Origin of the sequence: Exiguobacterium sp. s146, assembly GCF_018618415.1 — a bacterium.
Classification (GTDB): Bacteria; Bacillota; Bacilli; order Exiguobacteriales; family Exiguobacteriaceae; genus Exiguobacterium.
Window position 1 is genome coordinate 402,130 of sequence record NZ_JACSMA010000002.1, and the last position, 55,644, is coordinate 457,773.

Consider the following 55,644-nt stretch of genomic DNA (forward strand, 5'->3'; position numbering starts at 1 on the left):
CTTTACGCTTTACCACTCGAACGCTTTCCACGTACGTAATCATTGTCGAACAAGAACAGGCGTAGTAAGAGATACAGCGCCGGTACGAGCAAGAGCAATCCGAGGATGAAGACGACGACGAGGGCGATGGCCATCGACTCGTTGACGACGCTTCCGTTGATGTCGATGTACGGATAAAGGATGTACGGCAAGTGCGTATAACCGTATCCGAACCAGGCCATAAAGAACTGACCCATGACCATCAAGAACGCGAGGCCGTAGTTGCGTTTCATGTAGACGAGCGCAACCGCTATAGCGAAGAAGATGAAGCTTGTGGCGAACCACCACCAGTTGCCGGCTAAGATACTCTCATAATGCCAAGCCGCCTGCGACTTCAACCCGAAGAAGACGAGGCCCGACGCGATAATCGTCGGTACACTCCAGAACAAGGCCCATTTCCGAACGAGCGGGACCGCCTGGGCGTCACGCGCCTTGTCGGCATAGAACAAGAGGAACATGGCACTAATATAGAGCACCGACACGATGGCCAAGATGACGACGGTCCAAGAGTAGAAGTTGGTGAACAACTTCATGCCGTCAAAGAAGACGCCGGACTCGGTCTCATTGATGAATCCGCCTTGGCTGACCGTGAGCACGGTCGACATCGACGCCGGGATTAACAATCCGGTCGCACCATACAAGAACATATAGAACGTGCTCTCTTTTGAGCCATAGTTGGCGAACGCGTAGAAACTACCGCGAATCGCCAACAGAATCAACACGACCGAGGCCGGTACGAGAAGCGCCGTCCCGTAATAGTACGCCGTGTCCGGAAAGAACCCGACGATCCCGACGAAGAAGAAGACGAAGAACACGTTCGTCACTTCCCACGTCGGCGATAAATACCGTGCAATCAGACGGTTGATCTTTTGGTCCCGCTTCGTGTACTTACTATAGAAAGCGAAGAAGCCGGCACCGAAATCAATCGATGCGACGATGAGATAGCCGTACAAAAACGTCCATAGTACGGCAATCCCTAATTCTTGAATCTGCATGTCATACCCTCCGATCACACTTCATCTGCGAACATCGCTTCACCGCGATGCTCCGATTGTTTTAGTTCTTTCCCTACTGGGTTGTCCTTGAACAGACGAGTCAAGACGAGTACCGTGACCACGCCAAGAACTGCATACAGGATCGCAAAGGCGATAAGCATCCATCCTACGTTTGCCGATGTCGTCGCCGCTTCACTCGTGCGCATCAAATCGTAAAGCGCCCACGGCTGACGGCCGAACTCTGCGAAGAACCAACCAAATTCGATGGCCATCATCGCGAGCGGACCGCCTGCGGCGATGGCGATGAGCATCGGTTTACTGAATTGAGGCAGCCGCTTGATATACCGTCCGAGCACGAACAAGAACGAAATCAAGGCCAGTAACATCCCAATCCCGACCATCGCGTCGAACAGATAGTGGATGAACAGTGGAGGTTGATCTTCTTTCGCAAATTCATCAAGACCGGTCACCTCGTAGTTCGGGACACCGCCCGCTAAGATTGACAAGGCGTACGGAATCTTCAAGGCGCCACGTACTTCGTAACCGCCCGCTCCGTCTTCTTCAAGCCATCCGCCTAAAATCAGTTCGGCTTCCGAGGAGGTTTCAAAATGCCACTCCGCCGCCGCCAATTTGTCTGGCTGGTACTTCGCCAAGTATTTACCTGAGAAGTCACCGACGAGAGCAGTCGCAATCGCGAAGATGAGCGCTACCGTCATCGTCAAACGAAGACCTTTTTTATGATACTCGATTGACAACTTGTCGAGTTGGTTCCGTCGTTGACGGAGCAACTGGACAGCGGCGATGGCCGCTAAAATGAAAGCCGATGTCAGAATGGCCGACGTCAAGACGTGCGCCATTTTTGTCGGCATCGCCGGACTGAACATCGCCTCGAGCGGACTCACGTTGGCGAGTCGGCCATCGACGATATCAAATCCGACCGGCTGGTTCATGAAGCTGTTGACGGTCGTAATGAAGAACCCTGAGAACAAAGCTCCGACCGCGACCGGAATCCCGACAAGCATATGATGCCACGGGTTTTTAAACCGATCCCACGTGTACAAGTAAATCCCGAGGAAGATCGCTTCAAAGAAGAAGGCGAACGTTTCCATGAACAGTGGAAGTGCGATCGTTTGACCGGCGACCCGCATGAGGTTCGGCCAAAGTAAAGACAGCTGGAGCCCGATTGCCGTACCTGTCACGACACCGACCGCTACTGTGACGACGTATCCCCGTGACCACCGACGGGCCATCAAGGTGTATTTCGGATCTTTCTTTTTAATACCTAGAAATTCTGCCAATAAAATGAGTAATGGAACCCCGACGCCGATTGTGGCAAATATCACGTGGAAACCCAACGTGAGTGCCGTTAACGCCCGGCTCATCAGGACAGGATCTTGAAACATCTATTGATTACCTCCTATCTCTCTCTAGCGCGTTAAACCAATGTGCACCGCGCAACATCACAGATGATTTCCCTTGGATACCCTTATCATAATGATTTTATATAGCGCTGTAATGTCTCAATGCTTGAGTTCGCAAAATGTTCACATTTGAGCAAGCTTAACAAAATCGACGCTTTACAACTCTTACTTTTTTCCCAAATCTTTAACGATTCACGCACAATTCTACACATTTCATACAAAAAAGCGGACACCGTCGTGTCCGCTTGCTTCATTTAATGATGGCCGTTCTAAAGAAATGATCGAACAATTCGATGGCGACATCGATGGCCCGTTCATCCGGATTGAGCGTCGATTGATGAAGACCCGACCCCATATCGTTCACACCGAGCCAGACCATAAACCCAGGTACTTGTTTCAGCATGTATCCGAAATCTTCCCCGGTCATGGCCGGGACGCACGTCTTGTAAGAGTATCCGACTTCCTCGACCGCTTCTTCGAATTGGAACAAATACCGCTCGTCATTGACGACCTCGTGGTAGCGGTTGCCGAACTCGAGGTCGATGTGGACGTTATACGTCATCTCCACCCCGGCGATGATTTGACGGATGCGCCGTTCGAGCACGACCATTTCCTTGTCCGACAAGGCCCGAATCGTTCCGTCGAGTTTCGCCGTGTCCGCGATGATGTTCTCTTTCGTCCCGGCCGTCACTTTCCCGATTGAGACGACGGCGCTGCCCATCGGGTCGATGTTCCGCGAGACGATTGTTTGCAGCTGCATAATCAACGCGGCCTGGACAATCACGGCATCAATCCCGGCGTGCGGGAAGGCACCGTGACCGCCTTTTCCATGAATCGTCAAATGTAACTCACGCGCACTCGCGAACAGTACACCCGGACGCGACGCGATTGTGCCGACCGGATATTCCGGCGCGACGTGCAGTCCGAACATCGCATCAGGGCGGAAGTGATAAAACAATTCCGACACGGCCATCGGTTCGGCTCCACCCGGACCTTCTTCGGCCGGTTGGAAGAAGATGACAAGGTGGTGGTCGAGCGGCTGCTCAACGGCCCGTTTAATCAATCCGAGGGCAATTGCCATGTGGACGTCGTGGCCACAGGCGTGCATCATCCCTTCATGAATCGAGGCGAACTCGAGTCCCGTCTCTTCCGTAATCGGCAAACCGTCCATGTCGGCCCGGTACCCAATCGTCTTCTCACCGACGAGTCCGTCGATGCGGACGAACAAACCGGTGCGCCAATGCGAGATGTGTACCCGCGGCGAGTTCAACGACCGAATCAGCTCCTCGAGCGTCGCTTGTGTCTTGAACTCTTCATAGCCTCGTTCTGGAATCAAATGTAACTGCCGTCTTGCCTCAATTGCCCAACTCATTCCACACTCTCCTTTGTCACTTCATCAACAATTTCCCAAAACGCCTTCACTTGCGCGAGCTCGAGCATCGACTCGGTCGAGAGCATCCACGTGTCCCGGACGAGCGGCGTCCCGTCCGACGACGTGAGCGGAATCTTATTGATTTCCTCCACATCACGAATCGTCGACTCGGGTAAAATCGCGAATCCGATTCCGTGTAACGCCATCTGTTTGCACGTCTCGATTTGGTCGACGACGAGCGTTGTGAGCGGCGGGCTCGAGAAGCGCTCTTGCCACCACTCCAAAATTTCTTGATAGTACGTCGAGTCACTCTTGAATTGAATGAACGAACGCTCGTTGTTTTTTAATTGTTTTAAATCGGTCATCCGCAAGTCGACCAGGTGGAGCGAATCCGAGAACAGTTTCATCTTCTCGCCGCGCCAATCCGGATTCCCGCGAATGATGCCGATATGGAAATTTTCCTCTAGCATATAGCGCATCATCTCGCTTGACCAGCCTGTCACCAGTTTGACCCGGACCGACGGATACCGCTCGACGAATCGTTTCAAGACGCGCGGTAGCCAATACTGCCCCATGATGGATGCGACGGCAATTTTTAAAGTACCATACACCTCACCTTGTTGCGCTGTCAACTCTCCGCGCAGCTCCTGCTCTTCGCTATACATCTTCTTCGCGAAGTCGATAATTTTTTCACCGTCCGGCGTCAGTGCGAGGCCCCGTGTCGAACGGACGAAAATTTTCTTGCCCCACTGATGCTCGATTGTGACGAGACGCTGACTGAGTGCGGGCTGGGAGACGAACAGGCGCTCCGCCGCTTTACGCATATTCAACTCTTCGGCGAGGACGATTAACACTTCCACTTCTGATACTTGCATGACGTCACCTATTTCTCTATCGTTTCAAAGATTGTATACTGGATACGTTATTGTTTCACTGTATCATATCATGTTTGTCGATTAGTTTTGAATTGTCAGGAGGAAATCAGATGCAACGTCATCATTTTGCCTTTATTGTCGCCACGATCGCGACGCTCGGCAGTCTTTATTTCTCAGAAATCATGCTGTATGTGCCATGCAAGTTATGTTGGTTCCAACGCATATTTATGTATCCGCTCGCCATCTATTACTTGACGGTGCTGCTCTCGAACCGTTCCGTGAACAAATTGTTCGTCGGTCTCATGGCCGGTGCGGGGTGGGCGATTGCGCTCTATCACGTCATTCTCGAACGCATCCCGAACGGTGACGCGTTCTGCAGCAACGACTGTTTGATTCGTTGGGTGAACTACTTCGGGTTTCTCACAATCCCGTTGCTCAGCTTGATTGCGTTCACGCTCATCTTGCTCATCCAATTCGTGCCGACACGCGCGAAGCGCTAATCTGTGATACACAAAAGAACCGGTCTATCGATCGGTTCTTTTGTTTGATTTATTATTGCTTTGGCCGGCATCCTTCGTTCCTGGGGCGATGCGGATGCCTCCGCAGCGCGAATCGCGCTTTACGGGGTCGTCCTTGCATCGCTCTCCCCTAGGAGTTCGGTTGCCGGCTTTTGGCATCGATTGATCTGTAGCGTAGGGAAGTCCCTTCGATCCGGCCCGTGGCGCCCTGACTCATGCAGGAAATCAATCCGACGAAGACCCCGCAGTGCCGGATTCGGCGCGAGGAGGCTTCGGGATTGCCTGCTGAAAGCATGGGCGCCTAACGGGACGGTTCGAAAGCTATCACATAAAAAAGAACCAGCCGGGGCTGGTTTTTAACATCACTGCCACCACTCGTCATAGAGCGAGGCCGGCATATGGTGCTTATGGCGTGACCGTTTGAAGATCGTCTCAATCCGTTCGGCGATGGCCGGATCGACCGACTTCCCTTCGAGGTAATCATCAAGTTGATCATATGTCATCCCGAGGGCGACCTCGTCCGGGAGTCCCGGTTTGTCATCTTCCAAATCAGCCGTCGGTACTTTGTAAATCAAGCTTTCATGCGCTTCAAGTTCATGGAGCAACGCTTTCCCTTGGCGTTTGTTCAATCCAGTGAGCGGCGTCAAATCGGCTGCCCCGTCCCCGTGCTTCGTGTAAAAACCAGTGACATATTCGGCCGCATGGTCCGTACCGACGACGAGGGCACCGTATGTGGCCGCGATGTCGTATTGCACTTTCATCCGCTCGCGCGCTTTCGTGTTGCCTTTATGGAAGTCGCCGAGCTCGAGTCCAGTCGCTTCATGGAACGCGTTGGCCGATGCATCGACGGCCGGTTTCACGTTGACCGTGAACGTCTTGTCCGGTCGAATGAAATCGAGAGCACGTTTGGCGTCGGCCTCATCATGCTGCTCGCCGTACGGGAGACGGACGGCGTAAAATGTATAGTCCGCGTTCGTTTCCTCTCGCAATTCTTCCATCGCCAGTTGACAGAGCTTGCCCGCGAGCGATGAATCCTGTCCTCCCGAGATGCCGAGGACGAGCCCGTTCGCGCCTGCCCGTTTGACGTAAGCCTTCAAAAAGTCGATCCGGCGACGAACCTCTTCGGCCGGATTGATGGATGGTTTGACGTGTGTCGAATCGATGATATGTTGCTGCATTCTCAACTTCCTCCCTATCTAATATCGGTTTGCCTAATTGTCTGACAATCTATGGATGCCGTCAACTTGTTTCATTCCCGAAACAAAACGACGGAAACCTAGGTTTCCGTCGTCCGGTTATTGAATTCGGAACGATGCGACGTCGCCGCCGATAGGTGTCATCTCCAAGAATAATGCTTTTCCTGCCGGTGGTTCTTCATCCATCAAGACACCAAACGTAAAACCGCCGCTCGTCACTTCGGCCGCACCTTGGGCATACAGATTATGACCGTCCGAGACGCTCCACTCGAATTCTTCGACGTCTGTATATCCAGAAACGTCAATCGTGTTACCGTTCAATTTGATAGCCACGTCGCGGAATGAACCGTCCGTTTGCGCGGGCTGGTCGCTCGGCTCTTCAGCCGGTTCCTCTGTCGTTTCTTCCGTCGTTTCATCGGCCGGCTCTTCCGGAGTTTCTTCCGTCGGTACCTCGGCCGCTTCGACGGTCAGCGACTGCTGATCTGTGACCGCCATCTCAGGGGCACCTTCAACTTGGGCGAGACCGACGAAATCGACCGTATATTCTCCCGCTTCGAGCGTGAGTGGGAACATTTCGTCGAACACTTTCTTCTCGCCTGGTGCCCATGTCTCTTCAATAATCGATTCCGTGAACATATATTCACTGCCGTAATCGAAGATGGTCGTGTCCCCGTTCATCACCGTCATCTGAAAGCGTTGCGACGAATTGAACGTCACGTTGACGGGCTCCTCGTTCGGATTCGTCATTGACACGGTTGCCGACAATTGTTTGGACTCGGCATCATAGCTCACGTCCGTCTCGAGTGTCAATAAGGCAGGCGGTGTCGACGTGTTACCGTCCACATCGCTCGGGTTCGCTTCTTCTTTGCTGCAAGCCGCGACGACTAACATCATCGCCGTAACGATTGCCAATAACCAAGTTTTCTTCACGTATCCCACTCTCCTCTGAAAAATAAAAAAACGTCTATAGCACTAGTGTATACGTTCGTGCAGACGTTTGTAATGGGTTTACGGATATTATTCACCTTTATTATGAAACTTGGACGTTTTCCACGTATTGCTGCCATCCTGTCATGAACAACGCGTCAGCGACATCGATATCGGATCGAACTTGTGCAGAGATCGAGAACGTCTCGCTGTGAATCGACTCAAAGATGACCGTGATCATACCATCGACGACTTCCTTATAGGCTACGAGTTCTGGTGTTTCTGCAAAAAGCATCATGAGTGTGGCTCCTTTTCGGTTATAAGATATGTATAGTGTATCAACGATTATATTGAGAAGAACGTCCCATCGTTCGACAGGCCAAAAGACCCGTTTACCCAACTGTCGAATTACTGGTATCGATTGTTAGGCTTTTGGATGAATTATCAAATTATTCGTGCAAAAAGAGAGACGAACCGCATTCCGGTTCGTCTCTCTTCCTGTAACTGTAAAAATAATTAAATTCAAGATTGTCGAATGATTTGTTACTTCGTTCGGTTTGAAATTTGTTGCCACACTGTCCCGAGCGCCGTTTCACCGCTCGTGATCCGTTCTTTCGCGAGGCGTGCCTGCAACGAGACCTCGAACTCACGATCGTCTTCGGCGATTTTGAGGGCAGGCACGGCCTGTTCATCTCCACAGTCGAACAAGAAGCGAGCGGCCCGCCAGCGGACGAGCTTGCTCTTGTCTTTGAGCGCCTCAATCATCGAGGGTTGCGACTGTGGCAACGCCCAATCCGATACCGTATCGCCGGCCGTACGGCGGACGATCGGTGACGAGTCGACAAGTGCCTGCTCGATATACGTGACATACTCTTCCCGATTCTCTTCGAACATACCAATCATGACGACCGCTTGTCGACGAATGGCCATCACCTTGTCTTCGAGGGCGCGGCGGAAGTACACCATGTTGTCCGGGGTAATCTCGAGCTCGTCCAAGAATGCCAAACGCGCTTTCCAATCGTCTGATTGCAATTGGTTCGCATTGGCCTCATAATCGGCTTCCCGACCGAACGCCCGGGCGACGATGCGGGCGACCCGCTCTTCCGGATACGCCGCCTCGAGCTCTTCTTGCGCGACGACGCTCACGTCTTCGAGTTCGCCGTAACGCGGGGCTTGTTCGACCCAGCGTCGGTCTTGAATGACGTTTTTCACTTGGGCCTGCACGTCGAGTGCGGCATCGACAAACCGTTTCGACAGACCGACCCGTTTTTCCGAGTCGCCTTTGACGAGTTTCAATTGCATCGGGACGTCGAGAACGAACTGGACCGAGACGTGGACCGGTTCATAGTCCGCCGCCATTTGACTCGCCTCGACTTCCGGCACGTCTTCCCCGAACGCGCGACGAATCTCGTTCATGACGTCGTGCCAATCATGTTTCGGATGACGTTCGACGGCGAGGAAGTCAGAGACGGCATAGACCGACTTGACCCCACGTAAGCCGACGATGTCCTCAATGATTGGCGGCATGTCACGGCTCGCCTTGTCGTACGTGACACCTCGGCCCGTGAACGCCGGTTCGACGATAATCTTCAAGTTATTTGGACTTGGCGTTGGTTCGATTGCTACTAATTTCATCCTCATCACCTCACTCTCAATCGTGACGAAAACGACAAAAAAACGCAAGCGAGTCGCTTGCGTCGTGAACATCAAAATAGGGCGATGAACTGTTGGAGCGAATACTCGTTTCCTTCGACGGTGAACGTATCATCTTCTGACACGGGCTCGAGGAAGAATCGCTTCTCTCCATCGGCCTTGACGTATCCGAAGATATGGCTCGTTTGATAGAACAATTCCACAATCGTCACCCGGCCGAACGTCATCCCATCATTGATGATTGCCCGGTCCTCCAACTCGCCGCCATTATACAGTTCAATATACGTTTGCATGTTTGTCGTCGCTCCTTTTGTGTTTGTTTTCACAATTCATTTCTATCAAACAATCAGGGCGACTTCAAGTTAATTTTTTGCGTGACGCTTCCAAAAATCAATCCAGTTATAATACTCCGATAACACTCGGTCAATTTGCTGGCGTGACTTCTCATCATGCAATCCAGTCTCATCAATCTTTTCTTTGCAATGGGTAATGAAGATTTCATTTCCTGGTAAAACATTAGCTCGATTTGTGGCAAATACTTGACGGAGATGAATTTGACATCGCGCTGTCCCGAGCATGCCCGGAGACGCCCCGGCAATCATGACCGGTTTCTCACGGAGCGGCGTGCCTGGTTCGAGCGACAGCCAATCGATTGCGTTCTTCAACACACCCGGGATGCTGTGGTTATATTCCGGGGTAACGACGAGCAATCCGTCCGCCTCGCGCACGGCTCGTTTGAAGTCACGTATGACGTCGGGCTCGTCTGGATCGATCAAGTCATCGTTATAGAGCGGCATCTCAATCGAAGCAATCTCGACGTGGAACCGATCATGCCCGAGCTCGATGATCGAATGGAGCAGCGCCGTGTTGTATGACGCCTTACGAAGACTTCCTGATACGGCAACGAGTTTGAATTTAGACATCCTGTACCTCCTTAAACCAATCATTGATGAGTCGTGCTTCAATCTCTGGTGCTTCCATCATACCCATATGGCTATAAGGCACACTCTCGCGTGTATGGCGCTCTGCCCCGAGGAAAGCGCGGGAGCTGTCCATATTCGGATCTTTGTCACCATAGATGAATAGACCCGGCAGTTCGGTCGACCGGACAGTCTCTGTCTCATCGGCACGGTCGCGGATGGCCATCTGGGCGGCGATCACCCCTTCTTTGGACGTCTCGTACCCGATCTGTTTCGCCCGTTCGATTAATGCGTTGTCCGAGTCCGATGCGAAGACACCCGGAATCATCGTATCGATGAACGGATGCACCCCTTCTTCCATCACGCGTTCAATCGCTTCATTCCGCTTCGCTTTGGCCAGGTCTGAATCTGCCGCCGCTGTCGAATGAATCAATCCGAAGCCGGATAGCGCGGCCGGATGGCGACGGACGAGGTTGGTCGTGATATAGCCCCCGAACGAATGACCGAGCACAATCGGACGCTTGAGTTCGCGCAGTTCCATCTCCGCAAGCACCCAATCCGCAAACTGATCCATCGTCTCCGGTCCGGCCTCGGTCCCGGCATGTCCCGGTAGCGTCAGCGCGTATACGTCCGCGTCAAGCAACGGGATGAGTTCCTCAAAATAGTCAGGTGACCCACACAATCCATGTAACAGCACAACTTGTCTCAACGTCATTCCCCCCTTTCGTTCCATTCGTCTTTCAAGAGACGGTACATCGTCAAATCCATGAAGCGGCCATGACTATAGGCATAGTCATGGAGCAGCCCTTCCTCCGTAAAGCCGAGTTTTTGCACCAACCGATTCGATCCTTCGTTCCCCGGGGCGACGAGTGCCGAGATGCGATGAAACTTGAACTCGTCAAACCCGTATCGGATGACGGCCGACGCCGCCTCGAACGCGACACCCCGACGCCAATGGCTCGGCGCGACCTCGAAGCCGATTTCGGCTCGGAAATACTGCGGCGTCCAGTTGTGGAAGCCGATTGTCCCAATCAGTTCGTTCGTATCGCGGTCACAGATGGCCCAGCGAATCGCTTTTCCTTGTTGAAACTGATCTTTGAAATAGGCGATGACGTTCTTTGCCTCGTAGACGGCTAGTAAAGGATCGGACCCGTAATAACGCATCACTTCCTCGGTCGAAAGAATCACATAGAGCGCCCTCGCGTCACGGGGTTCGAGTTCCCTTAAGATGAACCGACTCGTCACGAGCTCGGGAAAGCTTTTTTTCAACCCCCACATATGGAATCCGCCTTTCTGCTTCTTTTCCTCAATTATAACCATTTTCCCAAAAAAACCATCATCCCAATCCTCTATAACCGCTCAAACATGGCGCACCACGAACGGATTTGCTAAAATCAAACTATAGTGACTTCGAACTGAGGGGATAAATATGTCAAAACAGTTGTTCTATATTAAACAAGACCGAGAACTGCAACGTTTTACACTGCATGGCGTGACGTTAAACGATGTCACCGAGGCGTTATCACTCGCCCGCCCGATGATTATTTGTCGGACGGACATAAAAGGGATGCGACAGTCGTCCCGGACCCGGTTCCGCTATATCGAGGCGCACGAACTGTCGACGTTCTCGACCAAGTATTTAAATAACCAAACGAGTTTCACCGCCATCGACTTCCCTGACTATCATCTGCTTGAATCGTTATCGGACCACGAGATCGCTGAAATCTTATTCCTCAGTCACATGGAACGAGGCTTAAAAGGACCGTTCCTGAACTCGATTCAAAACGAGATTGCCTTCTTCAACGAATCGAACGATCGTCATAGCAGCCTGTACATAAGAGACTGGTCGACGATCTCGCATTTCTTGCAGAGCGTGTTGCAAAGCAAGCTCGACCGTGACATTCGCAATATCAGTTTCGTCCCGATCCCGCTCCCGGTCATCAATGAGATTTTGGCGCTGTCACCGCAAGGCTTGATCATTGATTTCGATCATACGAAACGGAGCCTCTTCAATCGCCAGGTGTCGATTGCCTTCTATGTCGCCGGACGTTACGAGGACATGTCGGTGCTCGAAGAGGACTTTGATGCGAAGAAAGAATCGATCGCATTGAAAGGACAATTGACGTATCGCCGACGGACGTGGGAGATTGAACGATTTTGAGTTCATCCATGCTATAATCTTTGTCGAACCTGATTCAATCAGGTTCTTTTTTGTTATCCCGCTCATACGGATTACGTTTCAAATCCCATTGCCAAGCGTCTGGGACACTATTTTTAAAAATTGATAACAAATTGTCTTAATTTTTCGTTAAATTAACTCTTTTCTTTTATCGAGAGGAGGGTATACTAGGAATAACCTTCTGGAGGAATGGAAGGCAATATAGAGAAAGCGAGGTGAAAATCTATTCATCACGCGGATGGATAGATACACGAGATGGAACAACTGAAAGTACAGGGAATGTCTTCGTTCACCAAGTTTGCGACGAATGGAAAAATGCTGAAACTAAAAGATGCAGTAGCCGGCGAGCAGCGGATTTCGCTTCAAGAAGCGACCGATATTCAAGTCTCGATGCTCGACGAGGACCATTCGCGCTTCACTATATTCGGTCAGTCACACCCACTTGTCGAACTGACCCTTCCTCACCACTCTTGTGAAGTGTTACATGCCTGGTTATTACACAAGTTAAAACGACAAAAAATCAAGTTGGCTTCGAACGCCTAAACAAACAAAGCGCGTTCCTCTTATGAGGACGCGCTTTGTTTGTTTTTTCGATAAATCGTCACGCCGCCGTGTTTCGCTTCACCGACGACTTCAAACAGCCAGCCCTTGTCGACCAAGAGCGAACGGACCGTCAAAAAATCGTCTCTCGGGACGATGAGTTCGTCGACCGTTCCATCGAGAAGTTCTTGAATCTTAGCTTCCCAGTCGTTCATTTCACTTCATCCCTCTCCGTTTATTGTCGGTTCGCCCAGGCGAACAGCCGCTCACCCGTCTGCATCACATCTCCCGGCTCGAAAACATCTTCCGGCACATGGGGATGTGACGCGATCGGCTCATCGATGGCGAGCACGACCGCTTCCCCGAGCGCCCGCTCTACATAGTCCGCTACAAATGCAAGCCGGTCAGCGTACGTTTTCGGTGCGGCAGCGTCGAGGGCGGCAGCATAGGCTGCATCGACTTCGTTGTCCTTCAATAAGACCTCTCCCGCTTCGAGAATGGCAAACGGCGGGACCGCGTCGACGTGAAACACCTCGTAGGCGCGATATGCCTCCTTATCACACGACAAGAGCGGTACGAAGCGCCGTTGTCCCGTCCACTTCTTTAGCTGGAACAACGTCCGCATCGCCGTGAACGATTTGGCGCCTGACGCATCCTTTTCGACCAAAATCGTCGGGGCATCGGCCGCGTCCGCTCGATGTTGGTCCATGAACAACCATGTTTCGACTTGTGAGACTAAAATCAATTTCGTTTCCTCCTTATCAGCTCCGACGCCGCCACGATGACGAGCGCGACGAGCCAGCCACCGATGACGTCACTGAAATAGTGTACGTTCAAGATGACCCGGCTGAACGAGACGGCGAGCACCATTGTGACAAGCAAGCCGAACCCGATCCAGTTTTTAGTGCGGCGATATAGCAAAATGGCAAGCATGCCATATAAGGCGAGTGACCCCGAGGCGTGGCCGCTCGGGAAACTATACGTCGTCGCGTCGAGCGCGACATCGATTGTCGGTCGATCGACCCCGAACACAAGTTTCAGGATTTGTGTCACGAGGAGCGTCGCGATAACGACGATTGGCAAACGGAACGCCTCAAAGCGATTCCCTCGCCATAAGAAATACAGCATGCCGATAAAGGATAGACCAATCAACACCTTCACACTGCCGAGCTCGGTCACATAGACGAACAAAGGTCCTGCGAGCGGTGCAAGCGAAGCGGTGACGAAGCGGTCGACCGGTACAACCCAACCTAAAACGACGACCACCGAGAAGAGAACGAATCCAATCGTCCCGGTGATCGCCAGCGCTTGTGAGCGAGAAGTCATCAATATAACCCTTTCCGTTCCCGCATCTCGTCTTCACCGAAATCAGTCATGTCACGCAGACGGTGTGCCAACCGACCCGAGGCGTTCGCTGCAATGGCACCGACGAGGTCATCCATGAACGTATGGACTTGGCCGTCATCCATTTTCGTGTCGAGCTGTTTGATGATGCCGATTTTCGCTTTGTCTAAGTATCCGAACGTCGTGACGGCAATCGAACCATATGTGTTGACGGCCCCGATCGCAATCGTCTCATCGACACCGAACAAGCCTTCATCCGACGCCACGATTGACAAGAGTGGCTCTGACAATTGCCCGCGCTCGGCGAGAATGTCGAGTTCCGACCCGACGAGAATCGCGTGTTGGAGCTCGCGTTTATCTAACACGGCCTCGACCGAGTCCATGCAGTCTTTCAATGACAAGTGTGGCGAATACGGTGCTTGCATTTGATAGACGATTTCGGCGATCGATTCGATCGATACGCCTCGTTCAATCAAGCGAGCCCGTGCCGCTTCGCGTACATCGCGTGAGTGTGGTACATGTTTCATCATAGATGCGGGAACATTCCCGCTACACATCCTTTCATCTCGAGAAGAAGCTCCTCGAAGTACTCATTGTCTATTATACTGAAAACTCGAAAAAAAGACTAAGCCCGCTTTGACTTCATTCAATAAATCGGTCATCATAAAAAAGTAGACCACTTTATAAAGGGGGAACTGGAATGAAGATTGGGGTAGTCTTATTTCCATCAAAACAAGTTCAAGACTTCGCCAACTCGTATCGTAAGCGATACGACACGAAGTATGCCTTGATCTCACCTCACGTGACGATCAAGGAACGCACTGAAATCGACGAGGCCGATTTGCCGAAAGTGCTCGAGTATCTCCAGCAAGTCGCTGACTCGACCAAACCGGTTCAATTGAAAATCGACGGGGTCCGCTCGTTCGCACCGACGAACAACGTCCTCTACTTAAAAGTATTGCCGACGCGCGAACTGTCAGCGCTCCACGACAAACTGCACGACGGTCTGCTCAAGCAACCTCCGAAATACGAGTTTCTGCCGCATATCACCATCGGTCAAGACTTGACCGATGCCGAGCTGTTCGACGTGCTCGAACGGATGCGGATGGAGCAGGTGCATTTCGAGGAGACGATCAATCGCATGGCCGTCATGTATGAGCTCGAAAACGAAACATGGAACGTCTATGAGACGTTCCGGTTCCGCGGATAAGATTACACGCTCCGGTCGACGAAACGACCGGGGCTGTTTTGTTGTTCGGCTTCAATCCATTCTTCTTGACGGGGCCGGATGCGTTGGACACGTTGAATTCGTGTGACCGGCTCGATGTTCGCCCGTTCTGTTGGTTGAACTTGGCGATTTCCATATTGGACGACTGTGAAATCAATCTGATAAGGACCCATGATCCAACCTCCTTCACAGGTCCTTACCCGAAATCGTTTCTTGATAATACAAAAAAGGGCGTATCGCTACGCCCTTCCCCATCTTTACAAAATGTGATACCCGCTGTCGACGTGGATGACTTCTCCTGTCACGCCGCTGCCCATGCTCGACAATAAGAACAGGCCGGTCGAGGCCACTTCTTCTACTGAGACGTTGCGGCGCAGTGGCGCTTTTTGCTCGAGTTCAGACAAGATGCTGTTAAAGTCACCGACGCCTTTAGCCGACAACGTCCGAATCGGGCCAGCCGAAATCGCATTGACGCGGACGCCGTGCGGTCCGTACTCGTTCGCCAAATACTTGACGCTCGAGTCGAGCGCAGCCTTGGCGACACCCATCAAGTTATAGTTCGGGACGACGCGCTCGCCGCCAAGGTATGTCATCGTGATGACCGATGCATCTTCTGCAAAGTACGGTTTAGCTGCTTTGACGACTGCCGTCAAGCTGTATGCCGAAATATCGAGTGCTTGCGCGAACTGACCGCGTGTCATCTCTGAGAATTCACCGCGGAGCGCTTCTTTGTCTGCGAACGCAATCGAGTGCGCAATCCCTTGAATCGGGCCTGCTTGCTCGTGAATCGCACGGAACGTCGTGTCGATGGCTTCATCGTTTGTGACGTCACACTCTAACAGTAAGGCTTCTCCGTTCAAGTCGGCTGCAAGCGACTCGAGTCCTGATTTGAAGCGTTCGCCTGCATACGTGAGCACGAGCTTCGCGCCTGCCGCGTCGAGCGTCTTCGCGATTCCCCAAGCGATTGAGCGTTTATTGGCGATTCCCATGACGACATACGTCTTATTCGTTAACGTTGGATAGATTGACATCGTAAACTCCCCTTTTTTAGTACCTGGTGATAATATCTGTTATCAGATTACAGAATGGTGTCTGTTTTGTCAACTAGCGCGTAACGTATTGCGATTTTTTTAACTTACGGTAAGATAAAATACGTAGAGAAAGGGTGAGACGACTTCATCATGAACCGCATTCAATCTTATTTTAAAAGTTTAGACACAACACTTTTGACAATCGTCTTCTTCTTGATGGTCATCAGTTTGGGTGCCATCTATACGGCCCAACCGATGTTGCCTACGCGATTGCAACATATTAACTTCGCCTTTGATCAAGGGATCCGTTATATCATCGGGTTCTTTGCCATGTTCGCCATCATGACCATCGAGTACGAACAGTTGCGAAAAATTCACTGGTATTTGTATGGCTTCGGGTTGTTGCTGCTAGCCGGTTTGATTCCGCTCCGGGATACGACGCTCGTTCCGAACATCAACGGGGCGTACGGATGGTATAACGTACCGGGCTTCAGTTTCCAGCCAGCCGAATTTATGAAGTTGTTCTTGCTCATTTCCATGGCGACAATCGTCTATGACCATAATAAACGCTACGGCTCGTCCCAACAGGACACGTGGCTGTTGATGAAATTGGTGTTCCTCGCCATCCCACCTCTCGCGCTGATTGTCACACAACCAGACTTGGGGACAGGGCTCGTGTTGATCACGATGCTCGGAGCGATCATCATCGTGTCAGGGATCGGGTGGAAGTGGTTGCTCGGATTGTTCAGCGCCGCAGCCTTGACGATCGGTGGGTTCATGTATTTGTTCTTCTCGCATTTCGAGTTGTTGCAAAGTTTCGTGCCGGGCCACGCCTTGAATCGATTCCAAGCTTGGATTTATCCGTATGAGTATTCCGATGACCTGGCGTTCCAGTTAATCAAATCGCTCCAAGCGATCGGATCTGGCCAAATGTTCGGGGCCGGTTATGGACAAGGGCTCGTCTATCTACCTGAGTCGCAAACCGACTTTATCTTCGCCGTCATCGCTGAACATTACGGTTTCATCGGGGCAGCAATCGTCATCATCGTCTTCTTCTTGTTCTTGTACCGGATGATTCATATCGCCCTTGAGGCGAGCAGTCCGTTCGGAAGCTACATCGTCACGGCCGTGATTGCCATGTTCACGTTCCAGATTTTCCAAAACATCGGGATGACGATCGGCGTCCTCCCAATCACCGGTCTGACATTGCCGTTCATCAGTTACGGCGGTACCGGGATTATCATGAACATGATCGCCATCGGGCTCGTCATGAACGTCGCCTCTAAATCAAAAACGTATATGTTCGACGACGACTAAACAATAGTCCCGCACTCATCCGAGCGCGGGACTATTGTTGTTACGGCATCAATTGGAAATCAGCCGGTGTAGCGGCTTGGATGATCAGTTGTTCGCCCGTCAGAGGATGATTAAACGCCGCCGAGGCGCTATGGAGCGCGTGACGGTCGAGCACGGTGTTGCCACCGTACATCGTATCCCCGAGTAACGGATGCCCGATATGGCGCAGATGAACCCGGATTTGATGCGTCCGGCCGGTCTCAAGGGAAATTGAAAGGGCCGTATACGCACCGTGCGGCTTCGCTTCGAGGATGTGTGTGACGGCGTGCTGTCCGTCCGCTGTCACGATTCGCTCCATGATCGAATCGGGCGCGCGGCCGATTGGAGCATCAATCGTCTGCGGTTCGAGCGGCCCTTCGACTAACGCGAGATACGTCCGCGACAAGCCGCCGCTCTGTTGCAACTCGCTGAAGCGATGATGCACGTACGCATATTTCGCGAACAGGACGACCCCGCTCGTGTCACGGTCGAGCCGGTTGATGACGTGAATCGCCGACTGCAATCCAATCTGTTTATAATAGCCGAGCACGGCGTTGGCGAGCGTGTCGTCGGGGTGAAGACGGGACGGAATCGTGGCGATGCCCGCCGGTTTGTCGACGGCGAGCAGATAATCGTCCTCAAATAGAATCGTCAGCGGCCGCTTGGAACGGACCATCGTCTCCGCGGGCTGTTCGACCGGGAAATGGACCGTCACCGCCTCCCCTGCTCGGATGTCATAACGGACGGTGCGCGGCTCGCCATCGACGAGGATGAGGCCGCCTTGTTTGATTTGGGTCAACATCTTTCGCGAGATGCCGCAGTCTGTCATTAAAAAGTCGCGCAACGGGACGGTTGTCTCCGCGACGCGACGCAATGTGAATCCGTACATCGGTTACTTCCCTTCTTCAATGAACGATTCGCGGACCCGTCGCCAAAACGGGAACGGCCGGAATCGGGCAAACGTCACTTTTTCTTTCGCGACCGCACAGCGGATCGAGCGGACGTTCGACCATGACAACGCTTCTTGATGATCGAATGCAAGTTCAAACTCGGTTTTCGTGTGCGGTGCAATCTTCACTTGATGATGTTTCGGCAATAAGAGCGGTGACCCGATCGTGCGGTATACCAAGTTATTGATGGACGCCATCTCTGTCACTTGAATCGCCTCGATCGACGGATGGACGATGGCGCCGCCGAGCGCCTTGTTATAGGCCGTCGAACCGGACGGCGTCGAGATGCACAAGCCGTCGCCTCGGAACGTCTCGAAGTAGTCGTCCCGAATCGACAAATCGCAGACGAGCGTGCGCTTATAGTTTTTAATCGTGCATTCGTTCATGGCGAGCTGCCGATCGGTCTTCCCGTCCTCATAATCGATGAGCACCTCGACGAGCGGGTACGACACCGGTTCGAACGACTCGCTCGTGATCATTTCCGTCAATTCATCGAGTTCGTCCGGTTGCCAGTCGGCGTAAAAGCCGAGATGGCCCGTATGGATTCCGACGAGCAACGTCTGATCGAGCCGATCGATATACTCGTGGAACGCCTGCAGCATCGTCCCGTCACCTCCGACCGAGACGACGATGCGTGGCTCTTTCGAGACCGAATGCCCCGCTTCGGTCAATTTGTTCGTCAACTCTTGCGCGATGTCAGCCGACCGCGCGTCTCCCCGTGCTACAATCGCAAACTGCATGCCGTTGCCCCCTAGTCTTGGTCCGCCTGGACGTTCATTTCTTTATCCCGGAACACTTGCTGTGCATCTTGAATCTCGACACGGAGTTGGCTCATCTCGGCGTCGAGCAAGAAAGCCGCTTCGGCCGCTCGCCGCAGCCGCTCCTGAACCTCGAGCGGCATATCCCCGTCGTATTTATAATTGAGTGAATGCTCAATCGTCGCCCAGAAGTTCATCGCCAGTGTCCGGACTTGCACCTCGACGAGTGTCGGGAACTCGCCATGAATCGTTTGGACAGGGTACTCGAGAATCAAATGGTACGAGCGATAGCCCGATTCTTTTTGATGCGTGATATAGTTGCGTTCTTCGACGATTTTAAAATCGGTCCGATGGTGGAGTAGTTCGAGGACGTGGACGATATCGTCCACGAATTGGCACATGATGCGGAGCCCGGCGATATCTTGCATCTCCGTCGACAATTTGTCAAAAGGAATTTGCTTTCGTTTCGCCTTCTCGAGGATGCTGCCGACCGGTTTCACCCTTCCGGTGACAAACTCGATGGGAGAATGATCATTTTGAGATTTATATTGCTTTCGAATCGCCTTGAATTTCACTTTCAACTCATCGACCGCGATTTGATACGGTACTAAATATTGATCCCAATCCATTGTTTGCATATGCTGTCACCACTTTCGTTCGTATCGGAAAGCCCTGCTTTTTCCGTATGTATCCGATTGTATGGTATCATAAACCAACAATTGTTCATAGAATGGAGCGATGATTTATGACCCAAGAAGTGGAAATTGAATTTAAATCGATGTTGACGAAAGACGAGTACGAGACGTTGCTCGCCGCCTACGACTTGACCGACAAAGTGAAATGGCAGGCCAACGACTATTTTGACACGCCGACGTTCGAACTGAAGAACCACGGTGCCGCCCTTCGCATCCGCGAGAAAAAGAACGGCCAAGTACTGACACTCAAGCAACCGCACGAGGTCGGCTTGCTCGAGACGCACGCCACCATCAACGAGGAAGAAGCCGAGAATTTATTTAAATACGGCATTATCCATGATGAGCAAATGACGGCTGCGCTGGCTCCCTTCGACTTATCTGGACCGCTCGAACACCTGGGCCGTCTCGAGACGAAACGGGCCGAACGAGAGACGCCGGACGGTCTGCTCGTCCTTGACGAAAGTCATTATTTGGAGATTGAAGACTATGAAATAGAATTTGAAGTGGCCGACGAAGCCGCAGGCAAAATCGCCTTTGAACAGCTCCTCCGCGAGCACGGCATCCCGCTCCGTCCCGCTAAAAATAAAATCGTTCGATTCATGGAAGAAAAGGTGCGTCGAAACCAAGGTTGAGCAGATACGTTGCCAACCTTTTTTTTTCGTTGCTACAATGAGCATACGATATATTTGATTTTTGTTTACGAGAGGAGGCGACACAATGGAACTAGAACAATGTAATGAGTCATCCTGTTCACTGGAAGAATCTCCTATCCAAGTAACCTATAAACCATTAGAGTTATTCTATTTCATGGATATTTCTGACCCAGATGGACTTCACGTGATGACGCTCATTAAAAAGCTCGAACTTGAATACGGTCACTTGATTCGTTTCCGTATGGTTTCGACGGTTCCTAGTTGTGTTGGCGGATGTCAAGAAGAGGTTCGCCTTCTCACGATGATTAAGGCTATGGAATTACAAGGGAAACGTCATGCGATGCGTTTCTTACGCCATCTGCATATCAACGATATCTTTTTGAAGGATGGCGCTAGCGACAGCGACTTGTGGGAAATTGCCCGCTCGTTCGTCGATTACGGGCTCGACATCGATGAGTTGGCGGCCGATATCCAATCCAATCAACTGCTCAGCGCGCTCGCTGTTGACCATGAGATTTTGAAAGATTGGGAAATCGAGTCACTTCCGGCTTTGACGTTCGTCACGCGTGACGAAGCGCTCAAAATCGAAGGATTGTACCCGTACGACGTCTATCAGGCCGTCATGGCCGAACTGCTCGGATACGTCCCATCCCGGGAGTCCGAGTGGGACGTCGAGAAAGTATTGGCGCGTTACGATGCCTCGACCATCACCGAGCTCGCGTTCATCTTGGAGCTCGAGAAGCCTGTCATCGAGAGAGAACTGAAAAAACTGTCACTCCAGCAACGATGCCGGCCTGTCCCAGGTTGCAGCGGACAAGCTTGGGCGACGAATAAATAACACAATAAAACCCACGGCCGGGGAGCCGTGGGTTTTTTGCGATGTTGTCCGCGGGGACGGAAAACATCACGACCCGAGTCTCTATACAGATCACAGGTTGGGAGAAAGTTTACGGTCAATAAAGGGGTTTGTGATTGATTTCACACTTATAATATACCGAGACGGGCGCACCGTGACAAGCACTTTGTTCATATTGTCACATAATGTTCACGCCCACATTCTCATTGGAACAATAACGTCTCCATCTCGTCGAGGACGGCCTCGAACTGATCGAGTGCTGCGAGCACCGGGGCTTTCGTCGTCATGTCGACGCCAGCCGCCTTCAACACCTCGATCGGATAGTCGCTCGAGCCGGCCTTCAAGAACTTGTCGATGTAACGACGGACAGCCGGTTCGCCTTCCTCCATGATTTGCTGCGACAACGCGGCCGACGCCGAGATACCTGTCGCATACTGGTAGACGTAGTAGTTGTAATAGAAGTGCGGGATGCGGGCCCACTCGAACGCGATCTCACCGTCGATGACGAGCTCGTCTCCGAAATAACGCTTGTTGAGCTCGAGATACGTCTCATTCAAGTACTCAGGTGTGAGTGAGACGCCTTCTTGGGCGGCCTTATGAATCATGTGCTCGAACTCGGCGAACATCGTCTGACGGAACAGCGTGCCCCGGAACGTTTCGAGTTGATTGTTCAACAGATAGAGTCGCTCCTGGCGGTCCGTGCGCGTCTTCAACAAGTAATCGTTCAAGAGAGCCTCGTTCGTCGTCGAAGCCACTTCGGCCACGAAAATCGAGTAGTCCCCGTACGGATACGGCTGAGTTGCCCGCGTATAATGGCTATGGACCGAATGACCGAACTCATGGGCGAGCGTGAACAAGTTGTTAACGTTGTCCTGCCAGTTCATCAAGATGAACGGTTGCGTGTCGTATGCGCCTGATGAATAGGCGCCGCTCCGTTTTCCGCGTGTCTCACGAACGTCGACCCAGCGTGAAGCGAGTCCGTCTTTGACGATTTGGACGTACTCATCCCCGAGCGGTGCGAGCCCTTCGACCATCAAGTCTTTCGCTTCGTCATACGGGATTTTCATATCCACGTCTTTAACGAGCGGTGTATACAAGTCATACATATGCAACTCGTCCACACCAAGCGCACGTTTCCGGAGCGCGACGTAACGGTGCAACAAATCGAGACGTTCGTTCACCGCCTCGACGAGTCCGTCGTATACAGACTCCGGGATGGCGTTGTGATGAAGCGCCGCTTGACGGGCACTCTCGAACTTACGGACCCTCGCATAGAAGTTGTCTTTCTTCACGCTACCCGACAACGTCGAAGCGAACGTGTTCAAGTATTGCTCGTACGTCCCATACATCGCCTTGAACGCGCCTTCGCGGACGCTGCGGTCACTCGATTCGAGGAACGTGATATAGCGACCATGCGTCAATTCGACGTCCTCGCCTTTTTCGTTCTTCACTTTCGGGAACTTCAAGTCGGCGTTGTTGAGCATGCCGAACGTCGAGCTCGACTGCCCGAGCACGTCACCGGCTTGGGCGAGAATCGCCTCTTCCGCTTCCGTCAACACGTGCGGACGTTCTTGCGCCAACTCGTCGAACGCGTGGCGATAGACGTTGAGTGACTCGTGCTCACTCATGAACGCCTCGATTTGGCTTTCGTCGATGGCGAGAAGCTCCGGCGTCATGAACGCGAGCTGAGCCGAAATTTGCGCGGCGAGTGAACCAGCACGGTCGTTCAATGCCTGATAATGGCTGTTCGACGTATCCTCGTCGTAGCGCATATGGGCGTATGTATACAGCTTATGCAATTGACGTGAAATGTCGTCACGCAGTTGAAGGCCGGCGAATAATGACGCAGCCGATTCTCCGAGTTTTCCTTTGAACTCGACCAAGGCCGGTACGCTTGCTTTTAACGCCTCAAAATCTTGTTCCCAAGCTTGATCGTCTGCATAAATCGTCTCTAAGTTCCACGTCTCCTCGACGGGGACTTGTTGTCGTGTAAGTACTTCTGACATATGTCCACTTCCTTTTCTTAGTTTGTATACGATTTCGCCATGAATCGCTGAAACCCTTGAAAGTATCGAAAATCGTGAAGCAACGCCGTGTCTAACGTCTTAGGCACGTGCCAATCGCGCACCGCCTCCGTCACATCGAATACGTTCAACAGTTGTCTCCATTGTACTTCAAACGCTTGCAGAAAGTCGCTTGTCGGGGTCACCTCGAGCTGGCGGCACGTCTTCTCGATGCTCCAGCTGACCGAATCTCCGGGGCGATCGCGCCGATTCAAGTAGAGCACCGTCTGGAACAGGAACGGATGGACATGAATGCCCCACAGTGACGGCAACGGCAAATAGCAGTAGCTCGGCAAGAGAGACGGCAACATCCCGAGCGGATATAGTCGGTTCAAGATGAGCCGGCGATACTGCGGCGTCGGATACGGCGGTGTCATCCGTCTCCGCCGAATGACTTGGGTCCAGCGCTGGGCGTCGAAGCTATAATACGCTGCGAACGGCGAGACATCGAATGAAGTCGCGACCTGCCATTGTCCGATGCCCGCTCGGATGGAGACTGGGAACCCGACGAAGCGATATAACGCGCCTCCGGTTGGGACGACCAGATGATGTCGTCGCGCCAGTTCGGCCCGCATCCATGGTTTGAATGTCGCCACGCTACCTGGTTCGAGCCCGCTCGCCAACCAGACGACGTCGAGTCCGTTGGCGTGATAATGGCTCGTCCGCTCGACGTAAGATTCGATGGAGAGCGAGGACGCCTGGATTTCCACGACGAGCCTTGTCTCGTCGCGTACTGCCACCAAATCGGCACGACGTGTGCCGATGACGACTTCTTGTTCGACAGCATATCCTCGTGCTTGGAGCCACTGCCGCACGCCCCATTTGTCTTCATGATGCCCGGTCGATTCGCCCCACCCGCACGGATGCACGTGGGCGAAATGGAGACGACGTTTCACTCCTTGTTTGACGATGACCCGTTCCCCGCATTCCGGACACGAAAAAGGGGCAAACGGTTCAATCCGCCCCCGACTCAACGTAAGGGCATCTACATACCCTCCTGTTCGACCGATGGCAAATCGCATTCCGCTTCCCCCTCATAATAGTGGTGAGAACATCCGAGCCAATGACTCGACGAGTTTGATGAAGTAGGACCGTTCCGAAAACGCCCGAATCTCCAACTCGTGTGATCCTTCGAAATCTTTATACAAATCTTGCTTGAGCTGATGGACCGAGTTCGTGTTATACAAGAGCGCGTTCACCTCGAAATTGAGATGGAAACTTCTGAAGTCCATGTTCGCCGTCCCAATCGTCGCCAGCCCATCGTCGACGACGATGACTTTCGAGTGCATGAACCCTTCCTCATACAAATAAATCTTGACCCCGGCACTGAGCAGCTCTTCGTAATACGATCGGCTCGCATAGAAGACGATTTTATGATCCGGATAGCTCGGCAGCACGATTCGGACATCGATTCCTGATAACGAGGCGGTCTTGAGCGCGCTCATGATGTCCTCGTCCGGAATCAAGTACGGGGACGAGATGTACACCGACTTCTTCGCCGCGTTGATTAACGCGAAATAAATCGATTTCATCGTCTCATACGGTTCATCCGGTCCACTTGCCACAATCTGCACGCCGCCGCTCGCGCTCCGCACCGTTTCGAGCGGCTCGAGATAGAACGGCGTGAATAGACGCTCGCCCGTCATGTAGTACCAGTCCTGTAAGAAGATGAGCTGAAGTTCCGACACCCCTTCCCCTCTGACGTATAGATGCGTGTCGCGCCAGAAACCGAACTTCGAATGCTCACCCAAATATTCGTCTCCGACATTCAATCCGCCCGTGAACGCTTCCGTCCCGTCGATGACGACAATCTTCCGGTGGTTCCGATAGTTCGTCTTACTCGAAACGAGCGGCAAGACGACCGGGAAGAACGCTTTGACGTGGACACCTGCTTGGCGCATCTCATCAAAGAACATTCCGCTCGTATGAATCGAACCGACCGCGTCATATAGAAAACGCACCTCGACCCCGGCCTTCGCCTTCTGAATCAAAATCCGTTGAATTTCCCGAGAAATACGATCTTCCCGGAAAATATAATACTCCAAGTGAATATGACGCGTCGCCCCTTTCAACGCAGGCAACAGCTTCGAGAACTTTTCTTGTCCGTTCGTCAACACTTGCGTATACGTGTTCGACGAGACGGGTAATTGATTCAGAGATGACGTCAAGTGGAGCAACTTCTCATAATCGTCATGGGAAAACATGAGCGACGGCGACAGCGTCATCGCCTTCTGTCGATAAGCGAGGTATGTCTCTTCGTCTAACATCGCCTTCTCTTTGAACATGCGCTTCCGGCGATAGTTCTGTCCGAACACGAAATAAGCGAACAGCCCGACGACCGGGAAGCCGAGCATGACGATGGCCCAAATGAGCGTCCGCTGCGGGTTTCGATTCTCGAGCAGGATGACGAGCAAGATGCTGAACGTCGTCAGAAAGACGAGCACCGAGAACAGCCCGATCACTTGTGAGCTCCAGTAATACGATAATACGGCAATGAGACCTGCGAGCAAAATCAGGGATAAAAGTACTTGTATGCGTCGCAACATATTATAAACTGACCTCGTTTCTGTCTTGTATTATCATAATTATACAACTTAACACCATCTTTTGAGGGGAGCGAACAAAATATGGGCACATTTTTGGTTACAGGAGCGACGAGCGGGATTGGGCGGGCCGTCGCCCTTCGTTTGGCAGAGGACGGACATGACGTCATCGGCATCGGCCGTGACGAGTCGCGAGGCGCCGCACTCGAGGACGCTTCATCCCGCATCACCTTCCTTACATGTGATTTAGCCGAATCCGAGCAAGTTGAAGCATTGATGGACCGCTTGAGTGCGGACAAGGTCGTCCTGGACGGATTGTTCAACAACGCCGCGACGTTCGGTCGGCCCGGGACACCGGAGCGGTTGCCGGCGACCGCGTTCGATGACGTGTTCGAGCTGAACGTGTTGGCCGTGAATCGACTCATCCAACGTGCCATTCCGCTGTTGGCGACGGGAGGGAGTGTCGTCAATAACGCCGCCATCGTCGGACACGTCAAATTCCCGCCGATGCTCGGTCCATACGCCGCCTCGAAAGCGGCCGTCATCGCCTTGACGAAGACGTTCGCCCATCGGATGAAAGGCAAAGTGCGCTTCAATGCGGTCTGTTTCGGTCCGGTCGATACGCCACTCAGTCATAAACTATATGGCGGCGAGGCCAAGTTCCAAGAGGCAATGACCCATCATTTCCGGGGACATGCCGCCAAACCGGAAGAAGTCGCACCGGTCGTCACGTTCCTGTTGAGTGAGGCGTCGAGCTATATTAATGGTCAAGCCATCACGGTCGACGGTGGTTATACGTTGTCCTAACCATCAAAAGGGAGGAGTCGCTCGCGACTTCTCCCTTTCACGTCTGTACTTTTCGGGCACGCAACATCTGATTCGTCAAAAACGCGCGTTCGCGCGGATGCAACTCCTCAACGTCGAGCGTCTCCTCGAAATAGTCGATGAACGTCTCGAACGTCTCCTCGTGTGAGGCATGTGCTTCCAATCGGGCGATTCGGATTGCCTCAAATACAGACGCCATCACAAAGATGTCATGGCTCGCATACGTCTTGATGGGCGTGAGCGCCTCGAACAACGTCGCCTCCATCGGTTTCCGTTTGGCGTGCCAGTCGCTCTTGTCATTGGAAAACAAGAAATCCCCTTCAGGCAGTCGGCTCAGTTCCCGCAAAATGTCACCGATGTAATGAATCGCGTGAATTGCCGTATTCGGATCGTTAATCCCCGGCGAGATGCCTTTCAACGCGATTTCGCTCAATTTCTCGACGACGAAGGCCGGGTCTTGAATCGAGGAGCGAATCTCCCCGATTTGGAACACGTCGACATCGAGTGCTTCTGCTCCGAGCCAATACCCGAGCAAGTCCCCTTTCGCCACAAAATCCCCGACGGCCACGACCGACTCGAAATCGACGTCGTGGCTCTCGTGTTTCTCGCTTGCGAACAGTTGGATGTAGCCGGTGCGCGGCGCATAGACGGCCTGGCCCTCGAACGTATGGACCGAACGCTTAGGAACGATGTGCACCTTGCCATCGTCCACCGCTTGCTGCTGCGTCTCAATGACGGACAACGCCTCGCGATGCAGAGCCGACAAGAGACGTTCGGCTTGAATCGAGACGCTAATCGTTTGGACGAACTTGACGAACGCCCAGACGGAACTGACGACGAGGAGTACGCTGACACCCGAGGCGAGCACGACGTCCTCATCCGACGTCCGAATCAAAAATAAGTTCGTGATGCCGTACACGGTCGTCATGATGAACAAGCCGAGCGTATGTTTCGACGCCGAGTTCGTCAAAAAGTTATTGATTGTGCGTGGTGAGAATTGAGACGAGTACGTCGTCAACACGACGAGAATCGTGGAGAAACTGAACGTCATCATCGTCATGAGACTCGTGAAGGACGACGACAGCACCGTCGCCGCCGAATCTTTGTCTAAATAGACGATCTCGGGCAACAACTCTCGAAAGAAGCTCCCGAAATATTGGGTGAGGAACGTCAATACGATCCCCCCGACCCCATATAAAAATGGGAGGAACCAAGCACTATCGGCCAACATCAACTGCAAACGTTTTAACATCACGACACCTCTTTTATGTATTCATTAGAAAAAAATCGCCTGTCCATATGAACAGGCGATTGGGGTTTAGAAATAGTGACGGACTTTAGCGAAGACATCCCCATCGAGGATAAGCTTGCCGTATTCTTCGAGCATCGCTAACGTCTGCGTGCTGAAGGTTAAATACTCGGCCAAGAGGCTCAAGACGTTCTCTTCTTCCTCTGGCTCCATCTCTTCCGGGAAATCAATCCACAAGTAATACTTCTGATTGTAATGGAACAGTTTGAGGTCGACGTTGCTCAACGTCTCTCCCGCCCGTTTACTGAGCGAGATGATGGCCTCAAAGTCGTCAGTTTCCATAGCCAGCGGAGCCCACGCCTCCTGCTCGGTTTCTTCATCGAGTTCACTCAATTGATCGAGCACCGACTGTTGATCGCGTGCCTCATCGATTGCCGAGCGTAGGAGGGATCCGAGCTCAGAATCGTCTTCGGCGTCAATCACGTTTTTCGCGATCGTCACGGTCACTTCGAGTCCTTTTTCAAAAGCTTGTACTTGTATCCATAGTGGACCATCAAACGAGATATCCTCTCGTTCGTGCGCTTCGTCCATCATCTGCCAGAACAGCTGCTCACCACGTTCTCGGTTATACCAGATTTCATCACGAGCGAAACCACGTTTTTCGATATCGACATACGTAATGAAAAATTTGACGGTATTATCATTGATGCGCTCAATTTTCACGATTGTCCACTCCCTTCTCACCTCACTCCTACTTCAATAATTAAGGAGGAGAGGGGAAATTGTCTTGTTATCATAGTACCCTTTTTTTAACGTGTCAATCTATTGATGATGGGGTTGTTACTATTATTTTATCGGAAAAACGGAATAATAAAAAGCACACTGCTTAGACAGTATGCTTCCTCACTCGTTGACGAGTCGTTGCGCTTCTTGAAGTTGGAACGTGCGGACCTTGCGCGGCAAGAATCGACGAATCTCATCTTCGTTGTACCCGACTTGAAGACGTTTTTCATCAATCAAGATTGGACGGCGAAGCAGTCCTGGATACTCTTGAATCAAATCGTACAGTTGTTGAAGCGAAAGCGCATCGACCGAAACGTCGATTTTAGAGAAAACTTTAGACCGGGTCGAGATGATCTCATCCGTCCCGTCCTCTGTCATGCGTAAGATTTGTTTGATCTCATTAAGTGAGAGTGGTTCTGAAAATATATTTCGTTCCGTAAATGGGATATCATGCTCTTCAAGCCAAGCCCGTGCTTTTCGGCACGATGTGCAGCTCGGAGACGTGTAAAGTGTGACCATTTTCGTTCCTCCCTGATCAAATGTTCGTTCATCTTTTTCAAGTGACTCTATTTGTATACCCAAAAAATCGTTCACTTAATTATAATAATTCTTATGAATTGAAACTTCAATGATATTCTTTCTCATTGAGGTAAGAAAAGAGGACGCATTCTCGAGAATGCGACCCTTGATCGACCGTTCTAGGACGCCGGCATTCGAGAAACCGGTTGTGAGACCGTCTCTTTGCCTGGCTTCACTTGTAAGTCTTTCAATTTCTTCTTGAGGACTTCCTTGAGAAGTTTCTTTTTCTGTTCCAATACTTTGTTACGTTCTTTCATGGTCTCTCACCCCCAACGCCAAAAGGACCGGACCGACCGTTACTGAATCTGAAAATCTTGAACTTGCACTAATCTACAATTAAATTATAGCACATTCTTATGAAAATAGTTGAACAATCTCCAAGTTTCTCATCATTTCACACGTTCCAAATTTGCTTTTCCTATCCAATTCCCGTATAGTTAATAGAAATAACCTTAGAAATCACCAAGGAGGAGAGCGATGATGAGAATTACGTTAGAGACGATTATGCAGCATCCGGTCACCCAAAAATACTTGACCCGTTCTGGATTAAAACACGCCGTTGATGTGTGTGAACGCGCTCTCGAATTGGCGACGCGACGAGGCCTCGATACAGATTTGGCGACGAAAGCCGCCCTACTCCATGACATCGGTCATTATGAATGGTACACCGAAGGGAAATGGAATTATGATTTGTATCGTCAAAACGATATCCACGCGATTAAAGGAGCCGAACGTGCCCACAAGCTGTTGATTCGTCTCGGTGAAGACCCGGCCCGTGCCAAGGAAGTCTCAGTGATGATTTTGCTTCATACCGATTCATATCTGCCGCCGAGCCGGATTCAACGGACACCGCTCCAACAGCTTGTTCACGATGCGGATACGTACGTCGAACAACCTGGCGGACTGCACCACTATGAGACGATGGACATCGAAGACGCCCTGGCCCGTGTCCGCTTGATTGACTCGGTCGTCGAACGGCTCTCGAACCTGCCACGCATCTCAAACGCCTGACACCGTCATCATGGACGGTGTTTTTTGTACGAAAAAAAGTCCCGAATCCGGTTGGATTCGGGACTTTCTATTTAAACGAGTTGCGCTTTATATGCTTCGTACTCTTCGTCAGTCAATGAGACGTAATGGCCTGGCTCGACTTCACGGAGTGGTGGGATGCTTGAATCCTCATCCGAACGTCCGACGGCACCGAGTGACTTCGACTCATACACGATCCGCTTACGAGTCCGCTCATGCTCCGGATCCGGAAGTGGGATTGCCGAGAGGAGTGACTTCGTATAAGCGTGGAGCGGGTTCTCATACAAACGCGCTGCAGGAGCGAGTTCGACGAGGTGACCTTGATACATAACACCGATCCGGTCCGAGATATACTTGACCATCGACAAGTCGTGGGCGATGAACAAGTACGTGAGGTCACGGTCGCGTTGCAATTCTTTCATCAAGTTGACGACCTGGGCTTGAATCGATACGTCGAGAGCTGAAATCGGCTCATCGGCGATGATGAAGTCCGGTTCGACCGCGAGAGCGCGGGCAATCCCGATCCGCTGACGCTGACCGCCCGAGAATTCGTGCGGGTAACGGCTCGCGTGCTCTTTTGTGAGACCAACTGTTTCGAGAAGGTCGTAGACACGGTTCATCCGGTCTTCTTTCGTCTTGGCAAGACCGTGGATATCGATACCTTCGGCGATGATATCCGCGACGGTCATCCGTGGGTTGAGCGATGCATACGGATCTTGGAAGATCATTTGCATGGCGCGGTTGAACTTCAACTTATCGGCGTTGCTCTTCTTGCCGTGAACGTTCTCACCTTTGAAGATGACGTCCCCGTCTGTCGCATCGTAAAGTCCGATGATGGTACGACCTGTCGTCGATTTCCCACATCCAGACTCACCTACGAGTCCGAGCACTTCACCTTTATAAATATCGAACGAGATGCCGTCGACAGCTTTGACGACGCGGCCTCGTCCAATTTTAAAGTGCTGCTTCAGGTCTTTTACTTCGAGTAATTTCTCGCGTTCCATTATTCAGCACCACCTTTCAAAATCGATTTCGCGAACGCGCTGTCCGGACGATACTTGAGCGCAAGCTCACGAATCGCTCTCGGCGGGCTCACTTGCGGGGCTTGTGGGTGCAATAACCAGCTTGCCGCATAGTGCGTGTCGCTAATTTGGAACATCGGTGGTTCTTTTTCAAAGTCGATTTTCATCGCATACGGGTTACGTGGTGCGAAGGCATCGCCTTTTGGTGGGTTCAATAAGTTTGGCGGTGTACCCGGGATGGCCGGGAGCGCCTCGTTCGGGTCGTCGGTCGGACGTGGCATCGATCCGAGCAAGCCCCATGCGTATGGGTGACGTGGCTCGTAGAAGATTTCGTCGACCGTACCTTTCTCAACGATTTTCCCAGCGTACATGACGGCAACGCGGTCTGCCATGTTCGCAACGACACCAAGGTCGTGCGTGATGAAGATGATCGCTGTGCCTGTCTTTTGCTGGATGTCTTTTAAGAGCTCCAAAATTTGAGCTTGAATCGTGACGTCGAGGGCCGTTGTCGGCTCATCGGCAATCAACACTTTCGGGTTACAAGCGAGCGCGATCGCGATAACGATCCGCTGACGCATCCCACCTGAAAGTTGGTGCGGGTATTGTTTGAGACGCGCCTCTGGGTTTGGAATCCCAACGAGTGTGAGCAATTCAAGCGTACGCTTCTTCGCATCCTCACCCGTGAGTCCTTGGTGTTGCTTCAACCCTTCGGCGATTTGTTTGTAGATTGTCATCGTCGGGTTGAGCGATGTCATCGGATCTTGGAAGATCATCGCGATATCGCGCCCACGAATTTTAAGCATTTCTTTTTCCGACAACTTCGCCAAGTCTTTCCCTTCGAACAAGATTTCTCCGTTCGTGATTTCACCTGGCGGGTTTGGAATGAGACGCATAATCGCTTTCGAAGTGACGGATTTACCAGAACCCGATTCCCCAACGATGGCGAGCGTCTCGCCTTTTTTCAAATCAAACGATACGTTGCGAACGGCTTGTACCGTTCCAGCATACGTATGGAACGAGACCGCTAAGTCTCGGACAGATAAAATCGTTTCCATGCACGAGTCCCCCTGTTTCTTTATTATTTACGCATTTTCGGGTCGAACGCATCACGCAAGCCATCGGCGAGCAAGTTGAAGCTGACCATGAGCAAGACGATGATGATTGACGGGATGACGAGCAAGTACGGGAACGTCCGCAACTCTTTGTATCCGTCGTTAATCAACGTACCAAGTGACGCTTGTGGCGGTTGAAGTCCGATCCCGATGAAACTAAGGAATGCCTCAAAGAAGATGGCAGCTGGAATCGTGAACATAAGTGTGATGATGATGGCGCCGAGCGTGTTCGGAATCAAGTGTTTGAAGATCAAACGTGTACTTGAAGCACCGAGCGTACGGGCAGCCAAGACGAACTCTTGGTTTTTCAATTTCAATATCTGACCGCGGACGAGTCGACTCATCCCGATCCAGCCGGTGATGGTCATCGCCAAGATGATCGTGAAGACACCCGGGTCAAAAATCAAGATGAACAAGATAATCAAAATCAAGTTAGGAACACCTGTCAAAATCTCAACGATCCGTTGCATGATGTTATCCGTACGGCCACCGAAGTAAGCCGAGATCCCACCGTAAGCGACACCGATGACCGTATCCACGATAGCCGCCATCAAACCGATGAAGAGCGAGATGCGTGTCCCTTCCCAGATACGTGACCAAAGATCACGGCCGAGGTAGTCGGTACCGAACCAGAAATTCTCTTCGACGTTCTTCTGTTCATAGAAGTCGATTTCACGGCCACCGAGGTTGGCCATCCCGTCAAACCCAGCCCATTCAAGTCCTGTGACTTTTGGCGGAAGTTTGGCTTGCGAGATGTTTTGCGTATAGGCGTCACGGCCAGAGAGCATCGGGCCGAATAGAGCGAGCAAGACAAGAATGACGATAATCGATAACGACAAGATGGCTGCTTTGTTTTTCTTTAAGCGCATCCATGCATCTTGCCAGAAGTTTAGACTTTTACCAGCAATTCGTTCAGCGAGCTGTTCGTTCATCTCGACACGTTGGAACATGTCTTGGTCGAACTGCTCGAAATTCTTTTTGTTTTCAATCATCAGTTATTCCCCCCAAGACGAATACGTGGGTCAACGACTCCGTAGAGCAAGTCGACAAGTAGAATGATAAGAATGAACAGGCCAGAGAAGAAGAGCGTCGTGCCCATGATGACCGAGTAATCATTCAACGTGATAGAAGTGACGAACAATTCACCGAGTCCAGGTACCGCAAAGATTTTTTCGATAACGAACGTACCTGTCAATAGACCGGCCGTCATTGGTCCGAGGATTGTGATCGCTGGAATCATCGCGTTACGCACCATGTGCTTCCAAACGATGGCATTCCCGGTCAATCCTTTCGCTTTCGCGAGCGTGACGTAATCTTGTCCGGTAACTTCTAGCATCTCGGTCCGGACGAAACGGGCAATCGATGCCGTGACCCCGAGCGAGAGCGAGATGGTCGGTAAAATCGTATGCGCCGGAGAATCCCAGAACGCAACAGGGAGCCATTGCAACTTAACCCCAACATAGTACTGAAGCAGGGCTGCAAAGACGAATGAAGGGACAGAAATCCCGATTACCGATACGAACATTGAACCATAGTCAATGTATGTGTTATGACGAATGGCTGCCACGATTCCGAGCAACAATCCAACAAACGTCCCAAGCACAAGTGCTTGAATACCTAATTGAGCTGAAGGTCCGATTCGTTCCATAATCAATTCCGTCACTGGCCGGTTGGCCGTACGGAACGATACACCAAGGTCCCCTTGCACAAGGTTTCCTAAGTAAGTCGCATAACGAACTGGAAGCGGATCATTGAGTCCGTAACGGTCGTTCAAGAGCTGAATTTGTGTCTCCGTCAATTTCTCCTGGTTTTGGTAAGGCGAACCTGGAAGCAGGTCCATCAGGAAAAACGTGAACGTCGCAATCAAGAAGAACGTGATGAGGCCGTAAGTCAGCCGCTGAAGAATATAACGTCCCATAAATAAATACCCCCTGTTTTTCTAATGTGTCTATGCTTGCACCAACAGCGTCACTATGACATATTTCCCTTTTCATGAATTCACAAAATGAAAGGAATTTTCTGAAAGAATAGGTCAAACGTCATCTCAAGGCTCTTAGCACAGCACATGAAAATTGAAGAATCCTTAGTTTGTAAAGTATTCTGAATTTTCACTGTTACTACATTATACTTTACCAACAAAACTTTTGAATAGTTTTTTCTCTGATTTCTCATTTTTTTTTAGAAAAGGGGGGACATGCGTGATGCATGCCCCCTTCTCATTTAGTTGATGTCGACGTATTTGTACTGGTAGTCAGCACCGAATAGTTGACGGTTGAAGTTTTCGACGTTCGGACGGAGCAAGTAAGCGACACCCGCTTGGTAAAGCGGCATGATGGCTTGGTCTTGTTCAATCAAGAGCGTTTCTGCTTCTTTGAACTTGTCATAACGCGCATCGATCGCTGTTTCAGCTGATGCTTCATCAATCAACTTGTCGTATGCTGCCGACTTGTAGTTGATGTCGTTCTGACCGTTGTCTGATGTGAAGATGCCAAGGTTCGTGAGTGGATCTTGATAGTCAGGTCCCCAAAGGGCGAATGACATCTGATACTCTCCGTTCGCTTCGAGTTCGAGCTTGTTGTTGAACGGTTGTTGTGAGATGTTCACGGTCACGTTCGGCAAGTTCGACTCGAGTTGGCCTTTCATGTACTCTGAAATTTGTTTCGATACTTCGCTATCGAATGAGAGAAGTTCGATGGTGACAGCTTCGCCGCCAGTCGCCTCTTCCCAAAGTGATGCTGCTTCGTCAGCGTTCGTTTCGAAATGCTTCACGCCTTCTGCGTAATCCGTTCCGTCTTCATACTTGATGAATTCTTTCGGGACAAACGAAGTCGTTGCGATTGAGCCGTTGTTCAACAGCTGATCGATAATCCCGGTTGGGTCGACCGCACGAGCGACGGCTTTACGGGCGTTGACGTCAGCGAAGAGTTCATCTTCGTGGTTAAACTTGAAGTAACCGACAGATGACCGAAGGCCTGTGCTGTAGTCATCGTTCTCTTGGAATGCGGCAACTTGTTCAGATGAGAGGCCGGCGTAGTCGACTTCTCCTGCTTCATACAAGTTGACGACAGTTGATGTGTCTTTGACGACGCGAACGTCGACTTTCTCGAGGGCTACATTTTCAGCATCCCAATACGATTCGTTTTTCGCTAACACGTATCCTTGCTCGCGATCCCACTCCGACCATGTGAACGGACCGTTGTAGATGTGGTTTTCTGGTGACGTTGAGAAGTCTGCGCCTTTTTCAGTGGCGAACGCTTCGTTGATCGGTGTGAACGTACCGAACGATGTGAGTGAGATGAACGATGGGTCTGGACGCTCGAGTGTAACTTCAAGTGTCTTCTCATCGATCGCCTTCACACCGAGATCTTCTTTAGGAAGTTTACCAGTGTTGATGGCTTCGGCATTTTTAACCGTGTTCATGATGTACGCGTACTGTGAACCTGTTTCAGGATCCACGGCGCGTTGCCAAGCGTAGACGAAGTCGTTCGCTGTGACAGGTTCTCCATTTGACCATTCCGCGTCACGGAGTGTGAACGTGTAGACCGTTTCGTCTTCACTCACTTCTGGCTCTCCTTCGGCGATGGCTGGAACGGCATTTCCGTCTTGGTCAAGACGGTAAAGACCTTCCATCGTGTTGGCGATCAAGTTGAACGCCACAGCGTCCGTCGCGAGCGCCGGGTCAGCTGTAGTAATGTCAGACGTATCCGTCAAGCGGAGAATCTTTTCTCCGTTCGAAGACGAATCGCCGTCAGAGTCTCCGCCAGTCGAGCAAGCGGCGAGCACTGAACCGAGTGCCAAGATGAGTGTCATCATGAGCAAAATCGATTTTTTCTTCATTGCGATGTCCCCTTTCTGTATCGTGAAGCATGGCGTTTCGTCGGACCGTAACATCTTACTTTTTCTTTAATTTTCTGAATATTTCATTTTGTATCCGACGAAAGAACGTTAGGGCTATTGTAAAAAAAAATTAATCAAACTGTCAACTCCCCAATAAACCGCTGTCATTTTTGACACGAACTTCTCGCCATTTATGCCGCACAACGGGTATCATAGAGCCATAGGGCGGATGACTCGAGGGAGCGCATCCACACTGAAAGGAGTTTGTCACATTGAAAAATTTTAGAAGTATATTAATCGTTTGGGGAATTGTCACAATTGCCTACACGATTTGGTCTACCGTCTCCTACTATCAAGATGAGACGATCTGGTTCCATTTGAGCGGCGGCTTGTTCGTTGGCGGCATACTCGTCTTTGCCATCGGCATGTTTTCTCATATGGGTGCCACCGGATTGTTCGACGGATTCATGTACGGCTTCAAACGTAATCGTCGGGCCAAGTTGAAAGAGATCGATCCGGACTATGAAGAAGATGAAGAAGCGTCACCGGAAGAGCGCGCCGACCAAAGACGCTCGGCGTGGCGCTGGGTGTACGTCGGTGTCGCAAGCGTCATTCTTTCCTACGTGATCACGCTCGTTTGACCTTCCGATTTCACGGTCGATGTGCTACACTATGGCTAGAACAATAGGAAACACAAAGAAGAAGACAAGTACCTCGAATCCCCTTTCCCCCCAGAGAGTCTACGTTGCTGCGAGTAGATGGAGAGCGTCGAGCGAATGGACTTCGGAGTGGCTCGCCTGAACGGTAGTACGGCGAGACGGTCACGCCCGTTAACGCGATCAAGTGGCATGAGTTTCATGCAAATTTGGGTGGCACCGCGGTTATTCGTCCCGATTTATCGGGCGGGAAACCGCGGTTTTTATATTCTCTGGAGGTGCAATCATGGCAAAAATCTTTTCTGGCATTAAACCGACCGGCGTCGTGACGCTCGGTAACTACTTAGGCGCGATGAAACAGTTCGTTGAGCTGCAAGAAGAACACGAAGCGTTTTACTGCGTCGTCGATCTCCATTCGATCACGGTTCAACTCGACCGCGTCGAGTTGATGGACAACACACGCAAGCTCGCGGCCCTCTATATCGCCTGCGGTCTCGACCCTGAGAAGTCGACGATTTTCGTCCAATCGGAAGTGAAGGCGCACGCCCAGCTCGGATGGATGTTGACATGTATCGCTGGCATGGGTGAATTGAGCCGGATGACGCAGTATAAAGACAAATCACAGAATAGTGAAAACATCGGTGCCGGCTTATTCGTCTATCCGACCTTGATGGCGGCCGACATCCTCTTGTATGGCACGGAACTCGTACCGGTCGGCGATGACCAAAAACAACACGTCGAATTGACGCGTGATTTGGCCGAACGCTTCAACAAGCGATACTATGAGACGTTCACGATTCCTGAGCCGCTCATTCAAAAAGAAGGCGCCCGCATCATGAGTTTGACGAACCCCGTTAAAAAGATGTCGAAGTCAGATGCGAATGCGAAAGGTTTCATCTCGATGCTCGATGAGCCGAACGTCATCCGTAAAAAAATCAAGAGTGCGGTCACGGACTCGAGCGGTGTCATCAGCTTTGACCGTGAGAATAAACCGGGCATCTCAAACTTGCTCGAGATTTACTCACTGTCGACGAACACTCCGATTGATGAACTCGTCGAACGCTACAAAGATTCGAACTATGGAACGTTCAAACAAGACGTCGCCGAAGCGGTCGTCGCCATGCTCGAGCCAATCCAGAATCGCTATCACGAACTTGTCGACTCAGCCGAGCTCGATGCCATCCTCGATGCGGGTCGTGAGAAAGCCGAAGCCGTCGCCAACAAAAATCTCGCTAAAATCGAGAAAGCGATGGGACTCAACCGGAAACGGGCCAAAGTGAAAAAATAAAACGAAGCCGCCCTTTGCGTTCAAAGGGCGGCTTTTTCGTGCAACGTGATTGCTCAAACGGAAGACACAAAAAAAGAGACAGGCGTCCCCGTCTCTTTTTTGTATGCGTATTGTTTCTTATTACTCTTTGCCTTCGATAGATGCCCACTTGTACGAGTAGTCAGCGCCGAACGCGTGTTCAACGATTCCTTTAACGTATGGCTTCGTGAGGCGAGCCGATCCACGTTGGTAAACTGGCGAGATCGCGTTCTCTTCAAGAACGATTTTCTCTGCAGCTTGAAGGTCAGCCCAACGCTGTTCAGCATCTGTGCTTGATTTCGCAGATTCGATGAGCTTGTCAAATTCTTCGTTCGACCACTTACCACGGTTGTATGGTCCGTCAGTGACGAAGAGGTCAACGAATGTCATTGGATCCTGATAGTCAGGGCCCCAGCCAGCGAATGTCAACTCGAACTCACCTTTGTTCTCAAGGTCAAGTTTGTTGTTGAACGGTTGTTGCTTGATTGTAAGCGTGATCCCTGGAAGGTTCTTCTCAAGTTCACCTTTGATGAACTCACCGATTTGCTTCGCAGATTCTGAGTCATAGTTGAGGAGCTCGATTTCGACAGAGTCTTGACCGAGTTCTTCAAGTCCTTTTTCCCAAAGCTCTTTCGCTTTGTCCACGTCGTAGCCGCCGATGTCGCCGTTCGCTTCACGGAAGTCCGCGCCGTCTGGTCCAGTGACGAAGTCTTTAGGTACGAGGTAGTTGGCAGGGACTGAACCGTTCGCAAGGAGCGTTTCAGAGATCGCTGCTTTATCGTATGCCGCGTCAATCGCATTACGGATGTTTTGGTTGTCGAGCGCTTCAACCTCAGTGTTGAACTGAAGGTAGAAGAGTGTTGGCTCAACGACAGTTGAGAAGTCTTCGTTGTCTTGGTATTGAGCAACGAGTTCAGAAGTCAAACCAGTGCGGTCAACGTCGCCGTTTTCGTACAAGTTAACACCTGTTGAAACTTCTTTAACGACTTTAACGTTGATTTCTTCAAGTTTGACGGCTTCAGCATCCCAATAGTCGTCGTTTTTGACCATTTTCCAGCCTTGCTCGCGCTCCCAGCTTTCGAGTTTGAACGGTCCGTTGTAGAGAGTTGTCTCTGCAGACGTACCGAAGTTCTCGCCTTGCTCTTTGTCGAACGACTCAAGTTTAGGCATGAATACGCCGAAGCTTGTGAGACCGAGGAAGTAATCAGCTGGTGCAGTCAATTTTACTTCAAGTGTCTGCTCATCAGTCGCAGTGACGCCGACAGCGTCACGCTCGCCTTTGCCTGTGTTGTAGGCTTCAGCGCCTTCGATGATTGACATAACGTAAGCATATTGTGATGCGTTGTCCGGGTTAAGAACTTCTTTCCAAGCGTATTCGAAGTCGTTAGCTGTTACAGGCTCGCCGTTAGACCAAGTTGCGCCTTCACGGATTTTGAACGTGTACGTTTTACCGTCTTCAGAAACTTCGTGTGACTCCGCGATCCCTGGTGTCGGGTTATCGTCTTTGTCCATACGATAAAGACCTTCGTTAACGTTGTTCAAGACGTTGAATGAAACCGCGTCTGTTGCAAGCGTTGGGTTAAGTGAAGGGATGTCTGAGCTATCGAGCAAGTTGAGGACTTGCGCTTCATCAGTATTTTCTGATGCGTTATTGTCAGTTGTTGCTCCCTCTTCCTCCCCTGTCGAACATGCCGCTAGGAATGCGCTAGATAGAAGTGTTACCGACGTTGCTAAAGCAAAACCTTTTTTCTTATTCATTGCGATGACCCCCTGATTTTTTTCGTTTTAACGAAATGAACGATGGTAGAAAATTCTGATAGTTCACTTTACAAAATTTGTTACCACAATCCCGTTGAAGCAATAATACAATATTCTGATAATTTTGCAAAGTGTTTATTTTGATTTTTCTAAAAAATTTTTAGTATAGGCTAAAAGCCCGCCTATACAGACGGGCTTTTAGCTCATTTTTCATAAACTTTAGAAAATGTTAGGACGTACGAAGGACCGATGACCGGAAAACCGATTTCCGCATATTTGGAATCGACCGTGTAAGATCTTCCAGCTTGGTAGATTGGGATAACGACAGCTTCTTCTAACAATCGTTTTTCGGCTTGTCGATACGTCTCGTTTCGCTCGTCCAGCGCCTCGGTCGTTCTCGCTTGTTCCATCAAACGATCGAACGATTTGTCGGCAAATCCGCTCGAATTCAAATAATTATCTGTCTCGAATTGGGTCAAATAGGCACTGAATGCCGGATAGTCCGGCTGCCAACCGGAAAGAGATAGCGCGTATTCACCTGCGACTTCTTTCCTAACTTTGTCCCCGAGCGGGAGTTCGACGACGTTCACTTGAAGACCCGGAAGTTTTTCAAGCTCTGTTTCAATCGTTTGGGCGATTTGTCGTGCCTCGTCATCGACAAAGCTGAGCAACTCGATTTCAATCTCGTCTTCCTCGAGCCGCTCGAGCACGTCTGCGAACAACGTGGCCGCTTCCCCGTCGAGTGAAGGATCGAGTTCCGCGTCATCGGTGACGAGCAATCGTTCGGTCGTCACTTCGGCCCGGGCGAGCGAATCTTCCAGGGCTTCCCGATTCAAAGCAAGGGCGAGCGAGCGCCGGAAATCAGCATCATCGAACGGATACTCGTCGACATTCGGTTTCAAATAGAAGACGCCGCTTCGCGGGACGTCAACGAGTTCCCCTTCGAGCGACTCGATGGTCGCCTCGTCCGTGCCGTACGGAATCGGATGGATGCCATCAGGTTCTGAATCCAGTCCTTCATCCGCCAGAATCATAATTTCTTCAAGCGTGATACGATCGGCGTCGTAATACGCCTCGTTTTTCTTCAACGTGACCTGGGCCGCATCCAGCGATTCGATTTGAAACGGTCCGTTCGCATCAAGCTCTTGCCATTCCCCAATCATCGTCTGGGGTAAAAAGGCCGGCATCGCTAAAATTTGCTCGAACCCTTCTAGCGGTCGTTCGAGTGTCAACTCGAGCGTCTGCGCATCGACGGCCTTTACACCGAGCGTCTCTGGTTCTTTCGTCCCGAGACTGATGGCTTTTCCGTTCAACACATCCTCAAGTAGAAAACTGAACGGAGAATTCGTGTCGTCGTCGGCGAGCATGCGGAAATGCTCGACGAACGTCTCGGCCGTGACCGGATTCCCGTTCACGGTTTGACTTTCTTTCAACGTGAAGGTGTATGTCGCCCCGTCTTGCGACCGCGTCATCGTCTCGACGAGCCCCGGTTCGATCTCGCCGTCCGCACCGAAACGATACAATCCTTCATAAATATGTGATAACACGGTTTGTGAACTTGGGTCGATGGCGAGCAGCGTGTTCGGTTGCTCCGGTAACATCTCCCCATGAATCGTCACGATTTGTTCTTCAGGTGGTACTAATTCTCGTGCCTGCTCTCGTTGTCCGTACCATATAACGAAAAAAAGGATAAGGACTGAACCCAACAAGGCGGCACCGATGAAAAATCGTTTCATCTGGCATTCTCCTCTCTGTTAGCTCAACCCTTATACCCTACCCGTTTTTGCCACTTTTTTCTACTATTAGTCGTTGACTTTCGCGAACGCGAGCGTCGCGTTATGGCCTCCGAAGCCAAGTGAGTTGCTGAGTGCGTACTGGATATCAAGTTCCCGATTTCCTTCACGGACATAATCTAAATCACAATCGTCTGCCGGTGTCTCGCAGTTGATCGTCGGGTGAATCCGTCCTTCATGAATCGATAGCGCCGTGATGACGGCCTCGACTCCGCCGGCGGCACCGAGCAAGTGCCCGATCATCGATTTTGATGAGTTGACGGCCAAGTTGTGGGCGTGGTCACCGAAGACGTTGTGGATGGCTTTCGTCTCCAACATATCGTTGAGCGGTGTGCTCGTCCCGTGAGCGTTAATGTATTGCACGTCTTCTGGACGAATCCCCGCGTCCCGAAGTGCCTCATTCATCGCTTTCGATCCGCCTTCCGCTTCCGGTGATGGTGCCGTGATGTGGTAGGCGTCCGAACTCATGCCGTACCCGACGACTTCCGCATACATTTTGGCGCCACGCACTTTCGCATGCTCGTATTCCTCGAGAACGAGCACGCCCGCGCCTTCACCCATGATGAACCCGTCACGGTTCGCGTCGAACGGACGGCATGCCGTGTTCGGGTCCGGATTCGTCGATAGCGCTTTGTTGGCACAGAATCCTGAGAACGAGAGCGGTGTGATCGGCGCCTCGGCTCCGCCTGCGAACATCGCAAGCGCATCGCCACGTTGAATGACTTTGAACGCTTCCCCGATTGAGTTCGTCCCAGAGGCACAAGCTGTGACCGAACAGTTGCTTGGTCCTTTCGCCCCAAGGTAAATCGAGACTTGACCGCTCGCCATGTTCGGAATCATCATCGGGATGAAGAATGGGCTGATGCGGCGTGGTCCGCGCTCATGCAAGATGCTCGCTTGTTTGTCGATCGTCTCGACACCACCGATTCCGCTTCCGATCCAAATCCCGACTTCGTCCGCGATTGCTTTCACATCTAGACCGCTATCCCGATGCGCAGCGTCAGCGGCTAAAATCGAGTATTGGATGAACGAATCCATCTTGCGCGCTTCTTTCGGCTCGACCAAGTGATCGATGTTCCATTCTTTGACTTCAGCCCCGACTTTCGCCGGATATTGGCTGATATCAATCTTCGTTAACGTATCGACTGCATTGTCCCCGTTCAACAGTCGTTCCCACATTGCCGTAACGTCGTTCCCGAGTGGGGAAACGACTCCTAATCCTGTGATGACTACTCGTTTCATGCGTTAATCTCCTCCGTGATGTTAGCGTTATTCCATGTTAGACAACTCGCTCCCCATGTGAGCCCGGCGCCGAATCCGGCGACGACGACCGTCTGACCGTTTGAAATCTTACCGTGCTTGACCGCTTCGGCCAAAGCGAGTGGAATCGAAGCGGCTGACGTGTTCGCATGGTCTTGAATCGTGACGACGACTTTTTCTTCGTGAAGCCCTAACCGTTCAATCGCAGCGTCGATGATGCGACGATTGGCTTGGTGCGGTACGAGCACGTCCAGGTCCTCAATCGATTTCCCGGCTCCTGCTAGTGCTTCTAGTACGATATCCGGCATTTTACGGACGGCGAACTTGAAGACTTCACGTCCGTTCATGACGATTTTACCTTCTTCGTTCTCATATAAGAACTTTCCGCCGGTCCCGTCGCTGCCGAGTACGATCGAGTCGATGGCGGCCACCTCGTCTTCACCGAGGACGACGGCACCTGCCCCGTCACCGAACAAGACGGCGGTCGAACGATCGTCCCAGTCGATGAGGTTGCCCATCTTCTCGGCTCCGATGACGAGCGTCCGTTTCAGGCCTTTCGCCTGCATCATGCTCTTCGCCGTATCCATCGCGAAGATGAAGCCGCTACAGGCGGCACTGACGTCGAACGCGACCGCTCGCTTCGCTCCGAGGTTGGCCTGTACGAGACACGCTGTCGCCGGGAACGATGGCGCCGTGGCCGTCGCGCAAATAATTGCATCGATGTCTTCAATCGAGACGCCGGCACTTTGAAGCGCCCGCTCGGCAGCCTGTGTGGCCATGTCGGCGACACTCAAATCGGCGTCGGCCAAATGGCGCGCCTCGATCCCGGTCCGGGTCCGAATCCATTCGTCGCTCGTATCCATTCGTTTTTCCAAATCGATGTTCGTGATCCGGTTATCCGGAAGGAACGAACCGATCCCAATGATTCCAATGTTCATAGTGATGACCCCTATTCTTAGTATCTGGTACTAATATAAGGGAATAAAAAAGGGATGTCAACGCATCCCTCTCGATTATTCGCTTTGACCGAGTCGTTTCGTGACCGCCATGACCATTTTTGCCGAGTTGATCGATGCCGTTTCTAAAAATTCATCGAACGACAAGTTCGCTTCCTCGTCGGCGCTGTCCGAAATCGAACGGGTCACGACGAACGGAATCCCGAACTGGTAGCACGTCTGTGCGATTGGAGCGGCTTCCATCTCGACAGCCGCGACACCTTCGAAATGACCGAGGATGTCAGCGACACGTTTCGAGTCGTTGATGAACGAGTCCCCTGTCACGATGAGGCCCGTATGGACGTTCACATCATGGAGGCTCTCAATCACTTTTTTACAGACATCCATCAAATGAGCGTCAGCCGTGTACGCTGCCGGCATGCCTGGCACTTGGCCGTACTCGTAGCCGAACGCAGTCACATCGACATCGTGATGACGGACTTCGGTCGAGACGACGACGTCGCCGACTTTCATGCCTTTTTTAAAGCCGCCCGCCGAACCGGTATTGATGACGACGTCCGGTTTGAACTTATCGATGAGAAGCGTCGTACCGATGGCCGCGTTCACTTTCCCGATGCCTGACTTCAAAATGACGACTTCGACATTGCCGAGGTACCCTTCATAGAAGTGGTAGTTGGCGATCTCCGTGTCCGTTCGTTCTGTCAATTCGTTGCGGAGCAAGTTCACTTCTTCTTCCATCGCTCCAATGATTCCGATTTTCATTATAATTGCCTCCTCAGAAAGAGAGCGACATCCATGCGGAAGTCGCTCGTTTGTGTTACTTGATTTCTTTGATTTCGACGACCATGTCGCCACCTGGCGTTTGGACGTTGACGACGTCTCCGACCGTACGGCCGAGGAGCGCTTTCGCAATCGGTGATTCGTTCGAGATTTTCCCTGTAAACGGGTCAGCCTCAGCGCCACCAACAATTGTATACGTCTCGTTCTCGTTATCTTCTTGAATGAAGAATGTCACGGTCTTTCCGATCGCGACCATCGAGTTGTCAGCCCCATCATCTTTGATGATGACTGCGTTACGAAGCATCTCTTCGAGTTGAGCGATACGTCCTTCGACCATAGCCTGCTCTTCTTTCGCTGCATCATATTCTGCGTTCTCAGACAAGTCTCCGAAATCGCGGGCAATCTTAATATTCTCAACGACTTCTTTACGGCGCACCGTCTTCAGTTCGTTCAATTCATTTTCGATTTTCGCTTTTCCGTCTAACGTCATGTAATGTTGTTTTTCAGCCATTTCTGTCACTCCTTCATTGTCTCCTAGTATATTACAGCTAGGTAAAATTGAAAACGATTTATTTCCCTTACGCGCGGTTGCGTTCTGTCAGCACCCAGCGAATCTTCGTCACGAGCAAATCGATTGCGACAAAGTTTTCTCCGCCTTCAGGCACGATGATATCTGCGTAGCGTTTCGTCGGCTCACAGAATTGAAGATGCATCGGCCGGACGACGTTCGTATACTGGGCGACGACCGAGTCGATTGACCGGCCTCGCTCGTTCAAATCACGTTGCATCCGGCGCAAGATGCGGACGTCTGCATCCGTGTCAACGAACACTTTAATGTCCATCAAGTCACGCAGACGGTCGTCCTCGAGCGCCAAAATGCCTTCGACGATGACGACATCGACCGGTTCAATCAAAATCGTCTTGTCCGAGCGCGTGTGTGCCGCATAGTCATATACCGGCTTCTCGATTGCCTTATGGTCTTGCAACTGCTTGATATGCTCAATCAAAAGATCGTTATCGAAAGCGAACGGATGATCATAGTTCGTCTTATACCGTTCTTCCATCGTCATCTCTGACTGGTCTTTATAATACGCGTCTTGCTCGATCATGACGACCGATTGTCCTTTGAACGCATCCACGAGCGCGCGGGCTACGGTTGTCTTACCTGATCCGGTCCCCCCGGCCACGCCGATAATGACGGGTTTATGTTGCATCAAAGTTAAATCCTCCTCATCGTAATTTACGACTGATTGCTAGGCCATCACCAAGGGGCAAAATTGCAGTGTGATAATCGGTCCGTGCCATCAATTGCTCAGTAAACTCTTTTACGAGACGAACGAGCCGGCGGCGGCGGCGGTCAAGCACTGACATGTCGTCTAGCAGGACGTCCCCTCGTAAAAATAAATTATCGCTGTAAATCGTACCACCAATTGGTACTAAAGCGCCATACCCATCAAAGAATTTTTGATACTGACCTTTGGCCGCATCGATAAAGACCGCATCGAATTCTCCTTCAATCGTCCCAATCAACTCGACCGCGTCACCGTGGATGACGGTGATGCGATCCGACACGTCCGAACGTCCGATAAAGCCGAGCGCTTCTTCGTGACGTCGTGCGTTCCGCTCAATCGTGACGATTTCCGCGTCCGGCAACAGCTCGGCCATGCGAATCGCACTGTAGCCGATGGCCGTCCCGACTTCGAGGATGCGGGTCGGACGTTGCAACGCGAGAAGCGACAGCAGCACTTCTGAACCGGTCAAGTCCATGATTGGCACGTGGTGTTCTTTCGCGAACGCCTCCATCTCCGCCAACAGCGGAGACCGCGGCGTGACCAAGTTCTCCACGTAACCTTCATAGGATGAATGTTCCACGTCGTACACCTCTTACTCTCTATTCATTCAAACGACCGGAAGCCAAGGCTTCCGGTCGCATATCCGTCAATTGTTGTTTGCTTCTTCGAACGCTTCCCACTCCGGACGGTACTTGTTCACGTTTTGTTGGTGCGCCTCATAATCCACTTCGAACAAGACTTCCCCGTTCGGGAATCCTTCACGTGGTGGTCGGGCGTAGAAATAAACGTTATCCGTATCGTTCGGGTTGAGGGTGGCGACGAACGCGTCACGACTGACCGAAGCGATCGGCCCAATCGGGATGCCTTCGTAGCGGTACGTGTTGTAGAGTGAGTCGTTTTGAAGATCGTTGAACGATGTGAAGATTGACGTCTCCCCGGTACCGTACCAGACGGTCGGGTCGGACTGCAACTTCATGCCATCGGCTAAACGATTTTCAAACACGCCGGCAATCTCTTGCCGGTCCTCTGTCGACACGGCCTCTTTCTCGACGACCGAGGCGAGCGCGAGCGTCTCATGGAACGTGCGTCCTGAGGCTTCGACTTCACTTTGATACTCGGCATAGAGCTGTTCGGTCGGTTTCAACATCTCATCGATGATTTGTGTGAGTGTGACACCTTTGTCGAACTCATACGTGGCCGGGAACAAGTACCCCTCGAGCGGATGATAAATCCCATCGGCGAGTACTTCGTCGGTCAACATCTCATGCTCATTGACGAGCGAGCGGATATACTCCTCGTCGCTCAGTTTGGCCGAAATCTCTTCTTTCGGGATGTCCGCTTCTTTCGCGAGACGTGAGATGACCTGGTCAATCGTAAAGCCTTCCGGGATCACCAATTTGATGTCCGGGACGACGATGACTTTCCCGGTCTTCAGCGTGGCAATCAACTCGTCAAGCGACTGTGACGGAGACAATGTATACGTCCCCGCTTGGAACGATGATTCATTTTTAAATCGTGTATAAAAACGGAAAATCGTGCTATTCCTCACGAGCCCATTCTCTTCGAGTAGTTCGCCAATGTACCCTGAACCTGCACCGAGCGGGACCTCGACCTCGACCGACTCGGTCGAAGACGGGTCGACGGGTTCGAGCGATCGTTTTACGAACGCATACGACACCGCGGCACCTGTGGCGATAACTAGAAGAAAGACAGCAAGGATGATGACCGTAATTCGCCGAACGATCCGGTTACGTGCACGCTTCTCATCAAACATCGATGGATGGTTCATGCGCATTTCTCCCCTGTTCTTCTGTTATGAAGATGGGCGACGAGGGTTTCCCCTAGTCGCCCGCCCACGTATTAGTCTAATCCAACTTCGTCATTGACGATATCGAACGCTTCCATGACTTCCTCGAAATCAGCGTCGTCTTCAACGATCTTCAAGACGAACTCTTCATCTTCAAGTTCTTCGATTTCGAACGCGTATACTTCGATTGTGTCTTCGTCTTCCGTTTCCGGGTTACCGACCGGCTCAAGAACGACAAACGTCTTGTTTGTGCGGTCACTCGTCATTCGGAAAATTTCTGCGAATAAATGCTCGTCTCCATTTTCATCTGGAATTCGGTACATTTCTTCTTCGTTACGGCTAAGTTCTGCCATACGTAATTCCTCCTTATTTGCCTGCGCGATCCAGGTAGTTTTGTAAAATCATGACGGCTGCCATCTTATCGATGACTGCCTTTCTCTTTTTTCGGCTGACGTCTGCTGAAATCAGCATCCGCTCCGCTTGCATCGTCGTCAAACGCTCGTCGACAAGAACCGTCGGCAAACCGGTCGCCTCGGTGAGGGCCGCGGCAAACGCCTGTGACGCCTCGCCCCGAGGTCCGATTGTCGCGTTCATGTTCTTCGGAAGACCGACGACGACTTCTTTCACATCGTACTGCTCAATAATCGGTTGAAGCAGACGGACAGCTTCGTCAAAGTCCGGCTCAGTCCAGTAGACCGTTTCCACACCTTGCGCCGTCCATCCCATGAGATCGCTCACGGCGACCCCAATCGTCTTCGAACCGACATCGAGCCCCATGACTCGCTTCATATTAATCCTCTCTACGATCGTTCAAATACGATTTGACCAGCTCTTCGAGCAGTTCATCTCGTTCGATTTTGCGAATCAAGTTTCGCGCATCGTTATGACGCGGGATGTAGGCAGGGTCACCTGACAACAAGTATCCGACGATTTGATTGATCGGTTGGTAGCCTTTCTCCTCGAGTGCTTGATACACCGTGATCAGCGTTTCCCGAGTGTTGGCTCGATTATCATCTTCTGGAAAATTGAATTGCATCGTGCGATCCATTTGGCTCACAAGAATCCACCTCTTTCCGTTTGCACTTCACATTCTATTATGCCAGTGATTGAACGTAATGTGAAGCAAACTTCAATGCTTCGTCCAGTTTTGTCGCATCACGGCCACCGGCTTGTGCCATGTCAGGACGGCCACCGCCGCCTCCGCCACAACGTGTTGCCACTTCTTTAATCAATTTCCCGGCATGGAAGCCGCGGTCGTTCAAGTCTTTCGTCACGCCTGCGACGAGGTTGACCTTGTCGCCGTTCGCCGAACCGAGCAAGATGACGGCTGAACCGAGCTTGCCTTTCAATTCGTCGACCATGCCGCGAAGGGCGTCCATATCTTGTCCGTCGACGCGCTTGGCAATCAATTGGACATCGCCGAACGTCTCGATGGCGTCAGTGAGTGACGACGCTTCGATGTTCGCAAGCTTCGCTTTGAGCGACTCGCTCGCGCGTTCGAGCTCTTTCATTTCAGCTTGAAGCGCTTGGACACGAGTCGGCACTTCGAGCGGTTTTGTCTTGAGTAGTTTTGCTACCGTCTCGAGCGTCTCGATATGCTGGTTCATCACTTCGTAAGCCCCAGCGCCTGTGACCGCCTCGATGCGACGTGTGCCGGCTCCAATTCCTGACTCCGACAAGATTTTAAAGAGTCCGATTTCAGCCGTGTTGCCAACGTGGCAACCACCACAAAGCTCGACCGAGTCACCGGCCGCGACGACGCGGACGACGTCCCCGTACTTCTCACCGAAGAGCGCCATCGCACCTTTCGCTTTCGCGTCGGCGATGTTCATCTCTTCGATATCGACAGCAATCGACGCCCAGATGCGTTCGTTCACTTGACGCTCGATCGACTGGAGCTCTTCAGCCGTCACTTGACCGAAGTGCGAGAAGTCAAAGCGAAGTCGATCTGGTGTCACGAGTGAACCAGCTTGGTTGACGTGCTCACCGAGCGTGTCTTTCAATGCACGATGCAACAAGTGCGTCGCCGTGTGGTTTTTGATGATCGCTTGACGTGAGTCGAAGTCGACCGTTGCCGTCACCGCGACCTCTGCCTTAGCGACACCTGAAGTGACCGTGACCGTATGCAAGTTTTGGCCGTTCGGTGCTTTCGTGACGTCTTTCACGTGAAGGACGAAGTCCGCCCCGACGATTTGGCCTTTGTCACCGATTTGACCGCCGCTCTCTGCATAGAATGGTGTCTGGTCGAGAATGACTTGCGCTTCTTCCCCGGCTGCGACGACGTCGACGAGCTCACCATCGTGAATCAGGCTGATGATTTTTGCTTCTGTGACGAGGTTCGTGTAGCCGACGAATGATGACGCGAGCGTGATGTCCGCAAGGACGCCTGACTGGACTTGCATCGACTCGACGTCGGCGCGGGCTGTACGGGCACGTTCGCGCTGTGCGTTCATCGCTTGTTTGAAGCCGTCCTCGTCCACTGAAAGGTTATGGTCTTCCGCATACTCGATCGTCAATTCGAGCGGGAACCCGTACGTATCGTAAAGACGGAATGCATCCTCACCGCTGATGACGTTCGAACCGGCTGCTTTTTGCGCTTTCGCGACTTCGTTCAAGATGGCAAGACCGTCATGAAGCGTCTCGTGGAATCGTTCTTCTTCATTTTTGATAACTTTTTTGATGAAGTCTTTCTTCTCACGGACTTCCGGGTAGAAGTCGACCATGATGTCGCCGACGACGTCGACGAGCTCATACATGAACGGACGTTCGATGCCTAGCATCTTCGCGTAACGGACGGCACGACGGAGCAGACGGCGAAGGACGTAGCCACGGCCTTCGTTCGATGGGAGTGCCCCATCACCAATCGCGAACGACACGGTCCGGATATGGTCGGCGATGACTTTGAACGCCACGTCTTTGCTGCTATCGGCACGATACGTCTCTCCGCTGATTTTCTCCGTCTCGCGGATAATCGGCATGAACAGGTCCGTATCGAAGTTCGTCGGCACGTCTTGCATGACGCTCGCCATCCGCTCGAGTCCCATCCCTGTATCAATGTTTTTCCGTGGGAGCTCGGTATAGTTGCCGTGCCCGTCATGGTTGAACTGACTGAAAACGATGTTCCAGATTTCAAGATAGCGCTCGTTCTCGCCGCCTGGGTACAATTCTGGATCGGTCGGATCGTCGCCGAACGCCGGTCCGCGGTCGAAGAAGATCTCCGTGTTCGGGCCAGACGGGCCTTCTCCGATTTCCCAGAAGTTCTCTTCGAGCGGGATGATGCGGTCAGCCGGTACGCCGAGCGCGAGCCAGATTTGTTTCGCTTCCTCATCTTCCGGGTGAATCGTCACGGATAGACGGTCCGGATCGAGTCCGTACCACTCATCGCTCGTGAGCAGTTCCCAGCCCCATTTGATTGCGTCTTCACGGAAGTAGTCGCCGACCGAGAAGTTTCCGAGCATCTCGAAGAAAGTATGGTGACGAGCCGTCTTCCCGACGTTCTCGATGTCGTTCGTCCGAATCGATTTCTGCGCGTTGACGATGCGCGGGTTGGCTGGAATGACGCGGCCATCAAAGTATTTTTTAAGCGTCGCGACACCTGAGTTAATCCAAAGCAACGTCGGGTCCTCGACTGGTACGAGCGATGCACTCGGCTCGACACTGTGTCCTTTTGATTTGAAGAAATCTAAATACATTTGGCGAATCTGTGCGCCAGTTAATGGTTTGAGCGGTTTCATCAACAATTCCTCCTTCAGTTTAAACGAAACGAAAAAAAGCGATGCTCATCCCTGTGGAAAGGGACGAAAGCATCGCTTCGTGGTACCACCCTCGTTCGCACGGCAAAGCCGTGCCTCGAACATCCGATAACGCGGATGAGGCGCCCAGGGTGAGTGGGGACTCCAGACTAGCTTCGGTCGACCGGACCCCCATCTTCTCACAGCCTAGGAAGATGTCTCTGGTGAGGCGGTTACGACGTACTCATTTCCTTCATCGTCTTTAATCGTTTCAGTTTTCTATTCGTCATTATCACACGTCATTCAGGAGACGTCAAGACTTGCCGCCTAACCGTTCGACGAGTTTCGTCCGGCGTACCGGTTCCTCTTCCCGTGTCGCCGCCTCGAGCGCGCGCACGTCGCCGAACAAGAGCAGGCTCTTCTTCGCCCGCGTGACGGCCGTATAAATCAAGTTGCGCGACGAGCGGAAGCCACCGTTGAAGAAGACCGGCATGAGCACAATCGGGAACTCGGACCCTTGCGACTTATGGATCGTGATGGCATAGGCGTGGGTGAACTGGTCCCACTCGCTCCGGTTATACTCGACCTCGGTCTGATCGAAACGAATATAGATTTTATCGACCTTGTCTACGTTCTCTTTGGCGTAAAAGATGTTCGTGATCTCACCGATGTCACCGTTATAGACGTTCTCCTCGGCGTTATTGACGAGTTGGAGCACTTTGTCCCCGTTCCGATAAGTCCGGTTGCCGTGCTTCACTTCCCGGGCTGCTGATTTCGGATTGAACACGTTTTGAAGCGCCTCGTTCAAGCCGTCGATGCCGCAAATCCCGCGATACGTCGGGGCGAGCACTTGGATGTCGAACGGCGAATAGCCTTTTCGGAGCGCAGCGCCCGCCATTTGGCAGATGGCCTGAAGCGCCGTCTCTTGGTTGGCCGTATAGAAGCGGCGGTCCGGCAGCGCCGCCAACAAATCGTCCGGCATTTGTTTCGCGTTGAGCGCGTGCGCTAAACGCAGGATGCTCGACTCGGACGCCTGCCGATGGACGACATCGAGTCGGACGACCGGGATGCCGTCGGTCGCCATCAAATCGGCGAGCACTTGGCCCGGTCCGACCGAAGGCAATTGATCACGGTCCCCGACGAACAGAATCTTCATCCCGTTCGGCACGGCCCGTAGCAGACTCCGGAACAAGAAGATGTCAATCATCGACGCCTCGTCGACGATAAGCACTTTTCCGACGAGCGGATTCGTGTCATCGACTTGGAACGAACTGCCATCGAACTTCAAGAGGCGGTGTATCGTCGAGGCCGGCAGCCCCGTCGACTCGCTGAGCCGTTTCGCGGCCCGACCGGTCGGTGCGGCCAGCACGAACGGGAACGGCTGATTCTGGACCGGTTCGAGTTTCCAATCGAACACGTCGCTGAGCGCATGGATGATGCCACGGACGACGGTCGTCTTCCCGGTACCCGGTCCACCGGTCAGGACCATGAGCGGTGACTTCAAGGCGAGCTCAATCGCTTCCCGTTGCTGTGTCGCATACTCAATCGAGAACATCTCTTCGACGCGTCCGACCGCATCGAAAATTGTCGTCATATCGACGTCTTCTGTCGTCGAGGTCGACATGATGCGGGCGAGTTCTTCGGCCGCTTTTTGTTCGGCCCGGTAGACACGCGGATGATAGACGACCCCGTCTTCGACGATGACACGCTCATCATTCGCGAGCGTCTCAAGCGCCGAGACGAGTGCCTCGCCCGGGTCGCCACCGATGATGCGCGGCATCTCGCTCGCGAGTTGATCGGCCGTGACGAACAAATGCCCGTTTCCTTGCTCGAGCTCGAGCACGTATAACACGGCCGCGGCAATTCTTTCCGGATGAATCCCTTGAATCCCGAAATGCGCCGCGATGGCGTCGGCCGTCTTGAAGCCGATCCCAGGGACGTCATACATGAGGGCGTATGGGTTCTTTTCAATCGTCTCCATCGCCCGTCCCTCATATTCTTTATGAATTTTCGAGGCTAGTCGTGGTGTCACGTCGAACGGCGCCAAAAATAACAACAACTGGTCGACACCATACAGAACGTTCAACCGTTCGGTGATGACGCGGGCCTGTTTTTCTTTCAACCCGTCGACGTTCGACAGAAGGCTCGGATGCTTGACGATTTGATCGATGCAGTCGTCACCGAGTGCGTCGGCAATCTTTTGGGCCGTCTTTTGACCGATGCCAGGGAACGAACCGTTCGTCAAAAAGCGGACGGCTGCGCGCTTCGTCATCGGGACAACACGGCGAATCCATTCTGCTTTCATCTGTTTCCCGAACCGCGGGTGATCGACGAGCCGCCCGTGCGCCTTGTACGTCTCACCTTTCTCGATGCCGACACCGACACCGGCGATGACCATCTCGGTCTCGTCTGTCTCAAAATTCTTTTCTTTTATACGTACGAGCGCAATCGTATGCGCTTCTTCTTCCGATTGAAACAGGACGCGGATGACTTTTCCTGTCAACTCGTAAGGTGCTGCCATCATTCGAGCCACCTCCAGCTAGTTTTCCATCCCCCATTATAGCCCGAGTTCGAATGATAGGACAAATCGCCTAACTGAACAGGTTGAGGATGCGCTCGAGTTGATTGAGGTCCACCCGTTCGAGGATGCGAATCAATTGATCGACATCGATTCGATTCAAGATTCGTTCCAGTTGCTCCAAGTCCACATTTTCAAGCAATCGTTCGAATCGCTCCAACTCGCCCGAATTTACGTACCCTTCGAGCCGTTCGAACAGCTCGGTCCGCTCGATGCGGAACAATTGCTCGAGCGATGGTCGTTGAATCAACAGGACAAGACCTGCGGCGATGACATGGACACCCCAGTTGAGCACGACGTGACCGAGCCTTACCGTCTGTCCGACGAATGGGATGAGCGGGATGAACGACAGCTGTAACACGATGATGGCGAGCTGGACGTATGGGTTCGGGATGAACCAAGCCACAATCGCCAGCACGGCCGGTACGACCCAGGCTACCCCGACCGTCCCGACCGTCACGGTCCACGATCGATTCGAAGAGAGTAACCAATGCATGACGAGACCGATCACGAAGAACGTCGCAAAAAGGAGCAACAGCACGGTCGTCGCCCGCTCCGATTCGACGACGACACGGAACAACAGATTGTTCGTCCACTCGCCCGTCGCGAGACGCTCGTCGATGGCGGCAAACAGTCGACCGAGCATGAACCATTCGACAATCAAAAAGACAACCACACTGACCAGACTGATTAAGCGCATACACTTCTCCCCTCTCAATTGTTATCCCATTTCCCGAACAATCGGACGGCTATGCACGTTTTTCTTCAATTCAAAGCGGGAACTGTTCGAGTGAACCTATGAAGGAGGGACTATGTATGACGAAACGTATTCCAATCAGTGGCCTGTGTGAACTCGTGTTAGAAGTGACCGATATGGCAGAGGCCGTCGATTTTTGGCACGGCAAACTCGGGTTGCCTGTCGTCGAACAGTGGGTCGGTGACGATGCCGAACCGAGCGAAGCGCAGGAACAGGCGAACGAACCTTGGGCGACGTGGATCTATGTCGGTGGGAACACTCGTCTCGGCCTCTGGCTGAAACGTGATTTCACATCGGAAGAAGAATCGAATCGACAAGAACAGGTGACCGAGTGGGATACACTCTATGATGAGGGTGGCGCTCATGTCCACTGCGCGTTCTATGTGCCGATGGACTCGTTCGATCAAGCGCTTGAGGTGTTAGAGGCGTCAAACATCCCGACG

At 52.0% G+C, this 55,644-nt stretch carries 60 protein-coding genes and 1 other annotated feature (1 of these 61 only partly in view); of the genes, 12 read left to right on the forward strand and 48 right to left on the reverse strand.

Features of this window, described 5'->3' with window-relative positions; genetic code table 11:
• Positions 1–2: 2 nt before the first annotated feature.
• From KNP83_RS08675 to KNP83_RS08690, 4 genes are all read right to left on the reverse strand, one after another.
• A complete protein-coding gene (locus KNP83_RS08675) occupies positions 3–1,034 on the reverse strand; it encodes a cytochrome d ubiquinol oxidase subunit II (protein ID WP_214762118.1) in 1,032 nt (343 codons plus the stop codon).
• A 14-nt stretch (positions 1,035–1,048) separates the two neighbouring features.
• Positions 1,049–2,437: a cytochrome ubiquinol oxidase subunit I gene (locus KNP83_RS08680; RefSeq protein ID WP_214762119.1), complete on the reverse strand. Its 1,389-nt coding sequence runs from the start codon at positions 2,435–2,437 to the stop codon at positions 1,049–1,051.
• A gap of 268 nt (positions 2,438–2,705) precedes the next feature.
• Entirely contained in the window at positions 2,706–3,827 is a 1,122-nt protein-coding gene (locus KNP83_RS08685; RefSeq protein ID WP_214762120.1) for an N-acetyldiaminopimelate deacetylase, read from the reverse strand.
• Positions 3,824–4,702 (reverse strand): transcriptional regulator CcpC, encoded by an 879-nt coding sequence (locus KNP83_RS08690; protein ID WP_214762121.1) that lies wholly within the window; start codon positions 4,700–4,702, stop codon positions 3,824–3,826. The genes KNP83_RS08685 and KNP83_RS08690 overlap by 4 nt, the downstream gene beginning before the upstream one ends.
• 110 nt (positions 4,703–4,812) lie before the next feature.
• On the opposite strand from KNP83_RS08690, the gene KNP83_RS08695 reads away from it, so the two are divergent.
• Entirely contained in the window at positions 4,813–5,202 is a 390-nt protein-coding gene (locus KNP83_RS08695; protein WP_214762122.1) for a disulfide bond formation protein B, read from the forward strand.
• A 380-nt stretch (positions 5,203–5,582) separates the two neighbouring features.
• Here KNP83_RS08695 and nadE read toward each other — a convergent pair whose 3' ends face one another.
• The 8 genes from nadE to KNP83_RS08735 all read right to left on the reverse strand — a co-directional run bounded on the left by nadE (position 5,583) and on the right by KNP83_RS08735 (position 11,194).
• A complete protein-coding gene (gene nadE / locus KNP83_RS08700) occupies positions 5,583–6,398 on the reverse strand; it encodes an ammonia-dependent NAD(+) synthetase (RefSeq protein WP_214762123.1) in 816 nt (271 codons plus the stop codon).
• A 117-nt stretch (positions 6,399–6,515) separates the two neighbouring features.
• Positions 6,516–7,346, reverse strand: coding sequence for a BsuPI-related putative proteinase inhibitor (locus KNP83_RS08705; RefSeq protein ID WP_353048539.1), 831 nt, complete (start codon positions 7,344–7,346; stop codon positions 6,516–6,518).
• A 100-nt stretch (positions 7,347–7,446) separates the two neighbouring features.
• Positions 7,447–7,641 carry a hypothetical protein gene (locus tag KNP83_RS08710; RefSeq protein WP_021066980.1) on the reverse strand — a complete coding sequence of 65 codons (195 nt, stop codon included), beginning with the start codon at positions 7,639–7,641 and terminating at the stop codon, positions 7,447–7,449.
• 245 nt (positions 7,642–7,886) lie between these two features.
• Entirely contained in the window at positions 7,887–8,978 is a 1,092-nt protein-coding gene (locus tag KNP83_RS08715) for a virulence factor (protein ID WP_029595766.1), read from the reverse strand.
• Between the two features lie 71 nt (positions 8,979–9,049).
• Entirely contained in the window at positions 9,050–9,289 is a 240-nt protein-coding gene (locus KNP83_RS08720) for a hypothetical protein (RefSeq protein WP_214762422.1), read from the reverse strand.
• 69 nt (positions 9,290–9,358) lie between these two features.
• Entirely contained in the window at positions 9,359–9,919 is a 561-nt protein-coding gene (locus tag KNP83_RS08725) for an NADPH-dependent FMN reductase (RefSeq protein ID WP_214762124.1), read from the reverse strand.
• Positions 9,912–10,625, reverse strand: coding sequence for an alpha/beta fold hydrolase (locus tag KNP83_RS08730; protein WP_214762125.1), 714 nt, complete (start codon positions 10,623–10,625; stop codon positions 9,912–9,914). The genes KNP83_RS08725 and KNP83_RS08730 overlap by 8 nt, the downstream gene beginning before the upstream one ends.
• Positions 10,626–10,627: 2 nt before the next feature.
• Entirely contained in the window at positions 10,628–11,194 is a 567-nt protein-coding gene (locus KNP83_RS08735) for a GNAT family N-acetyltransferase (protein WP_214762126.1), read from the reverse strand.
• Positions 11,195–11,345: 151 nt separating this feature from the next.
• On the opposite strand from KNP83_RS08735, the gene KNP83_RS08740 reads away from it, so the two are divergent.
• The gene (locus tag KNP83_RS08740; RefSeq protein WP_214762127.1) at positions 11,346–12,077 is read left to right on the forward strand and encodes a hypothetical protein; all 732 of its coding nucleotides are present in this window, start codon (positions 11,346–11,348) and stop codon (positions 12,075–12,077) included.
• A gap of 273 nt (positions 12,078–12,350) precedes the next feature.
• Entirely contained in the window at positions 12,351–12,638 is a 288-nt protein-coding gene (locus tag KNP83_RS08745) for an FHA domain-containing protein (protein WP_029595769.1), read from the forward strand.
• 20 nt (positions 12,639–12,658) lie between these two features.
• On the opposite strand, the gene KNP83_RS08750 is transcribed toward KNP83_RS08745, so the two are convergent.
• The 4 genes from KNP83_RS08750 to KNP83_RS08765 are packed head-to-tail and all read right to left on the reverse strand — an operon-like array spanning position 12,659 to position 14,506.
• Complete coding sequence (locus KNP83_RS08750; RefSeq protein WP_214762128.1) at positions 12,659–12,850, reverse strand: hypothetical protein; 192 nt, start codon at positions 12,848–12,850, stop codon at positions 12,659–12,661.
• 20 nt (positions 12,851–12,870) lie between these two features.
• Positions 12,871–13,380, reverse strand: a complete 510-nt coding sequence (locus tag KNP83_RS08755; RefSeq protein WP_214762129.1) for a hypothetical protein — start codon at positions 13,378–13,380, stop codon at positions 12,871–12,873.
• Entirely contained in the window at positions 13,377–13,961 is a 585-nt protein-coding gene (locus KNP83_RS08760) for a phosphatase PAP2 family protein (protein ID WP_214762130.1), read from the reverse strand. The genes KNP83_RS08755 and KNP83_RS08760 overlap by 4 nt, the downstream gene beginning before the upstream one ends.
• A complete protein-coding gene (locus tag KNP83_RS08765) occupies positions 13,961–14,506 on the reverse strand; it encodes a phosphatidylglycerophosphatase A family protein (RefSeq protein WP_214762403.1) in 546 nt (181 codons plus the stop codon). Before KNP83_RS08765 ends, KNP83_RS08760 begins: the two co-directional genes overlap by 1 nt.
• Before the next feature lie 173 nt (positions 14,507–14,679).
• On the opposite strand from KNP83_RS08765, the gene KNP83_RS08770 reads away from it, so the two are divergent.
• On the forward strand, positions 14,680–15,189 hold the full coding sequence (locus KNP83_RS08770) for a YjcG family protein (protein WP_021066965.1): 510 nt from the start codon (positions 14,680–14,682) through the stop codon (positions 15,187–15,189).
• Between the two features lie 2 nt (positions 15,190–15,191).
• On the opposite strand, the gene KNP83_RS08775 is transcribed toward KNP83_RS08770, so the two are convergent.
• Both KNP83_RS08775 and fabI read right to left on the reverse strand, forming a co-directional pair.
• Positions 15,192–15,380 carry a hypothetical protein gene (locus KNP83_RS08775; protein WP_214762131.1) on the reverse strand — a complete coding sequence of 63 codons (189 nt, stop codon included), beginning with the start codon at positions 15,378–15,380 and terminating at the stop codon, positions 15,192–15,194.
• Positions 15,381–15,464: 84 nt separating this feature from the next.
• Positions 15,465–16,238 (reverse strand): enoyl-ACP reductase FabI, encoded by a 774-nt coding sequence (gene fabI, locus KNP83_RS08780; protein ID WP_214762132.1) that lies wholly within the window; start codon positions 16,236–16,238, stop codon positions 15,465–15,467.
• 150 nt (positions 16,239–16,388) lie between these two features.
• Here fabI and KNP83_RS08785 point away from each other — a divergent pair, with 150 nt between their 5' ends.
• Positions 16,389–17,555 carry an FtsW/RodA/SpoVE family cell cycle protein gene (locus KNP83_RS08785; RefSeq protein WP_214762133.1) on the forward strand — a complete coding sequence of 389 codons (1,167 nt, stop codon included), beginning with the start codon at positions 16,389–16,391 and terminating at the stop codon, positions 17,553–17,555.
• Positions 17,556–17,595: 40 nt separating this feature from the next.
• Here KNP83_RS08785 and KNP83_RS08790 read toward each other — a convergent pair whose 3' ends face one another.
• Genes KNP83_RS08790 through yjbM form a run of 3 tightly spaced genes read right to left on the reverse strand, consistent with a single transcriptional unit; the run spans position 17,596 to position 19,919 of the window.
• Positions 17,596–18,462 carry an RluA family pseudouridine synthase gene (locus tag KNP83_RS08790; RefSeq protein ID WP_214762134.1) on the reverse strand — a complete coding sequence of 289 codons (867 nt, stop codon included), beginning with the start codon at positions 18,460–18,462 and terminating at the stop codon, positions 17,596–17,598.
• 3 nt (positions 18,463–18,465) lie between these two features.
• Entirely contained in the window at positions 18,466–19,263 is a 798-nt protein-coding gene (locus KNP83_RS08795; RefSeq protein ID WP_214762135.1) for an NAD kinase, read from the reverse strand.
• 11 nt (positions 19,264–19,274) lie between these two features.
• Positions 19,275–19,919 carry a GTP diphosphokinase gene (yjbM, locus tag KNP83_RS08800; RefSeq protein ID WP_214762136.1) on the reverse strand — a complete coding sequence of 215 codons (645 nt, stop codon included), beginning with the start codon at positions 19,917–19,919 and terminating at the stop codon, positions 19,275–19,277.
• 107 nt (positions 19,920–20,026) lie between these two features.
• On the opposite strand from yjbM, the gene KNP83_RS08805 reads away from it, so the two are divergent.
• Entirely contained in the window at positions 20,027–20,608 is a 582-nt protein-coding gene (locus KNP83_RS08805) for a CYTH domain-containing protein (protein WP_214762137.1), read from the forward strand.
• A gap of 322 nt (positions 20,609–20,930) precedes the next feature.
• A complete protein-coding gene (locus KNP83_RS08810) occupies positions 20,931–21,467 on the forward strand; it encodes a DsbA family protein (protein ID WP_251139290.1) in 537 nt (178 codons plus the stop codon).
• A 221-nt stretch (positions 21,468–21,688) separates the two neighbouring features.
• Here the strand turns inward: KNP83_RS08810 and pepF are convergent, their stop codons facing one another.
• Genes pepF through cls form a run of 3 tightly spaced genes read right to left on the reverse strand, consistent with a single transcriptional unit; the run spans position 21,689 to position 26,094 of the window.
• Entirely contained in the window at positions 21,689–23,491 is a 1,803-nt protein-coding gene (gene pepF / locus KNP83_RS08815; protein ID WP_214762139.1) for an oligoendopeptidase F, read from the reverse strand.
• A 17-nt stretch (positions 23,492–23,508) separates the two neighbouring features.
• Positions 23,509–24,570 (reverse strand): competence protein CoiA, encoded by a 1,062-nt coding sequence (locus KNP83_RS08820; protein WP_214762140.1) that lies wholly within the window; start codon positions 24,568–24,570, stop codon positions 23,509–23,511.
• Between the two features lie 12 nt (positions 24,571–24,582).
• Positions 24,583–26,094: a cardiolipin synthase gene (gene cls, locus KNP83_RS08825; protein WP_214762141.1), complete on the reverse strand. Its 1,512-nt coding sequence runs from the start codon at positions 26,092–26,094 to the stop codon at positions 24,583–24,585.
• An 81-nt stretch (positions 26,095–26,175) separates the two neighbouring features.
• On the opposite strand from cls, the gene KNP83_RS08830 reads away from it, so the two are divergent.
• On the forward strand, positions 26,176–26,898 hold the full coding sequence (locus KNP83_RS08830; protein WP_214762142.1) for an SDR family NAD(P)-dependent oxidoreductase: 723 nt from the start codon (positions 26,176–26,178) through the stop codon (positions 26,896–26,898).
• 37 nt (positions 26,899–26,935) lie between these two features.
• On the opposite strand, the gene KNP83_RS08835 is transcribed toward KNP83_RS08830, so the two are convergent.
• The 4 genes from KNP83_RS08835 to KNP83_RS08850 all read right to left on the reverse strand — a co-directional run bounded on the left by KNP83_RS08835 (position 26,936) and on the right by KNP83_RS08850 (position 29,784).
• Positions 26,936–28,168: a DUF2254 domain-containing protein gene (locus KNP83_RS08835; RefSeq protein ID WP_214762143.1), complete on the reverse strand. Its 1,233-nt coding sequence runs from the start codon at positions 28,166–28,168 to the stop codon at positions 26,936–26,938.
• Between the two features lie 66 nt (positions 28,169–28,234).
• Positions 28,235–28,888, reverse strand: coding sequence for an adaptor protein MecA (gene mecA, locus KNP83_RS08840; protein ID WP_214762144.1), 654 nt, complete (start codon positions 28,886–28,888; stop codon positions 28,235–28,237).
• Positions 28,889–29,068: 180 nt separating this feature from the next.
• Positions 29,069–29,467 (reverse strand): transcriptional regulator SpxA, encoded by a 399-nt coding sequence (spxA, locus tag KNP83_RS08845; protein WP_015881217.1) that lies wholly within the window; start codon positions 29,465–29,467, stop codon positions 29,069–29,071.
• A 179-nt stretch (positions 29,468–29,646) separates the two neighbouring features.
• Positions 29,647–29,784, reverse strand: coding sequence for a hypothetical protein (locus tag KNP83_RS08850; RefSeq protein WP_198922699.1), 138 nt, complete (start codon positions 29,782–29,784; stop codon positions 29,647–29,649).
• A 220-nt stretch (positions 29,785–30,004) separates the two neighbouring features.
• On the opposite strand from KNP83_RS08850, the gene KNP83_RS08855 reads away from it, so the two are divergent.
• Positions 30,005–30,538, forward strand: a complete 534-nt coding sequence (locus KNP83_RS08855) for an HD domain-containing protein (RefSeq protein ID WP_214762145.1) — start codon at positions 30,005–30,007, stop codon at positions 30,536–30,538.
• 71 nt (positions 30,539–30,609) lie between these two features.
• Here the strand turns inward: KNP83_RS08855 and KNP83_RS08860 are convergent, their stop codons facing one another.
• From KNP83_RS08860 to KNP83_RS08880, 5 genes are all read right to left on the reverse strand, one after another.
• Complete coding sequence (locus KNP83_RS08860; RefSeq protein ID WP_214762146.1) at positions 30,610–31,560, reverse strand: ABC transporter ATP-binding protein; 951 nt, start codon at positions 31,558–31,560, stop codon at positions 30,610–30,612.
• Positions 31,560–32,633, reverse strand: a complete 1,074-nt coding sequence (locus KNP83_RS08865; RefSeq protein WP_214762147.1) for an ABC transporter ATP-binding protein — start codon at positions 32,631–32,633, stop codon at positions 31,560–31,562. Before KNP83_RS08865 ends, KNP83_RS08860 begins: the two co-directional genes overlap by 1 nt.
• Before the next feature lie 23 nt (positions 32,634–32,656).
• Positions 32,657–33,682 (reverse strand): oligopeptide ABC transporter permease, encoded by a 1,026-nt coding sequence (gene opp3C / locus KNP83_RS08870; protein ID WP_285801559.1) that lies wholly within the window; start codon positions 33,680–33,682, stop codon positions 32,657–32,659.
• Positions 33,682–34,608, reverse strand: a complete 927-nt coding sequence (gene opp3b / locus KNP83_RS08875) for an oligopeptide ABC transporter permease (protein WP_214762148.1) — start codon at positions 34,606–34,608, stop codon at positions 33,682–33,684. Before opp3b ends, opp3C begins: the two co-directional genes overlap by 1 nt.
• Positions 34,609–34,910: 302 nt before the next feature.
• Positions 34,911–36,527 carry a peptide ABC transporter substrate-binding protein gene (locus KNP83_RS08880; protein WP_214762149.1) on the reverse strand — a complete coding sequence of 539 codons (1,617 nt, stop codon included), beginning with the start codon at positions 36,525–36,527 and terminating at the stop codon, positions 34,911–34,913.
• 272 nt (positions 36,528–36,799) lie between these two features.
• On the opposite strand from KNP83_RS08880, the gene KNP83_RS08885 reads away from it, so the two are divergent.
• Together KNP83_RS08885 and trpS are read left to right on the forward strand one after the other, a co-directional pair.
• Positions 36,800–37,168 (forward strand): DUF3899 domain-containing protein, encoded by a 369-nt coding sequence (locus KNP83_RS08885; RefSeq protein WP_214762150.1) that lies wholly within the window; start codon positions 36,800–36,802, stop codon positions 37,166–37,168.
• 46 nt (positions 37,169–37,214) lie between these two features.
• Positions 37,215–37,423 (forward strand) — a binding site (T-box leader).
• Between the two features lie 46 nt (positions 37,424–37,469).
• Entirely contained in the window at positions 37,470–38,471 is a 1,002-nt protein-coding gene (gene trpS, locus KNP83_RS08890) for a tryptophan--tRNA ligase (RefSeq protein WP_214762151.1), read from the forward strand.
• 120 nt (positions 38,472–38,591) lie between these two features.
• On the opposite strand, the gene KNP83_RS08895 is transcribed toward trpS, so the two are convergent.
• From KNP83_RS08895 to KNP83_RS08965, 15 genes are all read right to left on the reverse strand, one after another.
• Positions 38,592–40,247 carry a peptide ABC transporter substrate-binding protein gene (locus tag KNP83_RS08895; protein WP_214762152.1) on the reverse strand — a complete coding sequence of 552 codons (1,656 nt, stop codon included), beginning with the start codon at positions 40,245–40,247 and terminating at the stop codon, positions 38,592–38,594.
• Between the two features lie 203 nt (positions 40,248–40,450).
• The gene (locus tag KNP83_RS08900; protein ID WP_214762153.1) at positions 40,451–41,983 is read right to left on the reverse strand and encodes a peptide ABC transporter substrate-binding protein; all 1,533 of its coding nucleotides are present in this window, start codon (positions 41,981–41,983) and stop codon (positions 40,451–40,453) included.
• Between the two features lie 66 nt (positions 41,984–42,049).
• Positions 42,050–43,282, reverse strand: coding sequence for a beta-ketoacyl-ACP synthase II (gene fabF, locus KNP83_RS08905; protein ID WP_214762154.1), 1,233 nt, complete (start codon positions 43,280–43,282; stop codon positions 42,050–42,052).
• Complete coding sequence (locus KNP83_RS08910; RefSeq protein WP_214762155.1) at positions 43,279–44,238, reverse strand: beta-ketoacyl-ACP synthase III; 960 nt, start codon at positions 44,236–44,238, stop codon at positions 43,279–43,281. The genes fabF and KNP83_RS08910 overlap by 4 nt, the downstream gene beginning before the upstream one ends.
• A 75-nt stretch (positions 44,239–44,313) precedes the next feature.
• On the reverse strand, positions 44,314–45,018 hold the full coding sequence (gene mtnN, locus KNP83_RS08915) for a 5'-methylthioadenosine/S-adenosylhomocysteine nucleosidase (RefSeq protein ID WP_214762156.1): 705 nt from the start codon (positions 45,016–45,018) through the stop codon (positions 44,314–44,316).
• Positions 45,019–45,073: 55 nt separating this feature from the next.
• Positions 45,074–45,547, reverse strand: coding sequence for a transcription elongation factor GreA (gene greA, locus KNP83_RS08920; protein WP_214762157.1), 474 nt, complete (start codon positions 45,545–45,547; stop codon positions 45,074–45,076).
• 67 nt (positions 45,548–45,614) lie between these two features.
• Complete coding sequence (udk, locus tag KNP83_RS08925) at positions 45,615–46,250, reverse strand: uridine kinase (RefSeq protein WP_214762405.1); 636 nt, start codon at positions 46,248–46,250, stop codon at positions 45,615–45,617.
• Between the two features lie 16 nt (positions 46,251–46,266).
• On the reverse strand, positions 46,267–46,908 hold the full coding sequence (locus KNP83_RS08930) for an O-methyltransferase (RefSeq protein WP_214762158.1): 642 nt from the start codon (positions 46,906–46,908) through the stop codon (positions 46,267–46,269).
• 66 nt (positions 46,909–46,974) lie between these two features.
• Entirely contained in the window at positions 46,975–48,117 is a 1,143-nt protein-coding gene (gene mltG, locus KNP83_RS08935) for an endolytic transglycosylase MltG (RefSeq protein WP_214762159.1), read from the reverse strand.
• Between the two features lie 71 nt (positions 48,118–48,188).
• On the reverse strand, positions 48,189–48,488 hold the full coding sequence (locus tag KNP83_RS08940) for a DUF1292 domain-containing protein (protein WP_021066932.1): 300 nt from the start codon (positions 48,486–48,488) through the stop codon (positions 48,189–48,191).
• Positions 48,489–48,501: 13 nt separating this feature from the next.
• On the reverse strand, positions 48,502–48,924 hold the full coding sequence (ruvX, locus tag KNP83_RS08945) for a Holliday junction resolvase RuvX (protein WP_029595796.1): 423 nt from the start codon (positions 48,922–48,924) through the stop codon (positions 48,502–48,504).
• A gap of 1 nt (position 48,925) precedes the next feature.
• Complete coding sequence (locus tag KNP83_RS08950; protein ID WP_029595797.1) at positions 48,926–49,192, reverse strand: IreB family regulatory phosphoprotein; 267 nt, start codon at positions 49,190–49,192, stop codon at positions 48,926–48,928.
• Positions 49,193–49,229: 37 nt separating this feature from the next.
• Complete coding sequence (gene alaS, locus KNP83_RS08955) at positions 49,230–51,869, reverse strand: alanine--tRNA ligase (protein WP_214762160.1); 2,640 nt, start codon at positions 51,867–51,869, stop codon at positions 49,230–49,232.
• Positions 51,870–52,179: 310 nt separating this feature from the next.
• Complete coding sequence (recD2, locus tag KNP83_RS08960; RefSeq protein WP_251139291.1) at positions 52,180–54,387, reverse strand: SF1B family DNA helicase RecD2; 2,208 nt, start codon at positions 54,385–54,387, stop codon at positions 52,180–52,182.
• A gap of 70 nt (positions 54,388–54,457) precedes the next feature.
• Positions 54,458–55,144, reverse strand: coding sequence for a magnesium and cobalt transport protein CorA (locus tag KNP83_RS08965; RefSeq protein ID WP_214762162.1), 687 nt, complete (start codon positions 55,142–55,144; stop codon positions 54,458–54,460).
• A 116-nt stretch (positions 55,145–55,260) separates the two neighbouring features.
• Here KNP83_RS08965 and KNP83_RS08970 point away from each other — a divergent pair, with 116 nt between their 5' ends.
• On the forward strand, positions 55,261–55,644 hold the 5' portion of the coding sequence (locus tag KNP83_RS08970; protein ID WP_251139292.1) for a VOC family protein. It continues 165 nt past the right edge of the window; only the first 384 of its 549 coding nucleotides appear in the window; its start codon is at positions 55,261–55,263; its stop codon lies beyond the right edge, outside the window.

Excerpts from the sequence above, each read along its gene's own strand:
- udk (WP_214762405.1), bottom strand. The coding sequence starts at position 46,250 with ATGCAACATAAACCCGTCATTATCGGCGTGGCCGGGGGGACCGGATCA.
- KNP83_RS08965 (WP_214762162.1), bottom strand. The coding sequence starts at position 55,144 with ATGCGCTTAATCAGTCTGGTCAGTGTGGTTGTCTTTTTGATTGTCGAA.
- KNP83_RS08690 (WP_214762121.1), bottom strand. The coding sequence starts at position 4,702 with ATGCAAGTATCAGAAGTGGAAGTGTTAATCGTCCTCGCCGAAGAGTTG.
- pepF (WP_214762139.1), bottom strand. The coding sequence starts at position 23,491 with ATGTCAGAAGTACTTACACGACAACAAGTCCCCGTCGAGGAGACGTGG.
- KNP83_RS08715 (WP_029595766.1), bottom strand. The coding sequence starts at position 8,978 with ATGAAATTAGTAGCAATCGAACCAACGCCAAGTCCAAATAACTTGAAG.
- trpS (WP_214762151.1), top strand. The coding sequence starts at position 37,470 with ATGGCAAAAATCTTTTCTGGCATTAAACCGACCGGCGTCGTGACGCTC.
- KNP83_RS08820 (WP_214762140.1), bottom strand. The coding sequence starts at position 24,570 with ATGCGATTTGCCATCGGTCGAACAGGAGGGTATGTAGATGCCCTTACG.
- greA (WP_214762157.1), bottom strand. The coding sequence starts at position 45,547 with ATGGCTGAAAAACAACATTACATGACGTTAGACGGAAAAGCGAAAATC.
- KNP83_RS08785 (WP_214762133.1), top strand. The coding sequence starts at position 16,389 with ATGAACCGCATTCAATCTTATTTTAAAAGTTTAGACACAACACTTTTG.
- KNP83_RS08940 (WP_021066932.1), bottom strand. The coding sequence starts at position 48,488 with ATGGCAGAACTTAGCCGTAACGAAGAAGAAATGTACCGAATTCCAGAT.
- KNP83_RS08910 (WP_214762155.1), bottom strand. The coding sequence starts at position 44,238 with ATGAACATTGGAATCATTGGGATCGGTTCGTTCCTTCCGGATAACCGG.
- KNP83_RS08675 (WP_214762118.1), bottom strand. The coding sequence starts at position 1,034 with ATGCAGATTCAAGAATTAGGGATTGCCGTACTATGGACGTTTTTGTAC.
- KNP83_RS08775 (WP_214762131.1), bottom strand. The coding sequence starts at position 15,380 with ATGGGTCCTTATCAGATTGATTTCACAGTCGTCCAATATGGAAATCGC.
- KNP83_RS08860 (WP_214762146.1), bottom strand. The coding sequence starts at position 31,560 with ATGGAACGCGAGAAATTACTCGAAGTAAAAGACCTGAAGCAGCACTTT.
- KNP83_RS08895 (WP_214762152.1), bottom strand. The coding sequence starts at position 40,247 with ATGAATAAGAAAAAAGGTTTTGCTTTAGCAACGTCGGTAACACTTCTA.
- fabF (WP_214762154.1), bottom strand. The coding sequence starts at position 43,282 with ATGAAACGAGTAGTCATCACAGGATTAGGAGTCGTTTCCCCACTCGGG.
- fabI (WP_214762132.1), bottom strand. The coding sequence starts at position 16,238 with ATGTCAATCTATCCAACGTTAACGAATAAGACGTATGTCGTCATGGGA.
- ruvX (WP_029595796.1), bottom strand. The coding sequence starts at position 48,924 with ATGAAGCGAGTCATGGGGCTCGATGTCGGTTCGAAGACGATTGGGGTC.
- alaS (WP_214762160.1), bottom strand. The coding sequence starts at position 51,869 with ATGAAACCGCTCAAACCATTAACTGGCGCACAGATTCGCCAAATGTAT.
- KNP83_RS08865 (WP_214762147.1), bottom strand. The coding sequence starts at position 32,633 with ATGGAAACGATTTTATCTGTCCGAGACTTAGCGGTCTCGTTCCATACG.
- KNP83_RS08790 (WP_214762134.1), bottom strand. The coding sequence starts at position 18,462 with ATGTACGGATTCACATTGCGTCGCGTCGCGGAGACAACCGTCCCGTTG.
- KNP83_RS08795 (WP_214762135.1), bottom strand. The coding sequence starts at position 19,263 with ATGCAGTTTGCGATTGTAGCACGGGGAGACGCGCGGTCGGCTGACATC.
- KNP83_RS08770 (WP_021066965.1), top strand. The coding sequence starts at position 14,680 with ATGAAGATTGGGGTAGTCTTATTTCCATCAAAACAAGTTCAAGACTTC.
- KNP83_RS08880 (WP_214762149.1), bottom strand. The coding sequence starts at position 36,527 with ATGAAGAAAAAATCGATTTTGCTCATGATGACACTCATCTTGGCACTC.
- KNP83_RS08710 (WP_021066980.1), bottom strand. The coding sequence starts at position 7,641 with ATGATGCTTTTTGCAGAAACACCAGAACTCGTAGCCTATAAGGAAGTC.
- nadE (WP_214762123.1), bottom strand. The coding sequence starts at position 6,398 with ATGCAGCAACATATCATCGATTCGACACACGTCAAACCATCCATCAAT.
- KNP83_RS08680 (WP_214762119.1), bottom strand. The coding sequence starts at position 2,437 with ATGTTTCAAGATCCTGTCCTGATGAGCCGGGCGTTAACGGCACTCACG.
- recD2 (WP_251139291.1), bottom strand. The coding sequence starts at position 54,387 with ATGGCAGCACCTTACGAGTTGACAGGAAAAGTCATCCGCGTCCTGTTT.
- mltG (WP_214762159.1), bottom strand. The coding sequence starts at position 48,117 with ATGAACCATCCATCGATGTTTGATGAGAAGCGTGCACGTAACCGGATC.
- KNP83_RS08725 (WP_214762124.1), bottom strand. The coding sequence starts at position 9,919 with ATGTCTAAATTCAAACTCGTTGCCGTATCAGGAAGTCTTCGTAAGGCG.
- spxA (WP_015881217.1), bottom strand. The coding sequence starts at position 29,467 with ATGGTCACACTTTACACGTCTCCGAGCTGCACATCGTGCCGAAAAGCA.
- KNP83_RS08855 (WP_214762145.1), top strand. The coding sequence starts at position 30,005 with ATGATGAGAATTACGTTAGAGACGATTATGCAGCATCCGGTCACCCAA.
- KNP83_RS08835 (WP_214762143.1), bottom strand. The coding sequence starts at position 28,168 with ATGTTAAAACGTTTGCAGTTGATGTTGGCCGATAGTGCTTGGTTCCTC.
- KNP83_RS08745 (WP_029595769.1), top strand. The coding sequence starts at position 12,351 with ATGGAACAACTGAAAGTACAGGGAATGTCTTCGTTCACCAAGTTTGCG.
- KNP83_RS08685 (WP_214762120.1), bottom strand. The coding sequence starts at position 3,827 with ATGAGTTGGGCAATTGAGGCAAGACGGCAGTTACATTTGATTCCAGAA.
- KNP83_RS08900 (WP_214762153.1), bottom strand. The coding sequence starts at position 41,983 with ATGAAACGATTTTTCATCGGTGCCGCCTTGTTGGGTTCAGTCCTTATC.
- cls (WP_214762141.1), bottom strand. The coding sequence starts at position 26,094 with ATGTTGCGACGCATACAAGTACTTTTATCCCTGATTTTGCTCGCAGGT.
- KNP83_RS08695 (WP_214762122.1), top strand. The coding sequence starts at position 4,813 with ATGCAACGTCATCATTTTGCCTTTATTGTCGCCACGATCGCGACGCTC.
- opp3b (WP_214762148.1), bottom strand. The coding sequence starts at position 34,608 with ATGGGACGTTATATTCTTCAGCGGCTGACTTACGGCCTCATCACGTTC.
- mtnN (WP_214762156.1), bottom strand. The coding sequence starts at position 45,018 with ATGAAAATCGGAATCATTGGAGCGATGGAAGAAGAAGTGAACTTGCTC.
- KNP83_RS08750 (WP_214762128.1), bottom strand. The coding sequence starts at position 12,850 with ATGAACGACTGGGAAGCTAAGATTCAAGAACTTCTCGATGGAACGGTC.
- KNP83_RS08760 (WP_214762130.1), bottom strand. The coding sequence starts at position 13,961 with ATGACTTCTCGCTCACAAGCGCTGGCGATCACCGGGACGATTGGATTC.
- yjbM (WP_214762136.1), bottom strand. The coding sequence starts at position 19,919 with ATGCAAACAATGGATTGGGATCAATATTTAGTACCGTATCAAATCGCG.
- KNP83_RS08830 (WP_214762142.1), top strand. The coding sequence starts at position 26,176 with ATGGGCACATTTTTGGTTACAGGAGCGACGAGCGGGATTGGGCGGGCC.
- KNP83_RS08805 (WP_214762137.1), top strand. The coding sequence starts at position 20,027 with ATGACCCAAGAAGTGGAAATTGAATTTAAATCGATGTTGACGAAAGAC.
- KNP83_RS08850 (WP_198922699.1), bottom strand. The coding sequence starts at position 29,784 with ATGAAAGAACGTAACAAAGTATTGGAACAGAAAAAGAAACTTCTCAAG.
- KNP83_RS08810 (WP_251139290.1), top strand. The coding sequence starts at position 20,931 with ATGATTAAGGCTATGGAATTACAAGGGAAACGTCATGCGATGCGTTTC.
- KNP83_RS08735 (WP_214762126.1), bottom strand. The coding sequence starts at position 11,194 with ATGTGGGGGTTGAAAAAAAGCTTTCCCGAGCTCGTGACGAGTCGGTTC.
- KNP83_RS08765 (WP_214762403.1), bottom strand. The coding sequence starts at position 14,506 with ATGAAACATGTACCACACTCACGCGATGTACGCGAAGCGGCACGGGCT.
- opp3C (WP_285801559.1), bottom strand. The coding sequence starts at position 33,682 with ATGATTGAAAACAAAAAGAATTTCGAGCAGTTCGACCAAGACATGTTC.
- KNP83_RS08740 (WP_214762127.1), top strand. The coding sequence starts at position 11,346 with ATGTCAAAACAGTTGTTCTATATTAAACAAGACCGAGAACTGCAACGT.
- KNP83_RS08720 (WP_214762422.1), bottom strand. The coding sequence starts at position 9,289 with ATGCAAACGTATATTGAACTGTATAATGGCGGCGAGTTGGAGGACCGG.